Source organism: Halomonas caseinilytica, from assembly GCF_001662285.1.
Classification (GTDB): Bacteria; Pseudomonadota; Gammaproteobacteria; order Pseudomonadales; family Halomonadaceae; genus Halomonas; species Halomonas caseinilytica.
In genome coordinates this window covers 1-54,895 of record NZ_BDEO01000008.1, presented here as the reverse complement: position 1 = coordinate 54,895, position 54,895 = coordinate 1, and the positions used below count along the sequence as shown (strand labels likewise).

At 65.1% G+C, this 54,895-nt stretch carries 56 protein-coding genes (1 of these 56 cut by a window edge); 20 read left to right on the top strand and 36 right to left on the bottom strand.

The window, feature by feature from the left end:
* Both hemE and speE read left to right on the top strand, forming a co-directional pair.
* Positions 1–812: the 3' portion of a uroporphyrinogen decarboxylase gene (hemE, locus tag HSDC_RS10225; RefSeq protein WP_137055260.1), read on the top strand. The gene continues 253 nt to the left of window position 1, outside the view; 812 of the gene's 1,065 nt are visible here — the last part of the coding sequence; its start codon lies off the left edge, out of view; its stop codon occupies positions 810–812.
* 84 nt (positions 813–896) lie between these two features.
* Entirely contained in the window at positions 897–1,757 is an 861-nt protein-coding gene (gene speE / locus HSDC_RS10220; RefSeq protein ID WP_064699848.1) for a polyamine aminopropyltransferase, read from the top strand.
* Positions 1,758–1,781: 24 nt separating this feature from the next.
* On the opposite strand, the gene HSDC_RS10215 is transcribed toward speE, so the two are convergent.
* Both HSDC_RS10215 and HSDC_RS10210 read right to left on the bottom strand, forming a co-directional pair.
* Complete coding sequence (locus HSDC_RS10215) at positions 1,782–2,273, bottom strand: hypothetical protein (RefSeq protein WP_064699847.1); 492 nt, start codon at positions 2,271–2,273, stop codon at positions 1,782–1,784.
* A 176-nt stretch (positions 2,274–2,449) separates the two neighbouring features.
* Complete coding sequence (locus tag HSDC_RS10210; RefSeq protein ID WP_064699846.1) at positions 2,450–3,376, bottom strand: LysR family transcriptional regulator; 927 nt, start codon at positions 3,374–3,376, stop codon at positions 2,450–2,452.
* 145 nt (positions 3,377–3,521) lie between these two features.
* On the opposite strand from HSDC_RS10210, the gene HSDC_RS10205 reads away from it, so the two are divergent.
* Positions 3,522–4,298, top strand: a complete 777-nt coding sequence (locus tag HSDC_RS10205) for a ferredoxin--NADP reductase (protein WP_064699845.1) — start codon at positions 3,522–3,524, stop codon at positions 4,296–4,298.
* A gap of 166 nt (positions 4,299–4,464) precedes the next feature.
* Here the strand turns inward: HSDC_RS10205 and glnK are convergent, their stop codons facing one another.
* The 3 genes from glnK to HSDC_RS10190 all read right to left on the bottom strand — a co-directional run bounded on the left by glnK (position 4,465) and on the right by HSDC_RS10190 (position 6,579).
* Positions 4,465–4,803, bottom strand: coding sequence for a P-II family nitrogen regulator (gene glnK, locus HSDC_RS10200; protein WP_064699844.1), 339 nt, complete (start codon positions 4,801–4,803; stop codon positions 4,465–4,467).
* Positions 4,804–4,953: 150 nt separating this feature from the next.
* The gene (locus tag HSDC_RS10195; protein ID WP_064699843.1) at positions 4,954–6,195 is read right to left on the bottom strand and encodes an ammonium transporter; all 1,242 of its coding nucleotides are present in this window, start codon (positions 6,193–6,195) and stop codon (positions 4,954–4,956) included.
* Positions 6,196–6,240: 45 nt separating this feature from the next.
* A complete protein-coding gene (locus tag HSDC_RS10190) occupies positions 6,241–6,579 on the bottom strand; it encodes a P-II family nitrogen regulator (protein ID WP_013330858.1) in 339 nt (112 codons plus the stop codon).
* 294 nt (positions 6,580–6,873) lie between these two features.
* On the opposite strand from HSDC_RS10190, the gene HSDC_RS10185 reads away from it, so the two are divergent.
* Together HSDC_RS10185 and HSDC_RS10180 are read left to right on the top strand one after the other, a co-directional pair.
* Positions 6,874–7,218 carry an accessory factor UbiK family protein gene (locus HSDC_RS10185; protein ID WP_064699842.1) on the top strand — a complete coding sequence of 115 codons (345 nt, stop codon included), beginning with the start codon at positions 6,874–6,876 and terminating at the stop codon, positions 7,216–7,218.
* A gap of 93 nt (positions 7,219–7,311) precedes the next feature.
* A complete protein-coding gene (locus HSDC_RS10180) occupies positions 7,312–8,817 on the top strand; it encodes a YifB family Mg chelatase-like AAA ATPase (RefSeq protein ID WP_064700004.1) in 1,506 nt (501 codons plus the stop codon).
* Between the two features lie 137 nt (positions 8,818–8,954).
* Here HSDC_RS10180 and HSDC_RS10175 read toward each other — a convergent pair whose 3' ends face one another.
* A complete protein-coding gene (locus HSDC_RS10175; RefSeq protein WP_244534481.1) occupies positions 8,955–9,440 on the bottom strand; it encodes a hypothetical protein in 486 nt (161 codons plus the stop codon).
* Complete coding sequence (locus HSDC_RS10170; RefSeq protein WP_064699840.1) at positions 9,437–10,417, bottom strand: alpha/beta hydrolase; 981 nt, start codon at positions 10,415–10,417, stop codon at positions 9,437–9,439. The genes HSDC_RS10175 and HSDC_RS10170 overlap by 4 nt, the downstream gene beginning before the upstream one ends.
* A 239-nt stretch (positions 10,418–10,656) precedes the next feature.
* Between HSDC_RS10170 and HSDC_RS10165 the strand changes: the two genes are divergently transcribed.
* On the top strand, positions 10,657–12,831 hold the full coding sequence (locus HSDC_RS10165) for a malate synthase G (protein ID WP_064699839.1): 2,175 nt from the start codon (positions 10,657–10,659) through the stop codon (positions 12,829–12,831).
* Positions 12,832–12,933: 102 nt separating this feature from the next.
* Positions 12,934–13,347, top strand: coding sequence for a PaaI family thioesterase (locus tag HSDC_RS10160; protein WP_064699838.1), 414 nt, complete (start codon positions 12,934–12,936; stop codon positions 13,345–13,347).
* 17 nt (positions 13,348–13,364) lie between these two features.
* Here HSDC_RS10160 and HSDC_RS10155 read toward each other — a convergent pair whose 3' ends face one another.
* Positions 13,365–13,748, bottom strand: coding sequence for a DUF423 domain-containing protein (locus HSDC_RS10155; RefSeq protein WP_064700003.1), 384 nt, complete (start codon positions 13,746–13,748; stop codon positions 13,365–13,367).
* Between the two features lie 101 nt (positions 13,749–13,849).
* Between HSDC_RS10155 and thiS the strand changes: the two genes are divergently transcribed.
* From thiS to trmB, 3 genes are all read left to right on the top strand, one after another.
* Positions 13,850–14,050, top strand: a complete 201-nt coding sequence (gene thiS, locus HSDC_RS10150) for a sulfur carrier protein ThiS (protein ID WP_064699837.1) — start codon at positions 13,850–13,852, stop codon at positions 14,048–14,050.
* Between the two features lie 151 nt (positions 14,051–14,201).
* Positions 14,202–14,999, top strand: a complete 798-nt coding sequence (locus tag HSDC_RS10145; protein ID WP_064699836.1) for a thiazole synthase — start codon at positions 14,202–14,204, stop codon at positions 14,997–14,999.
* Positions 15,000–15,080: 81 nt separating this feature from the next.
* Complete coding sequence (gene trmB, locus HSDC_RS10140) at positions 15,081–15,812, top strand: tRNA (guanosine(46)-N7)-methyltransferase TrmB (protein WP_064699835.1); 732 nt, start codon at positions 15,081–15,083, stop codon at positions 15,810–15,812.
* On the opposite strand, the gene HSDC_RS10135 is transcribed toward trmB, so the two are convergent.
* The gene (locus HSDC_RS10135; RefSeq protein ID WP_244534480.1) at positions 15,736–16,863 is read right to left on the bottom strand and encodes a DMT family transporter; all 1,128 of its coding nucleotides are present in this window, start codon (positions 16,861–16,863) and stop codon (positions 15,736–15,738) included. The two genes, trmB and HSDC_RS10135, sit on opposite strands and share 77 nt — an antisense overlap.
* Positions 16,864–16,955: 92 nt before the next feature.
* On the opposite strand from HSDC_RS10135, the gene HSDC_RS10130 reads away from it, so the two are divergent.
* Positions 16,956–17,840 (top strand): LysR substrate-binding domain-containing protein, encoded by an 885-nt coding sequence (locus tag HSDC_RS10130; RefSeq protein ID WP_082920014.1) that lies wholly within the window; start codon positions 16,956–16,958, stop codon positions 17,838–17,840.
* A gap of 255 nt (positions 17,841–18,095) precedes the next feature.
* Here HSDC_RS10130 and HSDC_RS10125 read toward each other — a convergent pair whose 3' ends face one another.
* Complete coding sequence (locus HSDC_RS10125) at positions 18,096–19,010, bottom strand: AEC family transporter (protein ID WP_064699833.1); 915 nt, start codon at positions 19,008–19,010, stop codon at positions 18,096–18,098.
* Positions 19,011–19,186: 176 nt separating this feature from the next.
* On the opposite strand from HSDC_RS10125, the gene HSDC_RS10120 reads away from it, so the two are divergent.
* Positions 19,187–19,786 carry an SCO family protein gene (locus tag HSDC_RS10120; RefSeq protein ID WP_082920013.1) on the top strand — a complete coding sequence of 200 codons (600 nt, stop codon included), beginning with the start codon at positions 19,187–19,189 and terminating at the stop codon, positions 19,784–19,786.
* 75 nt (positions 19,787–19,861) lie between these two features.
* Here HSDC_RS10120 and bamJ read toward each other — a convergent pair whose 3' ends face one another.
* From bamJ to HSDC_RS10090, 6 genes are all read right to left on the bottom strand, one after another.
* Positions 19,862–20,611, bottom strand: coding sequence for a BamJ family beta-barrel-assembly machinery protein (bamJ, locus tag HSDC_RS10115; RefSeq protein WP_064699832.1), 750 nt, complete (start codon positions 20,609–20,611; stop codon positions 19,862–19,864).
* A gap of 124 nt (positions 20,612–20,735) precedes the next feature.
* The gene (locus tag HSDC_RS10110; protein WP_064699831.1) at positions 20,736–21,179 is read right to left on the bottom strand and encodes a universal stress protein; all 444 of its coding nucleotides are present in this window, start codon (positions 21,177–21,179) and stop codon (positions 20,736–20,738) included.
* Positions 21,180–21,213: 34 nt separating this feature from the next.
* Complete coding sequence (locus tag HSDC_RS10105; RefSeq protein WP_064699830.1) at positions 21,214–22,497, bottom strand: TRAP transporter large permease; 1,284 nt, start codon at positions 22,495–22,497, stop codon at positions 21,214–21,216.
* Between the two features lie 30 nt (positions 22,498–22,527).
* Positions 22,528–23,106, bottom strand: coding sequence for a TRAP transporter small permease (locus HSDC_RS10100; protein ID WP_064699829.1), 579 nt, complete (start codon positions 23,104–23,106; stop codon positions 22,528–22,530).
* A gap of 344 nt (positions 23,107–23,450) precedes the next feature.
* The gene (locus tag HSDC_RS10095) at positions 23,451–24,494 is read right to left on the bottom strand and encodes a TRAP transporter substrate-binding protein (protein ID WP_064699828.1); all 1,044 of its coding nucleotides are present in this window, start codon (positions 24,492–24,494) and stop codon (positions 23,451–23,453) included.
* A gap of 102 nt (positions 24,495–24,596) precedes the next feature.
* Positions 24,597–25,127: a TIGR02444 family protein gene (locus HSDC_RS10090; protein WP_064699827.1), complete on the bottom strand. Its 531-nt coding sequence runs from the start codon at positions 25,125–25,127 to the stop codon at positions 24,597–24,599.
* Between the two features lie 55 nt (positions 25,128–25,182).
* Here HSDC_RS10090 and HSDC_RS10085 point away from each other — a divergent pair, with 55 nt between their 5' ends.
* Positions 25,183–27,126 carry an ATP-binding cassette domain-containing protein gene (locus HSDC_RS10085; protein WP_064699826.1) on the top strand — a complete coding sequence of 648 codons (1,944 nt, stop codon included), beginning with the start codon at positions 25,183–25,185 and terminating at the stop codon, positions 27,124–27,126.
* Between the two features lie 21 nt (positions 27,127–27,147).
* On the opposite strand, the gene HSDC_RS10080 is transcribed toward HSDC_RS10085, so the two are convergent.
* The 10 genes from HSDC_RS10080 to HSDC_RS10035 all read right to left on the bottom strand — a co-directional run bounded on the left by HSDC_RS10080 (position 27,148) and on the right by HSDC_RS10035 (position 36,884).
* Positions 27,148–28,512 carry a uracil-xanthine permease family protein gene (locus HSDC_RS10080; RefSeq protein WP_342039354.1) on the bottom strand — a complete coding sequence of 455 codons (1,365 nt, stop codon included), beginning with the start codon at positions 28,510–28,512 and terminating at the stop codon, positions 27,148–27,150.
* Between the two features lie 303 nt (positions 28,513–28,815).
* The gene (gene dtd / locus HSDC_RS10075; RefSeq protein WP_064699824.1) at positions 28,816–29,256 is read right to left on the bottom strand and encodes a D-aminoacyl-tRNA deacylase; all 441 of its coding nucleotides are present in this window, start codon (positions 29,254–29,256) and stop codon (positions 28,816–28,818) included.
* Between the two features lie 100 nt (positions 29,257–29,356).
* Positions 29,357–30,202: a universal stress protein gene (locus HSDC_RS10070; protein WP_064699823.1), complete on the bottom strand. Its 846-nt coding sequence runs from the start codon at positions 30,200–30,202 to the stop codon at positions 29,357–29,359.
* Positions 30,203–30,274: 72 nt separating this feature from the next.
* Entirely contained in the window at positions 30,275–31,105 is an 831-nt protein-coding gene (gene thiD / locus HSDC_RS10065) for a bifunctional hydroxymethylpyrimidine kinase/phosphomethylpyrimidine kinase (protein ID WP_064699822.1), read from the bottom strand.
* A 191-nt stretch (positions 31,106–31,296) separates the two neighbouring features.
* Positions 31,297–32,361, bottom strand: a complete 1,065-nt coding sequence (locus HSDC_RS10060; RefSeq protein ID WP_425292858.1) for a TRAP transporter substrate-binding protein — start codon at positions 32,359–32,361, stop codon at positions 31,297–31,299.
* A 186-nt stretch (positions 32,362–32,547) separates the two neighbouring features.
* The gene (locus tag HSDC_RS10055; RefSeq protein WP_064699820.1) at positions 32,548–33,951 is read right to left on the bottom strand and encodes a TRAP transporter large permease; all 1,404 of its coding nucleotides are present in this window, start codon (positions 33,949–33,951) and stop codon (positions 32,548–32,550) included.
* Positions 33,951–34,511 carry a TRAP transporter small permease subunit gene (locus HSDC_RS10050; protein WP_064699819.1) on the bottom strand — a complete coding sequence of 187 codons (561 nt, stop codon included), beginning with the start codon at positions 34,509–34,511 and terminating at the stop codon, positions 33,951–33,953. Before HSDC_RS10050 ends, HSDC_RS10055 begins: the two co-directional genes overlap by 1 nt.
* A 162-nt stretch (positions 34,512–34,673) precedes the next feature.
* On the bottom strand, positions 34,674–35,495 hold the full coding sequence (locus HSDC_RS10045; protein ID WP_064699818.1) for an endonuclease/exonuclease/phosphatase family protein: 822 nt from the start codon (positions 35,493–35,495) through the stop codon (positions 34,674–34,676).
* A 2-nt stretch (positions 35,496–35,497) separates the two neighbouring features.
* Positions 35,498–36,130 carry a thiol:disulfide interchange protein DsbA/DsbL gene (locus HSDC_RS10040; protein ID WP_064699817.1) on the bottom strand — a complete coding sequence of 211 codons (633 nt, stop codon included), beginning with the start codon at positions 36,128–36,130 and terminating at the stop codon, positions 35,498–35,500.
* Between the two features lie 133 nt (positions 36,131–36,263).
* Complete coding sequence (locus HSDC_RS10035; protein WP_064699816.1) at positions 36,264–36,884, bottom strand: c-type cytochrome; 621 nt, start codon at positions 36,882–36,884, stop codon at positions 36,264–36,266.
* A gap of 230 nt (positions 36,885–37,114) precedes the next feature.
* On the opposite strand from HSDC_RS10035, the gene yihA reads away from it, so the two are divergent.
* On the top strand, positions 37,115–37,729 hold the full coding sequence (gene yihA / locus HSDC_RS10030; protein ID WP_064699815.1) for a ribosome biogenesis GTP-binding protein YihA/YsxC: 615 nt from the start codon (positions 37,115–37,117) through the stop codon (positions 37,727–37,729).
* 302 nt (positions 37,730–38,031) lie between these two features.
* Here the strand turns inward: yihA and HSDC_RS10025 are convergent, their stop codons facing one another.
* The 7 genes from HSDC_RS10025 to argH are packed head-to-tail and all read right to left on the bottom strand — an operon-like array spanning position 38,032 to position 44,181.
* Positions 38,032–38,784: an HAD family hydrolase gene (locus HSDC_RS10025; RefSeq protein ID WP_064699814.1), complete on the bottom strand. Its 753-nt coding sequence runs from the start codon at positions 38,782–38,784 to the stop codon at positions 38,032–38,034.
* A complete protein-coding gene (locus HSDC_RS10020) occupies positions 38,781–39,707 on the bottom strand; it encodes a tyrosine recombinase XerC (RefSeq protein WP_064700000.1) in 927 nt (308 codons plus the stop codon). The genes HSDC_RS10025 and HSDC_RS10020 overlap by 4 nt, the downstream gene beginning before the upstream one ends.
* Positions 39,700–40,419: a DUF484 family protein gene (locus HSDC_RS10015; protein WP_064699813.1), complete on the bottom strand. Its 720-nt coding sequence runs from the start codon at positions 40,417–40,419 to the stop codon at positions 39,700–39,702. Before HSDC_RS10015 ends, HSDC_RS10020 begins: the two co-directional genes overlap by 8 nt.
* Positions 40,420–40,455: 36 nt before the next feature.
* On the bottom strand, positions 40,456–41,289 hold the full coding sequence (gene dapF / locus HSDC_RS10010) for a diaminopimelate epimerase (protein ID WP_064699812.1): 834 nt from the start codon (positions 41,287–41,289) through the stop codon (positions 40,456–40,458).
* The gene (lysA, locus tag HSDC_RS10005) at positions 41,289–42,578 is read right to left on the bottom strand and encodes a diaminopimelate decarboxylase (RefSeq protein WP_064699811.1); all 1,290 of its coding nucleotides are present in this window, start codon (positions 42,576–42,578) and stop codon (positions 41,289–41,291) included. Before lysA ends, dapF begins: the two co-directional genes overlap by 1 nt.
* Positions 42,579–42,580: 2 nt before the next feature.
* The gene (lptM, locus tag HSDC_RS10000; protein ID WP_064699810.1) at positions 42,581–42,763 is read right to left on the bottom strand and encodes an LPS translocon maturation chaperone LptM; all 183 of its coding nucleotides are present in this window, start codon (positions 42,761–42,763) and stop codon (positions 42,581–42,583) included.
* Entirely contained in the window at positions 42,763–44,181 is a 1,419-nt protein-coding gene (argH, locus tag HSDC_RS09995; RefSeq protein WP_064699809.1) for an argininosuccinate lyase, read from the bottom strand. Before argH ends, lptM begins: the two co-directional genes overlap by 1 nt.
* Before the next feature lie 255 nt (positions 44,182–44,436).
* Between argH and hemC the strand changes: the two genes are divergently transcribed.
* From hemC to HSDC_RS09975, 4 genes are read left to right on the top strand one after another with little or no spacing between them, the layout of a single operon-like run.
* Complete coding sequence (gene hemC, locus HSDC_RS09990; protein ID WP_064699999.1) at positions 44,437–45,369, top strand: hydroxymethylbilane synthase; 933 nt, start codon at positions 44,437–44,439, stop codon at positions 45,367–45,369.
* Between the two features lie 2 nt (positions 45,370–45,371).
* The gene (locus HSDC_RS09985) at positions 45,372–46,160 is read left to right on the top strand and encodes a uroporphyrinogen-III synthase (protein ID WP_064699998.1); all 789 of its coding nucleotides are present in this window, start codon (positions 45,372–45,374) and stop codon (positions 46,158–46,160) included.
* A 6-nt stretch (positions 46,161–46,166) separates the two neighbouring features.
* Positions 46,167–47,732, top strand: a complete 1,566-nt coding sequence (locus tag HSDC_RS09980; protein ID WP_064699808.1) for a uroporphyrinogen-III C-methyltransferase — start codon at positions 46,167–46,169, stop codon at positions 47,730–47,732.
* Positions 47,729–48,982 carry a heme biosynthesis HemY N-terminal domain-containing protein gene (locus HSDC_RS09975; RefSeq protein ID WP_064699807.1) on the top strand — a complete coding sequence of 418 codons (1,254 nt, stop codon included), beginning with the start codon at positions 47,729–47,731 and terminating at the stop codon, positions 48,980–48,982. Before HSDC_RS09980 ends, HSDC_RS09975 begins: the two co-directional genes overlap by 4 nt.
* 290 nt (positions 48,983–49,272) lie before the next feature.
* On the opposite strand, the gene ybiO is transcribed toward HSDC_RS09975, so the two are convergent.
* Entirely contained in the window at positions 49,273–51,615 is a 2,343-nt protein-coding gene (gene ybiO, locus HSDC_RS09970) for a mechanosensitive channel protein (protein ID WP_064699806.1), read from the bottom strand.
* A 221-nt stretch (positions 51,616–51,836) separates the two neighbouring features.
* Between ybiO and crcB the strand changes: the two genes are divergently transcribed.
* Together crcB and HSDC_RS09960 are read left to right on the top strand one after the other, a co-directional pair.
* Entirely contained in the window at positions 51,837–52,223 is a 387-nt protein-coding gene (crcB, locus tag HSDC_RS09965; RefSeq protein ID WP_064699805.1) for a fluoride efflux transporter CrcB, read from the top strand.
* Positions 52,220–52,606, top strand: a complete 387-nt coding sequence (locus HSDC_RS09960) for a fluoride efflux transporter FluC (RefSeq protein ID WP_064699804.1) — start codon at positions 52,220–52,222, stop codon at positions 52,604–52,606. The genes crcB and HSDC_RS09960 overlap by 4 nt, the downstream gene beginning before the upstream one ends.
* A gap of 39 nt (positions 52,607–52,645) precedes the next feature.
* Here the strand turns inward: HSDC_RS09960 and pgi are convergent, their stop codons facing one another.
* Together pgi and HSDC_RS09950 are read right to left on the bottom strand one after the other, a co-directional pair.
* Positions 52,646–54,310, bottom strand: a complete 1,665-nt coding sequence (gene pgi, locus HSDC_RS09955; protein WP_064699803.1) for a glucose-6-phosphate isomerase — start codon at positions 54,308–54,310, stop codon at positions 52,646–52,648.
* A 54-nt stretch (positions 54,311–54,364) separates the two neighbouring features.
* Entirely contained in the window at positions 54,365–54,841 is a 477-nt protein-coding gene (locus tag HSDC_RS09950; RefSeq protein ID WP_064699802.1) for a methylglyoxal synthase, read from the bottom strand.
* Positions 54,842–54,895: the final 54 nt, after the last annotated feature.

Below are 54,895 nucleotides of genomic sequence, written 5' to 3'. Positions count from 1 at the left end.
GGCTGGGCCTGTACTTCGAGACCGGTGAGGGGCCGAAATTCCGCAAGCCGGTCCGTACGGCCGAAGCGGTGGAAGCCCTCAGTCTGCCCGATGTCGAACGCGACCTGGATTACGTGATGAACGCCGTCGCGACCATCCGTCGCGAACTGAATGGGCGTGTGCCGTTGATCGGCTTTTCCGGCAGTCCTTGGACGCTTGCTACCTACATGGTGGAAGGTGCCTCGAGCAAGGACTTCCGCCATGTGAAGGCCATGCTCTATGACACGCCGGACACCATGCATCGGTTGCTCGACCTGCTGGCACGGGCGGTGACGGACTATCTCAATGCCCAGATTCGCGCCGGTGCCCAGGTCGTGCAGATCTTCGATACCTGGGGCGGGGCGCTGTCGACACCGGCCTACGAGGCCTTCTCGCTGCGCTACATGAAGCAGATCGTGGATGGTTTGATCCGCGAGCGCGAGGGGCGGCGCGTGCCGGTGATCCTGTTCACCAAGAACGGTGGCCAGTGGCTCGAGGCGCAGGCGGCGTCCGGTGCCGATGCGCTGGGCCTGGACTGGAGTACCGAGCTTGCCGGCGCCCGGGAACGGGTCGGACAGCGTGTCGCGCTTCAGGGCAACCTGGATCCCAATGTGCTGTTCGCCCATCCCCGGGCGATCCGTGACGAAGTGGCGCGGATCCTCGACAGCTACGGCACGGGACCTGGCCATGTCTTCAACCTGGGGCATGGTATCAGCCAGTTCACCGATCCCGAGCGCGTCACGGCTTTCATCGAGGCCCTGCACGAGTTGAGTCCTGCCTATCATCGGGGATGATGGCGCACCGGATCATCCTATCTTGCGGGCCGTCGCGAACATGCATGCGTGGCCCGTCACCATTCGTTACCTCGAGGATCCATGATGAGCACGTCTCTTGATTCCGGCTGGTTCACCGAAGTCTTCGACAGCCAGGGCAGTGCCTTCGCGTTGAAGGTGACCGACAAGTTGCATGAGGTGCGCAGCGACTACCAGCATCTCGAGGTCTACGCCACCGAGACATTCGGCAACCTCCTGGTGCTGGATGGCTGCGTGATGCTGACCGATCGCGACAATTTTCTCTATCACGAGATGATCGCGCATCCTGCGCTTTTCACCCACGCCGATCCGAAGCGCGTGGTGATCATCGGCGGCGGTGACTGCGGTACGCTGCGTGAAGTGCTGCGCCATCCCGGTGTCGAGAAAGTGACCCAGATCGACATCGACGAGGAAGTGACCCGGGCCGCCGAGCGCTTCTTCCCTTCCCTGACCGAGTCGAACGACGATCCCCGCGCCGAGTTGGCCTTTACCGACGGCGTGCGCTGGGTCGACGAGGCAGAGGCCGAGAGCGTCGATGTGCTGATCATCGATTCCACCGACCCGGTGGGGCCGGCAGAAGGCCTGTTCACGACCGACTTCCTGCGCCGTTGCCATCGCATCCTGCGTCCCGGTGGGGTGATGGTGCAGCAGAGTGAGTCGCCGCTTTACCACAGCGGTTCGATCATCCGGGAGCTGCGCCGTGACATGCGCGAGGCCGGTTTTGGCAGCGTGGCGACCCTGCCGTTCCCGCAGCCCGTTTATCCTTCCGGATGGTGGAGCGTCACTCTGGCCGGCAAGGGCTGCGAGGTGAATGACTTCCGTGAGCGCGACGCCCGGGAGGCTGATCTGCCGCTCGACTACTACACCGCCGAGATACACCGGGGAGCCCTGGCGCTGCCGCCCTTCATGCGACGAGCGTTCGACTGAGCCCCGGTGCCGCCGGCGGTATCGCTATAGTCGCGGCTCGTGGCGGGAAGCGGGCTCCGCTTCGCCGTCACCCGGCGTCAGGGTCGGTTCATCGCCCCCCTGGCGCCAGGTCGATGCCGGCCGGGCGACGCGGGCACTGCCGATGACCTCATCGTCCATCGAGACCGGGCGGGCCGAGGATGTCCAGGCGCGTTCGGCGTCGTGGACGGCCGGGCGTCGATCGAAGGATCGGGTGACCACATCGCCCGGGGCGAAGCCGTTGCGCAGGCCCGCCAGGTGGTAAGGCAGCAGCCACAGTTCGGCGAGCAGACGAACGCCGATCATGGCCAGCAGCAGCATGCCGGCCCCGAGTGCCAGCGGCGGCCAGGCGGCCAGCCAGGTGGTATCGGCGAGCCAGGGGGTGCGTGGCGCCAGCCACAGGCCGCCGGCTACCAGCAGGCCGAGCTGGATGATGGCGTGGCAGAACAACAGGGTGCGTCGCGGCAGGGGACGGCGTGGAAAGAAGAATTGCCGCATATTCGAGTCCTCCGGATAGCGTCGGCGGTTAGGGGGCCGAGGTTGCGCCGGCGCTCCTTGCCGGTGAGCCCGCATCCTACCCTAGACGGCGGCGGCAGGGCAGTGTCCGCGAAGGCCGACGCCGGGTGTCGCCAAGAGCCGTCTCCCGCGTTGCATGATCGCGTGCAATGGTGGCCTCAGGAGTAATAGGGCAGATCGATCTGGTCGCTGCTGCGAATGCCCTCCGTCATGTGTCGGCACTGCTTGAGGAATTCCCGCATGCCGGTGGCCAGGTACTTGTGACGGTGCCAGATGAAGGCAAACTGGCGACTCAGGTCCAGATCGGGCGTCGGGATCTGAACCAGGCTGCCACGACGGAAGGCGTCGCGCAGGGCCAGCTTGGAGACGCAGCCGATGCCCAGCCCCGATTCGACGGCACGCTTGATGCCCTCTGTGTGTTCCAGTTCCAGCAGGGTGTTGAAGCGCCCGCGGCGGTGGCGAGCGGCTTGTTCCAGCGTCAGGCGAGTACCCGAGCCTTGCTCGCGCATGATCCAGGCCTCCCGCAGCAGGCGATCCAGTTCCACCGGTCCCTGGTTTGCCAAGTGGTGGCGCGGTGAGCAGAACACCGCCAGTTCGTCCTCCACCCACGGCTGAGTGATGACATCGTCCTCCTCGCACTGACCCTCGATCAGCCCCAGGTCGAGCTCATGCTGGCGCACCTCTTCGATGATGGTGCGGGTGTTGCGGACTTGCAGGCGGACGCGACTGCCGGGATGGCGCTGCATGAAGTCGCTGATCAGCAAGGTGGCCAGATAGTTGCCGATGGTCAGCGTGGCCCCTACGTCCAGAGTGCCGATGCCTTGCTGCCCGCGCAGCAACTCCTCGACCTCTTCGGCGCGGTCGAGCAGCGCTACGGCCTTGGGAAGCAGTTGGAAGCCCAGCGCGTTGAGCTTGAGCCGCTTGCCGATGCGGTCCAGCAATCGACAGTCGAACTGTCGCTCGAGCTCGGCCAGGGCGGTACTGGCCGCCGACTGGGAGAGTGCCAGGGCTCGGGCGGCTCGGGAGACACTCTCGTGCTGGGCCACGGCCACGAAGACCTCGAGCTGACGCAGGGTATAGCGCATTCGGCTGGCTCCAGAGCATTTCTATTCAAAGTATAGATAAGCTTTATCCATACAATCCATTTAACAGATATTCTGGCCTTCCTTAGAATCAGCTGCAAAGAGTGAATGGCGCATATATGCGCTTCTGGAATATGTAGGAGCCGACATGAGCAAGTTTGCCGAGGAAGAAGTCCTCAGCGTGCATCACTGGAACGACACGCTGTTCAGCTTTCGTACCACCCGCGAGCGTAGCCTGCGCTTCAAGAACGGCCAGTTCGTGATGATCGGCCTGGAGGTGGAGGGCAAGCCGCTGATGCGCGCCTACTCCGTCGCCAGCCCCAACTACGAGGATCATCTCGAGTTCTTCAGCATCAAGGTGCCGGACGGTCCCTTGACTTCGCGGCTCCAGCATCTTCAGGTCGGCGACAAGATCATGGTCAGCCGCAAGCCCACCGGTACGCTGGTCACTGACGACTTGCTGCCGGGCCGCAACCTCTACCTGCTGTCCACCGGCACGGGGCTGGCGCCGTTCATGAGCCTGATCCAGGACCCCGAGGCCTACGAGCGCTTCGAGAAGATCGTGCTGGTCCATGGTGTGCGTACCGTCAGTGAACTTGCCTATGCCGACTTCATTTCCAAGGAGTTGCCCGCGCACGAGTACCTGGGCGAGGAGATCAGCGAAAAGCTCGTCTACTACCCGACGGTAACGCGGGAAGAGTTCCACACCACCGGTCGCCTGACCGATCATATCCGTACGGGGAAACTGTTCGAGGATACCGGCCTGCCGACCATCGATCCGAAACAGGATCGCGCCATGATCTGCGGCAGTCCGGCGATGCTCGACGAAACCAGTGCCCTGCTCGACGAGCTGGGTTTCAACATCTCGCCGCGCATGGGCGACCCGGGCGATTACGTCATCGAACGGGCCTTCGTCGAGAAGTAAGCCACCCGGCTTCGCCGGGAGCTGTGAGCCGTGAGTTGGAAAAATGCCCGGACGTTGTCCGGGCTGGAAGTCTGAAGAACGCGGCTGCACCGCTGAAAGAGGGAAGAAAACCCTAAGAACTCACGGTAGTGAGGTTGAGTCTGGCTTTCCTCTTTCCTTCCTGAGATTACACCGCGTCCTTGTCGGTCTCGCCGGTACGGATGCGGATGACCTGTTCGAGCGGCGTGACGAAGATCTTGCCGTCGCCAATCTTGCCGGTATTGGCCACCTGGGTGATGGCGTCGATGACCTGTTCGGTCATGTCGTCGTCCACCGCGACCTCGAGCTTGACCTTGGGCAGGAAGTCGACCACGTATTCGGCACCGCGATAGAGCTCGGTGTGGCCCTTCTGGCGGCCGAAGCCCTTGACCTCGGTGACGGTGATGCCCTGGACGCCGATCTCGGAGAGCGATTCACGTACGTCGTCGAGCTTGAACGGCTTGATGATGGCGGTCACCAGTTTCATGGTCTTGTCCTCGCATGGTTCGTGTGCCGACGGCGACGCACGCCGTCCTTGCTGGCCTCATTGTGACAGAGCATACACCCGCAGCGAATAGAATAAAAAAGGCCCCCTTGCGGGGGCCAGCAGGAGCACGCCAGCTCACTCGGGATCGCCTCATGTCTTGGCGACATTGAACTCGGGATAGGCTTCGAGGCCGCATTCGGTCAGGTCGACGCCTTCGTATTCTTCTTCCTCGCTGACCCGGATGCCCATGACGGTCTTGAGGATCAGCCAGACGATCAGGCTGGCCACGAACACCCAGGCGAAGATGCCGAAGATGCCGATGATCTGGGCGCCGAAGCTGGCGCTGCCGTTGGACAACGGAACGGCCAGGACGCCCCAGATGCCGACCACGCCGTGAGCGGAAATCGCACCGACCGGATCGTCGAGCTTCAGCTTGTCGAGGCAGACGATGGAGACAACGACCAGCAGGCCACCGAAACCGCCGATCAGGGTAGCGCCCAGGGCGCTGGGCGACAGCGGGTCGGCGGTAATGGAGACCAAGCCGGCGATGGCGCCGTTCAGAGCCATGGTAAGGTCGGCCTTGCGGAACCAGGCCTTGGCCAGGATCAAGGCGGCGATCACGCCACCGGCGGCGGCCGCGTTGGTGTTGACCAGGACCTGGGCCATATTGTTGGCGGAGGTCACGTCGGACACCTTCAGCTCGGAACCGCCGTTGAAGCCGAACCAGCCCAGCCACAGGATGAAGGTACCCAGTGTCGCCAGCGGCATGTTGGCGCCCGGAATGGCGTAGATGGTGCCGTCCTTGCCGTACTTGCCCTTGCGGGGGCCGAGGACCAGCACACCGGCCAGGGCGGCGGAGGCGCCGGCCAGGTGCACGATGCCGGAGCCGGCATAGTCGGAGAAACCGATCTCGGCCAGCCAGCCGCCGCCCCAGGTCCAGTAACCGGATACCGGATAGATGAAGCCGGTCAGGATCACGGCGAAGATCAGGAAGGCCCACAGCTTCATGCGCTCGGCGACCGCGCCGGAGACGATCGACATGGCGGTGGCCACGAACACGACCTGGAAGAAGAAATCGGCGCGGGCGGAGTAGTAGGGGGCGTCGTCACCGCCGGCCAGCACTGCGTCCACGGAATTCTCGCCCCCCAGCAGGAAGCCCAGGCTGGGCAGGACGCCGCCGGCACTGCTGGAGTACATGAGGTAGTAGCCGACCAACAGGTACATGGTGCAGGCGATGGCGAACAGGGCGATGTTCTTGGTCAGGATCTCGGCGGTGTTCTTGGAGCGGACCAGGCCGGCCTCGAGCATCGAGAAACCGGCGGCCATCCACATCACCAGGGCACCGCAGACCAGGAAGTAGAAGGTGTCGAGCGCGTAAGCGAGCTCTGTCATGACGAATGTCTCCGTATCGGGAACAGGCAGGAAGGCGGTCGGCGATCAGACGGCGTCGGCGCCACGCTCGCCGGTGCGGATGCGGATGACGTCTTCCAGCGGGGTCACGAAGACCTTGCCGTCGCCGATCTTGCCGCTGTTGGCGGCATTGCAGATGGCGTCCAGCACGGTATCCAGGCGGTCGTCGTCCACGGCGACCTCGACCTTGACCTTGGGCAAGAAGTCGACGACGTACTCGGCGCCGCGATAGAGTTCGGTGTGGCCTTTCTGGCGACCGAAGCCCTTGACTTCGGTGACAGTGATGCCTTGAACGCCGTTGTCGGCGAGCGCCTCGCGGACGTCGTCGAGCTTGAAGGGCTTGATAACGGCGGTGATCAGCTTCATCCCGGTACTCCCTTGTTCGGTGGGCGCGGCACGTTGCCACGCGGTGCATCGTTGTTCTGATGAAGCGCGAATCGTGCCAGGTGACGGGATAATCCTGATTTTTCATGAGTCTGTGAAAAGCGCGAGGTGTTGCTGAACGCGCCGCGTGCAGTACGGAGAAGGTCCATGCACTGGATTGGTGCCTGGGTGGCGGCGCAATGCCCCATAAGGTGGCGGACGAGAGGAATGCGGTGAAAGGACGCCTTGCGTATCCTGTCAGAAGGTTTTCCCCACCATCCATTCAGGAGAAGCAGTATGGTCAGCCAGGACCGTATCAGCCGCTTGGCCCAGCAGATCGGTGAGCGCCTGCAAGGCGCCTCCCAGGCCCCGGAAGAGGTACAGAAAGGCGTGCAGCAGGTCGTGAAAGGCGCCTTTGACCGCCTCGAACTTGTTTCGCGTGAGGATTTCGACATCCTGATGGATGTCCTGCAGCGCACGCGAGGGCGGGTCGAGGCGCTGGAGAAGCAGGTCGCCGCCCTGGAAGATGCCCTGGACACACCGGCGGCTGCCACCGACGAAGATGCCGAAGAAGTCCGCGAGGCTGCGGCGGACATCGACTCTCTCGAGGCGGACGCCGGCGCCGGCGAAACCGGACGATGAAACCCTGGGCGTGCCCTGTGCCTCTGGTCTAGCCTGAAGAAGGCGCGACAAGGATGTCGCACCGAGCAACAACAGTGGCGCGAGGGAATGCCGATGACACTGGCGATCATTCGCACCCGGGCGGGCCTTGGCCTGGAGGCACCCGAGGTGCTTGTCGAGGTACACCTGGCCAACGGCCTGCCGGGCATTACGCTGGTCGGGCTGCCGGAGGCAGCCGTCAAGGAAAGCCGGGAACGGGTGCGCAGCGCCCTGGTCAATGCCGGCTTCGAGTTTCCGCTGCGGCGTATTACCCTGAATCTAGCGCCCGCCGACCTGCCCAAGGACGGTGGGCGTTTTGATCTGCCCATTGCGCTGGGACTGCTGGTTGCGTCCGGTCAGATTCCCCCTGAGGCTCTGGCGGATGTGGAGTGCGTGGGGGAGTTGGCGCTGGACGGTGGTCTGCGCCCGGCGAGCGGTGTGCTGCCGCTGGCCATGGCCACCCGGCAAGCGGGGCGTCGCTTGATCGTGCCCCGAGCCAACGCCGACGAGGCGGCCCTGGCCGGCGATCTGGAAGTCCTGCCCGCCGAGCACTTGCTGGAGGTGGTGGCCCATCTGCTCGGACAGGAACCCATTACTGCCCACCGGCTGCGAACGCCGCCACGCCGTGACGCGGCGGAGCCAGATCTGCGTGAGGTCAGGGGCCAGCACCAGGCGCGTCGAGCTCTGGAAGTCGCCGCGGCGGGTGGGCACAACCTGCTGTTCGCCGGCCCGCCCGGTACCGGCAAGACCATGCTGGCCAGCCGCCTGCCCGGCATCCTGCCGCCGCTCGGCGAGGACGAAGCCCTGGAAGTGGCGGCGATACGCTCGGTCAGTGGCCTGCCGCTGGCCGAGCAGTGGGGGCGTCGTCCCTTTCGGGCGCCACACCATACCGCGAGTGCCGTGGCGCTGGTCGGCGGGGGGTCTCGCCCCAAGCCGGGGGAGATCTCCCTGGCGCACCATGGCGTGTTGTTTCTCGATGAACTGCCCGAGTTCTCGCGGCACGTGCTGGAAGTGATGCGCGAGCCGATGGAATCCGGACAGATCCACATCGCTCGGGCCAACCATGAGCGTCGCTATCCAGCGCGCTTTCAGCTAGTGGCGGCGATGAACCCTTGCCCCTGCGGTCATCTCGGCGATCCGCGCCAGGCCTGCCATTGCACGGCCGCTCAGATCCAGCGCTATCAGGCACGGCTTTCGGGGCCGCTGCTGGATCGCATTGACCTGCAGGTGGAAGTGCCGGCCCTGCCGGCGGAGCAGTTGACCTCGCGGGAGCCGGGCGAGGATTCGGCAGCGGTGCGCGAGCGGGTTCTGGCGGCACGCGAGCGCCAGTGGGCGAGAGGGGCGCTCAATGCCCACCTGGCGGGACCCGACCTGGAGGCCGCTTGCGCGCTGGGCGGCGAGGACCGTGCCTGGCTGGCCGAAGTGCTGGAGCGGCTGCAACTCTCGGCTCGCGCCTTCCATCGAGTGCTGCGGGTGGCGCTGACCCTCGCCGATCTGGCCGGCGCCCCGCAGCCGGCCCGCGAACACCTGATCGAGGCCATCGGCTATCGTCAGCTCGATCGGTTGCTCAAGGGCGGCTGACCTGGACGATGCCGCCTCTGATCACCGAGAGGCGTGTCAGTGACTCGCCGATTTGCGGGGTGATGAAGGCGCGGCCCCGCTGACGTGGGGAAGTCTTCCCGTCGGTGAGTTGCCCCAACGGCCGTGAAATCGTTGGCTCATAGCGCCGTGGCGTCGAGGGCGCCGTCGATATGGGCCTGCCAGAGCGGCTGCTCGCCGCCGGGGCGTCGCAGGGTCAGGGTCAAGCGGTAGGGCAGCAACTCCCGGTCGGAGAGTTGCAGTCGCGGGGCCGAGGCATTCAGACGGCTTTCCAGGCGCCATTGATTGTCGCCTGCGCCATCGCCCAGAGCGGGTCGCCAGTCGAGTACCTGAGGACTATCGTCGAGCCCCAGCAGGGCGCGGGTCAGGCTTTCCATCAGTCGCTCGTCGGAGAGGCCCAGGTCGGGGTCGACCTTCGGCATGGCCAGCAGGAGCACCTGATCGGTGGTGGGCTTGGGCAGGGCCGGCGAGGCGGCTACCTGCTCGGCGGCGCGCTCGCCGAGCCCGAGCAGCGCCTGCCGAACGGTCTTGGGGCGTTCCGGGGCGGCGGTGCAGCCGGCGAGGACGAGCAACAGTGCCAGGCAGATCAGTGTGCGAGCGTTCATGAACATCGGCGCCTTTCGGGGGGCTGAGCCTCGAAGCCTTCCTCCAGGTCGGCGAGAAAGCGCGCCAGGTCCGCGAACAGCGTGCGGCGTATCGGTTCGGCTTCGTTGACCAGGTGGTGCCGGGCCTCGGGGTGTCGGCAGATTTCAGCATTGGGAAACTTGCGGTCGAGCACGTCGAGATTCCATTCCCAGTCCACGGTCGAATCCTGCTCGCCCTGCAGGATGAGGGTGGGCACGCGGTTGGGAGGAAGGGCCAGCAGTCGGGGCATCCAGCGGCGCATGGCATCGACCCATTCCATGGCCAGGCGGTCCGGTTGCAATGGATCGCCTTCGCGCAGGAAGGTAGCGAAGTCGCTGTCGGTGGAGTTGGCGCGGAAGCGGCGTGGCACCGAGCGTACGAAGGGGCCCACCAGTCGGTGCAGCCAGCTGGATTGCGACCAGCCCCAGGGTCGGACCAGCGGGGCCAGCAGGGCCACGCCCTGCCAGTGGCCGTCGTCGCCTCGCGCCAGGGCATCGGTGGCCAGTATTGCCGCTCCGGTACTCTGGCCGACACCGACTCGGGGAGGGGCGGCCAGGCCGCGGGACTCGAGTTCTCGGCACAGGTCGCTCAGGCAGGCGCCGTACTCGTCGAAATCGCCGATGGAGGCGCGGGGGCCGCTGGAGAGACCATGTCCGGGCAGGTCCCACAGCACGACACGCCAATTGCGCTCCAGCAGGCATTCGAGCAGGTGGCGGTAGAGTCCCAGATGGTCATAGTAGCCGTGCACGACCCAGACCGTGCCGATGGGCTCCCGCGGGGTCCAGACCTGGGTCCACAGCCGGAAGCCGTGGGTATCTACGTAGCCGACGTGAAGGTCCGTCGTCTCGGCGAGCAACGGACTCAGGCCATAATGGTCCAGGTAGCATTCCAGCGCCTGGCCGGCTTGCTCGGCCGGTGCAATGGGGCCAAGTGCCTGTAAGGGAGTGAAGTCGCTCATCGCATCCTCTGCTGTACTCGCCCATGCTAGCGTCATGGCAGCGGCGGAGCCAGTCATGTTATCGAGGGAAAAGCGCTGGCCACGTCTCGTCATTTGGTCGATATCGAGACGAGGTGCGCCTTCCTTGGCTTTACATGTGGAATAATTTTCCACAAAATTATTCAGGAGCAGTCACCCTTCGCTGTCCGGCCGATCGGTGCCAGGGGGCGCCGAGCTGCCACGCATCAGGAGAACGACCCATGACCCAACGCATTACCCGCCATCGCCTTCAAGTGGCCGCCGAGCTGGACCGTTTCATCAACGAACGGGCCCTGCCGGGAACCGGTGTCGATCCCGAGGCCTTCTGGACCGGCGTGGATGCCCTCTTTCATGATCTGACACCGAAGAACCGCGAACTACTCGCCGAACGTGACCGCCTGCAGGCCGAACTCGATGCCTGGCACCGCGAGCATTCAGGGCCGGTGCGTGACATGGCGGCTTATCGTACCTTTCTCGAGGAGATCGGTTATCTGGCCCAGGCGCCGGCGAATGTCGAGGTCACCACGGCCAATGTCGATCGCGAAATCGCCGTGCAGGCGGGGCCGCAGTTGGTGGTGCCGGTCAACAATGCCCGCTATGCCCTGAACGCCGCCAATGCGCGCTGGGGAAGCCTGTACGATGCCCTGTACGGCACCGATGCCATCGCCGATGAGGATGGCGCCGAGCGCGGTGAGAGCTTCAACCCCAAACGGGCCGAGAAAGTCATTGCCTATGCCCGGGGCGTGCTGGATCGTGCCGCGCCCCTGGCGACCGGTTCCCATGGTGAGGCGGTCAAGTATGCGCTGCGCGATGGCCATCTCGTCGTGACCCTGGAGGGCGGCCGCGAGACCGGTCTCAAGGAACCCGGCAAGCTGGTGGGCTACCAGGGCGAGGCCGAGGCGCCCGACGCGGTCCTGCTGGTCAATCACGACCTGCATCTGGAGATCCAGATCGATGCCGGCCACCCCATCGGCAAGACCGATCCCGCCGGCGTCAAGGACGTGGTCGTCGAGGCGGCGCTGACTTCCATCATGGATTGCGAGGACTCCGTGGCGGCGGTGGACGCCGAAGACAAGGTCGAGGTCTATGCCAACTGGCTGGGCCTGATGAAGGGCGACCTGGAGGCCCAGATCGACAAGGGGGGCAAGACCTTCACGCGTCGTCTCAATGATGATCGTACTTGGCGCAATCCCGCGGGTGGCGACGTGACCCTGCCGGGACGCTCATTGCTGTTCGTTCGTAATGTCGGCCATCTCATGACCACACCGGCGGTACTCGATGCCGATGGCAATGAATTGCCGGAGGGCATTCTCGACGCTGTCGTCACCAGCCTGATCGCCCTGCACGACCTCGCGAAGGGCGAGGGAGAGCCGCGCAATTCCCGCGAAGGATCGGTGTACATCGTCAAGCCCAAGATGCACGGCCCGAAGGAAGTGGCCTTTGCCGATACGCTCTTCGCGCGCGTCGAGGACCTGTTGGGCATGACCCGCGATACCCTGAAGATGGGCATCATGGACGAGGAGCGCCGGACCTCGGTGAACCTCAAGGCGTGTATCGCCGAGGCAGCTTCGCGCGTGGTGTTCATCAACACCGGTTTCCTCGATCGTACCGGCGACGAGATGCACTCCACCATGGAGGCCGGTCCGATGATCCGCAAGGGTGACATGAAGAACAGCGCCTGGATCGGCGCCTACGAGCGGAGCAACGTCCAGACCGGCTTGGCCTGCGGGCTGCGCGGCCATGCGCAGATCGGCAAGGGCATGTGGGCGATGCCGGATCTGATGGCGGCGATGCTCGAGCAGAAGATCGGCCATCCCAAGGCCGGTGCCAACACCGCCTGGGTGCCATCTCCCACGGCGGCTACCCTGCATGCCTTGCATTATCACCAGGTCAGCGTGGCCGAGGTGCAGCGCGAACTCGAGGCCCAGGGGGAACCCGATTGCCTGGACGAGCTGCTGACCGTACCAGTGGCCGAGCACCCGGCGTGGAGCGACGCCGAGATCCAGCAGGAGCTCGATAACAACTGTCAGGGCATTCTTGGCTATGTGGTGCGCTGGGTCGAGCACGGTGTGGGCTGCTCCAAGGTGCCGGACATTCATGATGTCGGGCTGATGGAGGATCGCGCGACCCTGCGGATTTCCAGCCAGCACGTGGCCAACTGGCTGCACCATGGCGTGGTGGATGAGGCGCGGGTGCGGGATACCCTGGAGCGCATGGCCAAGGTCGTCGACGAGCAGAATGCTGGCGATCCATCCTATACGGCGATGAGTGCCGACTTCTCGGCCTCCCACGCCTTCCAGGCCGCCTCCGATCTGATCTTCAAGGGGCTCGAGCAGCCTGCCGGCTATACGGAGCCGCTGTTGCACCACTGGCGTGCGGTCCACAAGGGAGCCTGACCGGCGGCGGGCCGTGCGGTTGGCGGGATATCCTGGTGCTCGTTGCCGGTAGCTGGGCTATCTTGGGGCCAATGCTCGAGCAACCGTCGCAGGGAGAGCCCCATGACCGTGATGTCCGCCACCGCCATCGAGGAGTTTCTCGATGAGGTCTTTCCACAACGGGCCGGCACCATCGAGGGTGTCGATGAGATGCGCGCCACCATGAGTCTGGCCATCGAGGACGAGCACCTGCGGCCCGGAGCCTGTGTCTCCGGGCCGACCATGATGGGGCTGGCCGATGTCTGTCTCTACGTGGCGATCCTGGCGCAGATCGGGCCGGAGCCGATGGCGGTCACCAGTGACCTGCATTGTCGCTTCCTGAGGCGGGCCCGAGGTGACCGTGACCTCATTGCCAATGCGCGAATCTTCAAGCTGGGCCGTCGCCTGGCCGTCGGCGAGGTACAGTTGTTCTCCGCTGGGGACGAGGCGCCGGTGGCACTGGTGACGGCAACCTATGCACTGCCCGACAGTGACTGAGGCGCACCGCCCGGGGGTCAGGCTTTCGAGCGGTTTCGCAGCACGACGCCGGCCAGCGTCAGCCAGCCGAGTATCAGCAGCAGGCCTCCCATCGGGGTGAGTGGCCCGAGCCAGTCCATACCGGAGAGTGCCAGACCGTAAAGCGACCCGCAGAACAGCAGCATACCGGCCGCCCAGAGGGCCAGCACCAGGCGTTGACCGGGCAAGGGCAAGGTCGCTCGCCAGGCCAGCACGCCAAGCATCGCCAGGGTGTGCCAGGCCTGGTAGCGCACGCCGGTCTCGAAGGCAGCCATCAGGCGGGGCGTCAGCTCCGCCGCCAGGACATGGGCGCCCAGGGCGCCGATCATCACCATCAGGGCGCCGGACAGCGCCGTTGTCAACCACCAGGGTCGGTCATGCATCATGGATCCTCCATCGATGACGCCTTACCGTACCCGCCACGAGGCTGAGGCGCTACAATAGGGGCCTGCTACAGCCATAGCCAAAGATGCAAGAGGATGCCATGCAGATCCATCTCAATGGCGAAGCGAAACATCTGGACAGCGAGATGTCGGTGGCCCAGCTGGTCGATACCCTCGGCCTGACCGGTCGCCGTATTGCCGTGGAGGTCAACGAGGAGATCGTGCCGAAGAGTATCCACGGTGATACGCGTCTGGCGGATGGGGATCGAGTGGAGATCGTCCATGCCATCGGCGGAGGCTGAGGGGTAAGACGGCTTCCGTGCGGCGAGCGAACTCCAGGCTGCCAGCGGCACTCGTGCGCGAGCCCGGTCAACATCCTCATGTACTGGTGTACCCCATCTTCACTGGCAATACACATCAGCGCTGTCCCTGCGCCATAGGAGAAAGACACGCATGACCGATTTCATCCAGGACACGCCCTTGCGGGTCGCCGGCCGTGAATTCCGTTCCCGACTGCTGGTGGGCACCGGCAAGTATCGCGATTTCGACGAGGCCGGTGCGGCGATCACCGCCAGCGGGGCCGAAGTGGTGACCTTCGCGGTTCGCCGCACCAATCTGGGGCAGGATGCATCGGCGCCCAACCTGCTCGATGTGGTCTCCCCGGAGCGCTATACCCTGCTGCCCAACACGGCCGGTTGCTTCACCGCCCAGGATGCGGTGCGTACCTGCCGCCTGGCCCGGGAGCTACTGGATGGTCACAACCTGGTCAAGCTCGAGGTGCTGGGCGATGAATCGACGCTCTACCCCAATGTCGTGGAGACCCTCGCCGCCGCCGAGACGCTGGTCAACGATGGTTTCGATGTGATGGTCTACACCAGTGACGATCCTATCGTCGCCCGCGAGCTCGAGCGCCTGGGGTGCTGTGCGGTGATGCCGCTCGGCTCGCTGATCGGCTCCGGTCATGGCATCCAGAATCCCTACAACATTCGCTTGATCATCGAGCAGGCCAATGTGCCGGTGCTGATCGATGCCGGTATCGGTACCGCCTCCGAAGCGGCCCAGGCCATGGAGCTGGGGTGCGACGGCGTGCTGATGAACTCCGCCATCGCCCATGCCCGGCAGCCGGTGCTGATGGCCAGTGCCATGCGACAGGCGGTCAGCGCCGGGCGCGAGGCCTTCCTGGCTGGCCGCATGCCGCGTCGCCGGGAAGCCGAGGCATCGTCGCCCATGGCGGGCCGTATCAACGCCTGAACCGACGCGATCCTGATCCTGTTTGCCGGCTCGGTTTTCCGATGCCGCTTTTCGACCTAGTGACCCAATAGTGAACCACGCATGAACGAACCCGATACCACCGGCCCCGAACGTCCAGACGCACCGCTGCATCGCCGCGGCATCAAGAGTTATGTGTTGCGCGCCGGACGCATGACCACCGCCCAGACCCGGGGCCTCGATGAGGTCTGGCCGCGTCTGGGGGTGACGCTCGATGCGGGGCGTCAGGATCTGGATGTCCTGTTCGGGCGCCAGGCGCCTCGCGTGCTGGAGATCGGTTTCGGCATGGGGGCGTCGCTGATCGAACAGGCCGAGTCGCACCCCGACACCGACTTCATCGGCATCGAGGTGCACGCGCCGGGTGTCGGCAAGTTGCTCGACGAGGTCGACAAGCGTGGCCTCACCAACCTGCGGGTCTACCGCGAGGATGCCCTGGCGGTGCTTGAGCGCTGCCTGCCCGAGGCCAGCCTGGACACCGTGCAGCTGTTCTTCCCCGATCCCTGGCCGAAGAAGAAGCACCACAAGCGGCGCATCGTTCAGCCGGCTTTCGTTGAACTGGTACGCACTCGCCTCAAGCCGGGCGGTACCCTGCACATGGCCACCGACTGGGAAGCCTACGCCGAGTGGATGGCCGAGGTGATGGCGGAGGCGCCGGGCTATGCCAATACTGCCGATGCGGACACCGCGCCTTATGTGCCGCGCCCTGCCTTCCGGCCGCTCACCAAGTTCGAGGCCCGCGGGGAGCGTCTGGGACATGGTGTCTGGGATCTGATTCACCGTCGTGACGACGACTGACCCCATTCCGGTCGAGAGTCGACGCCGGGGCGGCGGGCCGAATGGCGGGACGTTCGCTCCGACGGCCGGCCGGGCTCGCCGTACCGCCATGGCCGCCGGCGCCGCGTCCCTGATGGCGGCCGGCATATAGGGCGCTGCCGGCGCCGACGAGTCCAAGCAGCATGCCGATGGCGCCCATGGTGCCGGGGAGCTCACCGAACATCAGCGCCGTCCAGGCGAGTGTCGCCGCCGGGGTCAGCGCGACCAGGCCGGCACTGTGCCCCACGCCGAAACGCCGCAGGCTCTCCACGAAGAAGCCGTAACCGCCGAAGGTGGCCAGCACGATCAGCCAGACCAGAGCCGTCAGGGTGTCGGGGCTCGGCGTCGGCGGTGCCAGGGAGCCTCCCATGCCAAGGGCCGCGAGGAAGAAGACGCCGGTGGCGGCCATCAGTTGTGCCGTCAGGCGAGCCTCCAGAGGCAGCGTCGCGGGTTGCCGTGTCGTGAGGGCGCTGCCCAGTGTCACGTAGGCCACGGCCAGCAGTGGCAGACCATACGCCCAGAGCGGAGCGCCGCCGACGCCTTGCAGGTCGTCCAGCACGCTCAAGGCGGCTCCCAGGGTCGCCACCGTCATGCCCAGCCACTGAAGGGGGCGGGTGAGTTCGCCGAGCCAGCCGCTGGCCAGGGTGATGGCCGCCAGTGGTTGGAGAGCGCCGATCAATGCCGCCACTTCTGCACTGACGCCTGCCTTGACGGCCAGCAGCATGGTCAGCAGATAGCCTCCCACGGTCAGGCTGCCGATCAACGCTTCGTGCGCCAGCGCCCGAGGGTTCAAGCGGGGCTGGTGACGTTGCCGGCAACGCCACCACCACCAGCCGCCCGCCAGCAGCGTGGCCAGGGCGAAGCGCCACGCATAGAGCGCCAGGACTGGCGTATCGATGGCAACGGCCAGCCGGCTGCCCACGAAACCACTGCTCCAGCACACCACGAAACCGACCGCCACGATCAGGCCTCCCAGGGCGGGGGAAAGCGATGAGAGCGTGATGTGTCGCAGTCGATGCACGGTGCCCGTCATGATACCTCCGGTCCTGGGGGTGGATTGGTCCGCACAGGTTGACTGGTCTAGAGTGTTTCGTGAATCGAAACTTATTGGACCGAGCATTCAATATGGCTGAAGGCATTTCGGACTCGCTGGATCTCGAGGCGCTGCGCAGCTTCGTGGCGGTCGCGCGCTTGGGTACGCTGGCCGCGGCGGCCGAGCAGCGTCATCGCACCGTCAGCGCACTGAGCATGCAGATCAAGCGCCTGGAGGCGCGGCTGGATACCACCTTGCTGATACGGGGGGCGCGAGGGGTGAGCCCGACGCCCAGCGGCGAGGCCTTGCTGGGCGAGGCGCGGGAACTGTTGCGTCGACACGATGGCCTGGTGGCCAGGATCAGTGGGCGAGGGTTGAGCGGCCGCGTACGTTTCGGCATGCCGGAAGACTACGCCAGTCGCCTGGTGGGGCGTCTGTTGCCAGACTTTCTGGCACGGCATCCGGATGTGGTGCTGGAAGCGGTGACGGCGCCCAGCGGCGAGCTGGCACGTCGCCTGGAGCGGGGAGAGCTATCGATGATCGTGGCGCTCGACCGTCCTCACCGGCTCAGTGGTGGCGAGCCGTTGTGGCGCTCCACGCCAGTCTGGGCCGGGGCGCGAGAACTCGTCCTGACGCCGGAGCAACCGTTGCCACTGGCGCTTCACCCCGAGGACTGCCCCTATCGGCAGTTGGGAGTCGAGGCATTGAGCGCGATGGATCGCCCCTGGCACGCCGTCTTCACCAGCACCAGCATCCACGCGGTGGAAACGGCAGTGGAGTCGGGGTTGGCGGTGAGCATTCTCGAGCGTGACCGATTGACGCCGGCCATGCGAGAGCTTGGTGCGGCGGAGGGATTGCCGGTGCTGCGTGGCTGTGAGGCGCAACTGTACTATGGGCGGCAGGTTTCCGCTGCGTCCTGGCCGGCAGTCGAGGCGCTGGGCGAACTGGTCAAACGGCAGCTTGGTCAGCGGGAATGATGGTGCGAGGCGAGCGACGCGCAGCCGAGAGACAAACCAACGCCACGAGACGAACCAACAAAAGAAAGCCGCCCTGGGCGGGGCGGCAAAAGACCGTGACTAGCAATGAGGAGGAGAAACCTGGGCAAGAAACTGGCAGGAACCTTGCCCCGGCATGGCGCCTCATCAACGCCATGTTTGTAGAGTAAATCATTCTCATTTGACCTGTCAACGCAAACGAGAATTTTTTTTATTACGTTTCGAGGACGGGCCCTATCAGCCGACCAAGCGTAGCCAAAAGGGGAGCGAGGCCATGGCGATCAGGGTCTGGCCGGTGATCAGCGCGGCCATCAACTCGGCATCGCCACCGAGCTGACGGGCCAGGATGTAAGCGGAAGTGGCGGTGGGTAAGGCGGCGAACAGCAGCGCAATATCGCGACTCACCGGTTCCAGCCGGAGCAACAGGGCGAAACCGAGAACCAGGGCCGGCATCAGGATCAACTTGGCCAGGTTGGCCGCCCAGACACCGAGATCGAGGCGCAGCAGGGCTCGTGGCCGCAGAGCGACGCCTACTGCCACCAGGCCGAGCGGCAGGGCGGCCCGACCGAGCAGCTCCGTTGCGGGGGCGCTCCAGCCGGGCAGGCCGATACCACTGAGGTTCAGGGCGATGCCCAGCAGGCACGCCAGGATCAAGGGATTGCGTGCCAGGGCGGCCAGGCTGGCGCGCATGCCGGCGGTACCGAGTGTGCCGGCGGCGATGAAGCTGGCGACACACAGGACGTTCACGACCGGTACCATCAAGGCCACGGCCACTGCCGCGACAGTGGCACCGGCCTCGCCATGCAGCGCCGCGGCACCTGCCACGCCGACATAGGTATTGAAACGCAGCGAGCCCTGGAACACCGATGTGAAGGCCGGGGCCGCCAGACCCAGCCGATGGTTCGCGGCCCAGAGCGCGGCCCCCAGCATGCCCATCGCACCGAGCAGGGCCAGGGCCAGGCGTCCCACCGGGACTTGCTGGATATCGGCACCTGCCAGGGTCGAGACCAGCATGGCGGGGAACAGCAGAAAATAGATCAGCCGCTCCATCCGTGGCCAGAAATCGCCGCCCGGCTGGTCGAGGCGGCCGAGCAACGCGCCCAGCAGGATCAACAGAAAGAGGGGCCCGAGGGCTCCCGCCACGCCTTCCATGACACCTCCTCATTGGGTCCGTCACGCGATGGAGCGTCCCGGATTTCGTCGGGATGGCTTGGATTCGCGCCGTCCAGACAGCTATCTTGCCATCATCGGCGGCGTGACTTCACTGTCATGTGCGGACCGGAGACCGATCATGACGCCGGGTGGCGTCGAGCAGACGAGGAGCGGCCATGATGACACGGCGTTGGCGGTATCTGGCGGCAGGTGCCATTGCGCTGTCGGTGTTATTCGGCCTGCTGGCTCATCAGTGGTGGAGCGGTAAGGGCAGCGAGGCGGAGCTGGAAGGCGGCCCTATCTCGCTGCCGTCGACGCGAGGCGAGTTTGCGCTCTCCCAACTGGATGAGGACCAGCTTGCGGTGGTCTTCTTCGGCTATACCTGGTGTCCGGATGTCTGCCCCATGAGCCTGGCGGTGGTCCGCCAGGTACGCCAGCAGCTATCCGACCCGCGCCGAGAGCAGGTAGTGCCGGTGATGATCTCCGTCGATCCCGAGCGCGATACCCTGTCGCGGCTCGAGGAATACCTCGCTTCCTTCGGCGAGGACTTCATCGGTGCGACCGGCAGCATCGAGCAGGTAGAGGAGATCGCCGAGCGGTATGGAGTCGTGTGGCGCAAGGTCGAGGCGCCGGAGTCGGCTATGGACTACACCGTCGATCACACCGCCTCGCTCTATCTGGTGGACCGGCATGGCGAGATTCGCCGGCGTGTTCTCCACTCGCCGACGCCGGGCCCGCTCAAGGCAGCGTTGAACGATTTGCTCGACGCCATGTGAACGGCATCGTCGGCCCTGAACGATGACGACCGGCTCATAGGAGCCGGCCGTGCGAAAGGCGTTGAGCGCGAGGGATCACTCGGCGTCGCTGGCGCTTTCGGTGTCGCCGCTCTGTTCGCCGTTGGCGTCTTCCGCTGCTTCGGCGGGCGTGACGTCGAGCAGCTCAACCTTGAAGATCAGCGTCTCGTTGGGGCCGATCGGGCCCTGACCGCGGGCACCGTAGGCCAGGTCGGCGGGAATCGCGATCTCCCAGGTGTCGCCCACGCTCATCAGCTGCAGGGCTTCCTGCCAGCCATCGATGACCTGGCCGACTCGGAAGCTGACCGGCTCGCCGCGCTCGTAGGAGCTGTCGAAGACGGTGCCATCGATCAGCTTGCCTTCATAGTTGACCTTGACGGTGTCCTCGGCACTCGGCGTGGCGCCGTCGCCGGATTCCAGCTCACGATACTGCAGGCCCGAATCGGTGACCGTGACACCGTCCTTTTCCGCGTTCTCCTCGAGATAGGCTTCACCTTCGGCCTGATTGGCCTCGGCGCGCTTCTCAGCTTCGGCGGCACGCTTTTCCTGGGCCTGTTGCTGGAACTGGGCCAGGGTATCGGCCATTTCCTGATCGGTCATGGCCAGCTCGTCGCCGGCGTAGACGTCGCGGATGGCCTGGGTGAACGCATCGATATCGAGATCGGAAACATCTTGCTGGATGCTCTGACCCAGGGTCACCCCGAGGCTGTAGCCCAGACGTTCCTGGTCGGACTCGGGCGCGGCCAGTGCCAAGGGAGCGGCGGTCAACAGGGCCGCCAGTGAAGCGGAAGTCAGCAGTGTCTTCATGAAAAAGCCTTGTGGTCCGGCGCCTTGGCGCCATGAGTGTATGGAATCCATGGGACTCTAACAGGGCCGGAGAGGTTCCGCACGCATGCGCCGGATGCCGCTTCCGGCCCCCGTCGGAAAGCCGTCAGACGACCATGACGGGACAGTGCGCGGAGCCTGCCACACGCTGGGCGACACTCCCCAGCAGCAGGCTCTTGTCACCGTTGGTGCCCTGGGCGCCGATCACGATCAGGTCGCACTCTCGCTTGCGGGCGAAGCGCACGATGGTACGCGAGGGGCGCCCGCCCTTGACGAAGGCGCGTATCTTGTCCACCGGCACGCCCATCTCGGCGGCGCGTGTCTTGGCCTGGACGGCGATCTCCGTGGCGTAGTCCTTGAGAGCATCGTCCGGAATATCCAGCTTCTCGGGGCGGACCATCGACAGCGAGGCTTCGAGCAGGCTGTGATGCTTGAACACGCACAGGATGTAGAGTTCGGCGCCGGTCAATCGCTGCAGACCCACGCCCTTTTCCAGCGCCTTGACGGCGCCCTTGGAGCCGTCGACCGGCACCATGATCCGATTGAACATCGTCACCTTACTCCTTGTGTCCGTGTAGAGCCGCTTACCTGAAGGCGAGGTCGCGCAGGAACAGGGCGATCTGCGGGAACAGGATCAGCAACGCGGCCGCCAGTACCAGCATGAAGATGAAGGGAGGCGTGCCCTTGATCACGTCCAGATAAGGACGCTTGAAGATGGCGATGGCGGTGAAGATATCGCAACCGAAGGGCGGCGTCGCCGAGCCGATGGCCACCTGCAGTGTGATCAGGATACCGACGAGCACCGGGTCGAGGCCGGTGGCCTCGATGGCCGGTGCGAAGACCGGTGTCAGCACCAGGATCACCACGATGGGGTCGACGAACATGCAGGCGACGAAGAAGGCGATGCAGATGGCGATCAGCACCCCGGTCGGCCCCGCTTCGTTGATGCCCACGGCCTCGAGAATGGCCTGGGGAATCTGGGCGAAGGAGATGATCCACGAGAAGCTGTTGCCGACTGCCACCAGGATGAAGACCACGGCGGTAATCAGGCCGGTGGACTTGGCGATGGTGTAGATATCGTTGATCTTCAGCGAGCGGAAGACCACGAACTCCAGCAGGATGGCATAGAGCACGCAGGCAGCCGCGGCTTCGGTAGGACTGAAGATGCCCCCATAGATGCCGCCGATGATGATCACCGGGAAGCCCAGCGGCCACAGTGCCAGGCGTACGGCCGAGAAACGTTCTCCCCAGCTCGCCTTGGGCTCGGTGGGCACGCCACGGACGATGGCATAGATCACGCAGTAGGTAGCGAACATGGCCAGGATCATCAGGCCCGGGCCGATTCCGGCGATGAACAGCTCACCGATGGAAGTGCCGGAGATGATCCCGTAGATGATCATGCCGATGCTGGGCGGGATCAGGAAGGCGATGTCACTGGAGTTGATGATCAGCGCCAGGCTGAAGGAGTCCGAGTAGCCGGCCTTGAGCATACGTGGACGTAACGGGGAGCCCACCGCGACCACGGTGGCCTGGGTGGAGCCAGAGACGGCCCCGAACAGCGTGCAGGACGCTGCCGTACTGACGGCGAGACCGCCCTTTATGTGGCCGATGAAGGCCATCACCATATTGATCAGTCGATTGGCCGACTGACCGCGCGTCATGATATCCGCGGCGAGAATGAACATGGGCACTGCGATCAGCGATGCCGGTCGTATGCCGGCCATCAGTTGCTGGATCAGGGTCTCCATCTGGCCCAATCCGCCGAACATCATGAAAAACCCGATGATCGCTGCCGTCGCCAGCGGAATCATCATGGGAAAGCCCAGCAACAGCAGGCCGATCATGGTCGCAACCATTATTGTCGTCATCTTGCATTCCCCCGGGCGAATTGCCCTGCGTCAGACTTCCGTTTCCGTATCCTTGTAACCGTCGACCACCGAGGTCGACAGGTAGACATCGCGCGACGTCAGGTTCTTGATGGCCGTGAAAAGGTATTGGATGCCGGTGATCAGAAAGCCCAGGGGCACCCAGACGTAGATGATGAAGATCGGAAAGCCCAGTGCCGGCAGGATGCGTCCCTTGTCATACAGGTCGAGGATGTAGAGCAGCGAGTAGTACATCAGGAAGAACATCACCAGGGAGGTGAACAGCGAGATCAGGACCATCAGGGCGCGGCGACCACCCACCGGCAAGGCATCGTAGATCGCCGACATGCGGATGTGGCGGCCATGGCGCGCCGCGTAGCCGATGCCCGCGAAGGTGATCATGATGATCAGGATGCGGTTGACCTCGCCGGTGAAGAACAGGCTCTCGCCGAGCACGAAGCGCCCGATGACATTGGCGATGGTGTTGGTGGCCATCAGCAGCACGCCGATGGCGAGAATGATCGCTTCAAGCTTGCTGATGAGAGTATCAATGGTGCCCAGTATGCCAGGCAGGCCTGAGTGATAGTGCTTTTCGGATTCTTCGTCGGTCATGGCCGCGCTCCCTTCAGCAGACATGGCGAAATTATGGGGCCCCGTTCAGCAGCGTAACCGCTGGCGATGCGGCACGGTGTGCCACAGGTCAACGTTGGATGAACGCTGAGAGAGTGCCTGCCGATCACCGTGCTCGTCCATGCGCCTGTACCCGCGTCTTGTCCTGGAGCTTCCCTGTCGCGCGCTCCTCGAGCGGCGGGTATGCCAAGCTCGGGTGGCGTGGCGAGAGGCGCGTCGGACATCGTTACGGTCTGGCGGGTGATATTGGCATGTACCCTTCGGGGCCGCGTAAACAAATCGGGGGCAGCCTGGCTGCCCCCGGTGGATGCGGGTTAAGTGCGTGATCAGCCTTCGTCCTGGCTTTCTCCGCCTTCATCCTGTTGCACGGCCTTGAGGTCGGCCTTGAACTGGTCGAGCAGCTCCTGGCCTTGCTCGCCGGTCATCTCGATGAACTTCTCCTCGACCTGGGGAGCGCGCTCCTTGAAGGCCTGGATCTGTTCATCGTCCAGACGCGTGACGGTAACCTCATCGGACGCTTCCTTGATCTTCTCGAGGGATTCCTCGGACAGGCCCTTGATGTGCTCGATGGTATGGTCGTAGGCCGCATCGGCAGCATCCTGTACCAGTTGCTGGTCTTCCTCGGAAAGCCCTTCGTAGAAGTCCTGGTTGGCCATCATCGCGGTGGTGAACCAGCCATGGCTGGTGAAGGTCAGGTGCGGCGAGACTTCGTAGAGGCCGCCGGACTCGATCCAGAAGATCGGGTTTTCCTGGCCGTCGATGATGCCGGTCTGCAGGCCACCGTAGACCTCGCCCCAGGGCAGCGGCGTCGGCGTGGCACCGAAGGCGCTGTAGGTCTCGGCCAGCAGCGGGTTGGTCATGGTACGGATCTTCTTGTTGTCGAAGTCCTCAGGCGAGGTGATCGGCTCGTCGGCGGTCACCACCATTTCGCCTTCCGGATACATCTTGAGCAGTTCCAGCCCGTGCTCGGCGTAGAGCTTCGGGAACATCTCGTTGATGGCCTTGCTCTCGTCGAAGAACTCCAGGACGGTGTCCATGTCCGTAGGCATCAGATAGGGAATGAAGAAGATTTGCGCCGAGGGGATCAGCGAACCGGTGAAGCCGGGCGACTGGTTCACGAACTGCAGGATGCCGTTCTGGGTCTGCTCCATGATGTCATCGGACTCACCCAGCTCGCCGAAGCGATAGACCTGTACGGTGTGGTCGGAATTATCTTCGACATAACCCTTGAAAGCCTGAGCGAAGACATCCTGGACGTCGCCTTCGTATTCCTCGTGAGCATAACGCCAGTTGTCGGAATAGGCGGCGGTGGACATGCCGAGCATCAGAGCGCCGATGCTCGCAGTAGTCAGCAACTTGTGTGCCTTCATTCTTATGGTTCCTCTGCAGGTTTTGCCGGGAAATCAATGATTCATCGACCGGCGCAAAATCGAAGTTGTCGTTTGCTCGCCGTTTACGCAGGTAATTTCAGGCTAGCGTGGGGGGTATAGGGGGTCAAGCTGGCTTTGTAGCGTCCCCAAGGCCAAAAGATGTGATTTTTTCTGAAGTTGAGGGCCGAATGGCAGAACTTTTTCGAGAGTTGGACATGGCCGGGGAAGCTCGGAAAGGGGGACGGAACCACTGCGGCTATGGGCTTCCAGGCGTAGCAGACACTCGCGTTCGGCGTCCAGCTCGGCTTGCTTGATGTGCTGACGAACCGTGGCCACGCCCGACCGTTCACGAGCGGCCGGCTTGAGCTCTCGGCGCAGGTCTCGCAGGGGCGTGGTAACCGTGCGTTGCCATTGCCTCACGTCCGAGGGCGTATCGTCGGCACGCAGGCCATGCTGATACAGCCAGCAATGCCATAACAGCTCGGCGACATCGATTCCGGCTTCATCCTGCAAGGTCAGACAGGCCGGCTCGATGCCGTCGCGGGCATAGAGCGCAAGGGCGAAGTCCCAGAGCGAATCGCCGGCGAGACGTGACCGCAAGCGCGTGGATAATTCGGTAGAATCGTCGTTCATCACGACAAGGTGGCCGCCTCCGGGCGGTGATCTCACGCAGACGAGTGGAGTCCGCATGATCGCACTGCGCCAAGTATCCCTGCAACGCGGCCCCCAGAGCCTGCTCGACGCGGCCGACATGACCCTGCACGCCGGCTACAAGGCGGGCATCGTCGGTGCCAATGGCGCGGGCAAGTCGAGCCTGTTCGGGCTGCTGCTGGGCGAGCTATCGCCGGATCGCGGCGAACTGGAGATGAGTGGCGGTCAACGCATCGCGCACATGGCTCAGGAGGTGGAAGCGCTCGATCGCAGCATCCTCGACTATGTGCTCGATGGTGACCGCGCCCTGCGCGAGACCGAAGCGGCCTTGCACGAAGCGCAGGCACGCGGAGACGCACACCGCGAGGCCGAGTTGCACGGGGCCATCGAATCACTGGATGGCTACAGTGCGCCGGCCCGTGCGGCTCAGTTGCTGGTCGGCCTGGGCTTCGGTCAGGCTGACCTGGATCGCCCGCTGGCGTCGTTCTCCGGGGGCTGGCGCATGCGTGTCAACCTAGCACGAACCCTGTTCACGCCGTCCGATGTTCTGCTGCTCGACGAGCCGACCAACCACCTGGATCTGGATGCCTTGCTGTGGCTCGAGCAATGGCTGTCCCGCTATCCCGGTACCTTGCTGCTGATCTCTCATGATCGCGATTTCCTCGATGCGGTGTGCGATCACATCGTGCATTTCGAGCAGCGCTCCCTGGTGCTCTATCGAGGCAACTACACCACCTTCGAGCGGACCCGGGCCGAGAAGCTGGCCTTGCAGCAGGCGGAGGCTGCCAAGCAACAGGCGCGCAAGGAAGAGATCGAGCGTTTCGTGGCGCGTTTCCGCTACAAGGCCACCAAGGCACGGCAGGCCCAGAGCCGCTTGAAGATGCTCGAACGCATGGGCGACATCGCGGTGGCGCATGCTGACTCACCCTTTCATTTCCGCATTCCCGCCGCAGACAAGGTCTCGCATCCTCTGCTCGTGCTGGACGACGCTACCCTGGGGTATCGCGATGAAGCCGGCGAGAAGCGGCAGCTCGAGGCCGTGAACCTGGCATTGCAGCCGGGACAGCGGATTGGCCTGCTGGGCCCCAACGGCGCAGGCAAGTCGACCCTGATCAAGTCGCTGACGACCGAGCTGCCGCTACTGGCGGGCCATCGGGTTGAAGGCGAGCATCTGGCCATCGGCTACTTCGCGCAGCACCAGCTCGAGGGGTTGGATCTGTTGGCGTCGCCTTTCCTCCACGTGCAGCGACTTTCGCCCACGGCCCCCGATGCGGAGATTCGTCGCTTCCTGGGGGGATTCGGCTTCCATGGCGATGACGTCTTCGAGGAGGTGTCACGCTTCTCGGGAGGCGAGAAGGCAAGGCTGGCGCTGGCCCTGGTCGCCTGGCAGCGTCCCAACCTGCTATTGCTGGACGAACCGACCAACCATCTCGACCTGGAGATGCGTGAGGCCTTGACCGAGGCCCTGGCCAGTTTCGAAGGCGCGGTAATCGTGGTGTCTCACGACCGCCACCTGCTGCGTGCCACGGTGGATGAGTTCTGGCGAGTGGCGGACCACCGGGTGACGCCCTTCGACGGCGACCTGGAGGATTACCGTGCCTGGCTCAAGTCGCGTCTGGAAGAACAGCGACGCGAGGCGCGTGCCGAGAAGGCCGAACGCCAGGTCGACGACGCGACGCCCAGGGAGGATCGCAAGGCCTCGCGTCGAGCGGCTGCCGAGCTGCGTGACAAGCTGCGGCCACTCAAGCGCGATCGCGACCGGGCGGAGCGTGACATGGAAAAGACACAGGCTTCGCTGGAAGAGGTCGAAGCGGCCCTCGCCGACGCCGACCTGTACACCGATGACGCGCGCAAGGACGAACTGAATGCCCAGTTGGCGCGGCGGGGTGAGCTGGCCTCGCAACTCGAGGAGCTCGAACAGCGGTGGCTGGCCGCCGAGGAAGCGCTGGAGCGGCTGGAGGCCGAACTGCAGGCCTCCTGACCGCGCGGTGTTGCAAGGGCTTCAGAGAGAGGAGGCGCGACCGGCCTTCCGGTGGGAAGCGGTGGCACTGCTGCGCCGGCCGGGCTTGTCACGCATCTGCTCGGCGATGGCTTCCCGCTCGCGGCGCTCATCGTCGAGGCTGCGGCGTGGCAGGATCAGATTCAGGGTGATCGAGACCAGGGCCGCCACCACGATAGGCGAGCCGCCCAGCACCAGTTGCACCATCTCCGGCAGGCCGGCGATGGCGTCCGGGGCGGCGTAGATGCCCAGGCTCAGGGCCAGCGCCAGGCTGACGATGGTGATGTTGCGCGACGACAGCTCGTCGCGGATCAAAAGCTGGATGCCGGTCATGGTGATCATGCCGAAGACGGTAATGGTGGCCCCGCCCAGCACCGGATAGGGAATGGTGGTCATCAGGGCGCCGAACTTGGGCATCAGGCCGGCCAGCAGGATGAAGACGGCTGCGAGGGCCAGTACCGTGCGGCTGACGACCTTGGTCATTGCCACGATGCCGACATTCTGGCTGAACGAGGCGGTCGGCAGCGCGCCGAACACCGAGCCCACGGCAGTGCACAAGCCATTGCCGAGCAGCCCGCCGGCGAGTTCCTTGCGATCCAGCTCGCGATCCATGCCCCCCACGGTAGTGGCCGAAAGGTCGCCGATGGTCTGCACCGAGTTGATCACGCAGATGATCACCATGGACAGGATGGCTGCCGGATGGAAGGCCAGGTCGAAGGGCAGCAGCGCCGGGGCACTGAACCAGTTGGCCTCGCGGACGGGATCAAAGTCCACCATGCCTAGCGCTAGCGCCAGGACATAGCCCACCAGGATGCCGCAGATGATCGCCGAGAGCTTGAGAAAGCCACGGGCAAACTGCGAGACGACGACGACCACCACCAGGGTGAGGAGTGCCACCAGCCACTGGCGTGGCTCGCCGAAGCCGGGTTGCCCGATGCCGCCTGCCATGTAGTTGACGGCGATGTCATAGAGCGACAGACCGATCACCAGTACCACGGTGCCGGCGACGACCGGTGGGAAAAAGTGGCGGATTCGATGAATGAAGAGCCCCACGAGGATCATGGCGCCCCCGCCGATGACCTGAGCGCCGAGGATGCCTTCCAGACCGTACTGGGCGCCGACCGCCGTCAGGGTCGGCACATAGGCAAAGCCGACGCCGAAGATGGTGGGCAGACGGGCGCCGAAACGCCGGATGCCGTAGAGCTGCAGTAACGTCGAGACCCCGGAAGCGAGCAACGAGATCTGGATCAGCAGCATCTTGTCCTCGAGGGTCGCTCCCACGGTACCGGCGACGATGATGGGGACGGTGACCGTGCCCATGATCATGGCCAGGATGTGCTGGAGGGACAGAGGTAGAGCGCGTGTCACGGGAGGGCGCCCGCGGAATTCGAAGACGGAAGTGCTGTGGCCGGAATCTGGCATGGAGACAATCACCACTTGTTATTGTACACAGTTTATCCTGAGCCCATTGTCCACTTTGTGTAATATATTTCCATAAATTTCGTGTACAACTATGGGAGGGGGCGGTGCCGGGTAAAGCGCCCTGTTCGACGCGGCCATGGCGGGTGGAGTTCGGGCTGACAGCGTGGCGGAAGGTCCACCAGGACGGGCCAACGAGTGGCCTCGATCCGGTGGCGCCATGCGGTGGAGAATGGTGGTGGGGCGGTAGGGTCAGTGACTCTCTAGCAAGAAGGTCACGGGGCCATCATTGACCAGGGATACCTGCATATTGGCGCCGAAGCGGCCGGTGGCCACCCGGGGCCAGGTGCTGTGAGCCCGTTCGACGAGATAATGAAAGAGACGCTCGCCCTCGTCGGGCGGTGCGGCGCTGGAAAAGCCTGGACGCAGCCCCTTGCGGGTGTCGGCGGCGAGGGTGAATTGCGAGATCAGCAGCAGGCCGCCATCGGCCTGGCGGAGATCGTGGTTCATGCGCCCCGACTCGTCGGCGAAGACGCGATAGTGCAGCAGCTTGTGCAAGAGGCGCTCGGCCTTGGTCTCGTCGTCTTCCCGCTCCACACCGATCAAGGCCAGCAGGCCATGCTCGATGGCACCGACGCACTCATCGTCGACGCTGACGCTGGCCTGGGTGACGCGCTGGATCAAGGCTTTCATGGGCGAACTCCGGGCAACGAGGCGATCGCCCGGGAGCGTAGCATGCCTCGGTTCCGCGACCCACCGGGTTGGCGGCGTCAGGCTTCCAGCGCTGGCGGTGTCACCAGGGCCGGCACAGCATGATATCGCAATGGGGTTCGGCCAGCAGGCGCTCGGTGATCTGGCTGTGACGGCCCAGTTGGCCGCGGCTGCCCAGCGCCAGCAGATCCGGCGACTGGCGTCGCAACTGTGTCATCAGCACTTCCAGCGGATCGCCCTGTTGCAGCTCGAGGCTGAGTTCCGGCACGTCGTCGAGCTCGGCCATCAGTTGTTCGGTTTCCTGCTCCAGATGAGACCTAAGCCGTTCGACCTCGCGGTCACGCCAGCGTGCGTAGCCGGTATCGGACCCAAGCTCCCGCTCGCCAGGAATGTTCCAGGCGTGCAGCAGCGTAAGGCGTCCTTCGGGAAAGCGCTTCAGGGTCTCGCGCAGGGTATGTCGCGAGGTCAACGAGAAATCCACCGGGACCAGAATGTCGTTCCAGTCGCGGTTGGCCGGCTGGCTGACGGAAAGCACCGGACAGGGGGCACTGCGCAGTACCCGGGCTAGGGTGGTGCCGTGCACGAGGTCGGGCTGGCCGCGCTTGCGGTGGGCACCGAGGATGATCATGTCCGCCTCGCGCTCGTGGGCTTCGCGAATGATCTCGGTATAGGGCTCGCCGGCCACGGTCTGGATCAGGCTGGCCGGCTCGGCCAGGGCATAGTCCTCGCGGATATCGGTGAGGGTGGCCCCGATGTCCGTCACCACGGCTTCCTCGAGATCGTGCAATACCCGCCTCGGCAGGTAGGGATCGAGTACATGGACGATGTCGAGACGCGCGCCGCTCTCACCGGCCAGGCGAATGGCCCGGGCGAAGGCGGCACGGTTTTCGGCGGAGAGGTCGCAGGCGAACAGCAGGGTGCGGGTCATGGCACAGCCCTCTTGATGCCGGGAGAGACCTTCAGGATGGGTGGCCCCGGCGTCCCGCGCAAGTGGTGGGGATCACCACCAGGCGTGGAAGTGATGCACCGGGCCCCGCCCGTGCCCCACGGCGAGCCGTTGGCTGGCGTCCAGGGCACGATGCAGCCACTGCTTGGCCTCGCCGATGGCGGCGACGATCTCGGTGTGGCCGGCGTCCGCCGACAGATGTGCGAGGTGCGCGGCGATGGCGGAAGACAGGGCGCAGCCGGTGCCGTGCAGGTTGTCGGTATCGATGCGTGGGGCCGGCAGCCAGGCACTGTCGGTGGGCGTGGCCAGCAGGTCGGGGCATGCTTCGCCCGGCAGGTGGCCACCCTTGAGCAATACATAGGGGGCCGATAGCGCCTGTAGGCCGGGGAGCATGGCTTCCATGGCATCGGGGGTGCTGGGGGCCTGGGTGTCGAGCAGCACGGCGGCTTCCGGCAGGTTCGGGGTGATCACGTCGGCCAGTGGCACCAGGATATCGCGCACCGCGCCGATACCGGCGTTGTCCACCAGAATGTCGCCGCTCTTGGCGACCATCACCGGGTCGAGCACGATCCAGCGTGGACGGTGGCGGGTCAGGGCCTCGCCGATCGTCTCGGCGACCTCGCGGCTGGCCACCATGCCGATCTTCACGGCGTCGATGCGTACATCGTCAAGCAGGTTGTCGAGCTGTTCGCCGATCGCCGCGGCGGAAACCGGGTGCACCCGGGCCACCCCTTGGGTGTTCTGGGCAATCACGGCAGTGATGACGTTGGTGGCGTAGGTGCCCAGGGCAGAAAAGGTCTTGATATCGCCCTGCAGGCCGGCACCGCCGGAAGGATCGGAGCCGGCGATGGTCAGGGTGTGGGGAATGGCATTCGAGGCTGGCATGGTCGTGTTGTCCGTGCTGTTCTGAGATCGCCGGAGGCGGCGTCCAGCATACTGCAAGGCAAGCGCTGCACAAATGTCTGTGTGGGCAAATCGCGGCCGCGGTGCCCTCACCTGTACCGCATAGGTACCGGCCATGGTGGCAACGCGACGGGCCACCCGGAGGTGGCCCGTGGAAGCGTGATGGCCGGCAGCTACTGGGTGGTGTCGCCGTCGGGATTGCGGGCGTTGTAGTAGGCCTGTTCGGAGATGGCGTGATAACTCTCCACCTTGTCCTGGAAGGCGCTGTAGGAGTCGTAGATCTTGCTCGCCATGTCGCTGGACTCGGCCAGTTCGGCGACCACATCGGCAGAGATCTCCTTGGCCTTGGCCAGGACGTCGTCCGGCAGGCGACGCAGTTCGACGTCATGCTCGTTGATCAGTGTCTGCAGGGCGTCGTTGTTGCGCGCCGTGTACTCGTCGAGCACGTCCTGGTTCACGTCGCGCACCGCGGTGCGCAGGATGGCTTGCAGGTCCGCCGGCAGCGAGGCCATGGCCTCTTCGTTGACGATGGCCTCGAACATCACCGTCGGCTCGTGCCAGCCTGGATAATAGTAATAGTCGGCGGCCTGGTGCAGGCCGAAGGCCAGATCGTTGTAGGGGCCGATCCATTCGGTGGCGTCGATGGCACCGGATTGCAACGAGGTGAAGATCTCGCCGCCGGGCATGTTGACGATGGCCACGCCCATGCGGTTCATGACCTCGCCGCCGAGCCCTGGCATGCGCATTTTCAGGCCGTCCAGGTCGTCGACCGAGTTGATTTCCTTGTTGTACCAGCCGCCCATCTGCACGCCGGAGGCGCCGGCGGCCATGACGTCGACGCCGAAGTCATCATACAGTTCGTTCCACAGTTCCAGGCCGCCGCCATAGTGCAACCAGGCGTTCATCTCCTGGGCATTCATGCCGAAGGGGACGGCGGCGAAGAACTGGGCGGCCGGTGCCTTGCCCTTCCAGTAATAGGAGGCGGAGTGCCCCATTTCCGCGGTGCCTTCGGAGACGGCGTCGAAGACCTCGAAACCGGGCACCAGCTGACCGGCGCCGAAGACCTCGATCTGCAGTCGTCCGTCGGACATTTCCTCGACCAGCTTGGCCAGACGCTCCGGCCCCTGGCCGACGCCGGGAAAGTTCTTCGGCCAGGAGGTCACCAGCTTCCACTCGAAGGTGTCCTGGGCCTGGGCACTGCCGGCAGCCAGGGTCAGGCCGACGCCGGCCATGGCCATGACGAGTGCTTTCGATTGCATATGCATCGCTCCCCTTATTGATGTTGTTGGTCGTGCGGAGAGACCCGATGAGGCGGGCCTTGGGGAGGCAGGTGACACACACCTGCCTCATTGGAACCTGTCCGGAACACTATAGCTGGCCTTGCCCGTTGGACCGCTGGCGCCTTGTCCACGGTTCGTCCCGGTTCAGAACTGATCGGGCAGCCAGGTGGCCAGTTCCGGGAACACAGCCAGGGCCAGCAGCATGCCCAGCTGGATCAGAATGAAGGGGATGACCCCGCGATAGATGGATGAGGTCGTCACCGAGTCCGGTGCCACGCCGCGCAGGTAGAAGAGCGCGAAGCCGAAGGGCGGCGTGAGGAAGGAGGTCTGCAGGTTGATGGCGATCATGATGCCCAGCCAGATCGGGTCCAGGCCCATGGCCAGCAGGATCGGCCCGACGATCGGCACGACCACGAAGGTGATCTCGATGAAGTCGAGGATGAAGCCGAGCAGGAAGATCACCAGCATGACGACCAGTGTTGCGCCGACCACCCCGCCGGGCATGTTCTCGAACAGATGCGTTACCAGTTCCTCGCCGCCGTAGGCGCGAAATACCAGCGAGAACAGGGCCGCGCCGATCAGGATCAGAAAGACCATGGTGGTGACGTTGGCAGTGGAACGCAGTACTTCCCGCAGAGTGGCGAGATCCAGGCGACGATAAGCCAGGGCCATCATCAGGGCGCCGAAGGCCCCGACCGCCGAGGCTTCGGTGGGGGTGGCAAAGCCGCCGAGAATCGAGCCGAGCACCACCACGATCAGCACGATGGGCGGCACCAGCCCTTTCAGCAACAGCCATCCCAGGCCACTGTCGTGACCGAGCTCTTCCATCAGCTCCTGGCGGTCGGCGGCCGGCGCGGTGCTGGGCTTGAGCCAGGCGATGACGGTGACATAGACGATATACAGCACGACCAGGATCAGGCCCGGCACGAGAGCGCCCATGAACAAATCGCCCACCGATACCGTCTTGGGGCTGAAGATGCCCATGGAAAGCTGGGCCTGCTGATAGGCCGATGACAGAACGTCGCCGAGCAGCACCAGGGCGATGGATGGGGGAATGATCTGCCCGAGCGTGCCCGTGGCGCAGATGGTGCCGGTGGCCAGCGAAGGGCTGTAGTGGCGCTTGAGCATGGTTGGCAGCGACATCAGGCCCATGGTCACCACGGTGGCGCCGACGATGCCGGTGGAGGCCGCCAGCAGCATGCCCACCAGGGTCACCGAGATGCCCAAGCCCCCGCGCAGCGAGCCGAACAGCAGCGCCATGGCATCGAGCAGCGTCTCGGCGACCTTGGATTTCTCCAGCAGCACGCCCATCAGCACGAAAAGCGGCACTGCCAGCAGCGTCTGGTTGGTCATGATGCCGTAGAGGCGGTTGGGGAAGGCGGAGAGGTAGCCGCCGTCGAAGTTGGCGTCGATGCCCAGTGATTCGAGCCCGAAGCCCAAGCCGGCGAAGGCCAGGGCGGTACCGGCCAGCGACAGGGCGACCGGATAGCCGAACATCAGCACGAGGCAGATTACCGCGAACAGCACCAGCGGCATGAATTCCATCATCACAGGTGTTCCTCGTGCTGATTCGGCGTGTCGTCTTCGGGGGAGAGGCGGCCCGTCAGGATCAGGACGTTGCGGCCGGCCTCCACCAGCCCTTGCAGGAGCATCAGTGCGGCAAACAACGGAATCAGGGTCTTGAGCAGAAAGACGCCGGGAATGCCGCCGGAATCGGGCGAGCCCTCGAAAATCGCCCAGGACTTGCCCACATAGCCGAGGCTGACCAGGATCACGAAGATCATCACCGGCATCAGCAACAGCAGGGTGCCGAGCAGGTCGACCAACGCCTTGCCTCGGGCCGACATGCCCCGATAGAAGATGTCCACCCGCACATGGCCGTCGTGGCGGAGGGTATAGGAAGCGGCGAGCATGAATACCGTGGCGTGCAGGTACATCACCGATTCCTGCATGGGAATGCTGTTGATGCTGAAGGCATAACGCAGCACCACGATCAGGAACTGGATCAGCATCATGACCAGGATCAGCCAGGAAAGGCTCCTGCCGAGCCATTCGGAGAGATGGTCTAGCCGGGCGAGGAGGCGCGGCAACTCGCTGGTTTGGGACATGAGATTCTCGCTGAGCAGCCAAGGGCGTCGAACCGGCGCGATGCGCCGACGCAGTCAACGAAGACTATACGGGAAAGGGCGAGATTCTGTCAGGCGAGCGGGGGCAACATTGGTCTTATGCCTTGCCCGGGGCTGCCGGCGGCGGCTCGACGATGAACCGGCCTAGGCCGGTGTGTCGCGGCCCAGCAAGGCATCACGGCAGGCATCCGGTACTCGCACGTCGATCGCCACGGGCAGGTGGTCGGAGAACAGGTGCTCGAGCACCTCAACGCGGTCGGCCTGCAGGGAGTCGGACAGCAGGATGTGGTCCAGGGCACGACGTGGCTGCCAGGAGGGGTAGCTGAGCGGTGGCCGTACCGGATGCAGTGGCAATGACTCGCGGAAACGCGCATGGGCGTGCAACTGGTCGGGCGTGCAGTTGAGATCTCCCATTACCACCACGTGGCGCAATGGCTGGACCAGCTCGCTGAGATAGTCGAGCTGGCGCACTCGGGCACGATGGCTCAGTGCCAGGTGTGCGACGAACAGGTGCAGGGCGTCCGGGCCCTCGCCGAAACGGGCATGGATGGCACCTCGACCGGGCATCGGGCCGGGCAGGCTGTGCTCTTCGATATGCTGGGGCGACAACCTGGAAAGCAGGCCATTGCTGTGCTGGGCGAGCTGGCCCAGGTTGCGGTTGAGCTGCTGGAAGTGATGAGGAAAACCGGCGCGGCTGGCCAGGTACTCGACCTGGTTGACCCGGCCTGAGCGGAAGCTGCCGCCGTCGACCTCCTGGAGGCCGACGACGTCGAAGCGACTCAACACCTCGCCGATCATGTCGAGGCGCTTGAGGCGTCGCGGGTGGGGCAGCAGGTGTTGCCAGCTCCGCGTCAGATAGTGATGGTAGGCCGAGGTCTGAATGCCTACCTGCAGGTTGAAGGTCAGCAGCTTGAGATGGCCATCCTCCAGAGCCGGCCATCGCACCTCGGCCAGGGATGAGCCCATCGTCAGTTCGCTCGCTCCTCGCGCACCTTGTCCACCAGCTCACCGGCGATCCGGGGCATGTTGTCGAGACTGCCGGCGCTGCTCGGCGTCACCACGTAACGGCCATCGACGATGAGAGCGGGAACGCCCATCAGCTGCATGTTGCGCATGCGTGCATGGGCCTGGTTGACCTGGCTCTTCACGCCGAAGGAGTCCAAGGCCTCCAGGGCCTCGTCCTTGCTGACCCCGTAATCGCTGAAGAAGGTCGCGATCTCCTCGGGATCGGTCAGCTGGCGTCCCTGTTCATGGATGGCATCGAAGAAATCGCCATGCAGATCTTTCTGGATGCCGAGCTCCTTGGCGGCGTAGAAGGCGGCGGCGTGCTTGTTCCAAGCGCCGCCCATGGTGGCCGGCATGCGCTCGAAGACCACATCGTCGGGCAGTCCATCGACCCAGGCATTGAGCGTGCTTTCCAGGTCATAGCAGTGAGGGCAGCCATACCAGAACGCTTCGGTGACCTCGATCTTGCCATCCTCGACATGGGTCTTCACCGGCTCCTCGAGGGTGCTGTAATGCTGGCCTTCCACCGGGGGAGCAGCCATGACGATGGTGGACAAGCCGAGGCCCGCCAGGGCAACCATCAGGGACTTGAGCATGATGCGAATCTCTCCTTGCATGAATCGGGTTCCGACGTGAGCCATCGGTATGGCATCGCCGGATTGGAGTCCGACGCGGCGCGGTGGTTCCCCTGGCGCCGTTGCCGGAGTGCCCGGCGCGGGCAGGCCAGGCTCAATGCAGGCCGAGCAAATAGTTGGCCAGGGCATTCATGTCACGTTCGCTCAACTTGGCGGCAATGTCACGCATGATGCCGTTGGGGTCGTTGTCGCGACTGCCCTCGGCAAAGGCCTTCAGGGCGGCGATGGTATAATCGGTCTTCTGGCCCGACAATGCTGGATAAGCCGCACTGCCGATCCCGGCGCCGGTGGGGGTATGGCAGGCGCTGCAGGCGGGCAGTCCGCGTTCCAGGTCGCCGGCACGATACAGTTCGCGGCCGTGGGCCACCAGTTCCTCGTCGGGATCGGCCTGCCCCAGGGCAGGTGCCTGCTCGGCATAGAAGGCGGCCACATTGCGAATATCCTGATCGGAGAAGTCCTCCAGCTGCCCGGTCATCTGAGGCACTTCACGGACGCCGTCGCGGATCTCCTCGAGCTGCTTGACCAGATAGGAGGCCTTCTGGCCGGCGAGGTTGGGAAACAGGCCGGAGGGACTGATGCCGGTCTGGCCGTGGCAGGCCGCACAGGGCTGAGCCTTCTCGCGTCCGGCGTCGGCGTCCGCCTCCCTGACGGTGTCCGCCGCGGCGGCGTTCCATGCGGCCATGAGGATGACCAGGCTTGCCAGTAGCTGTCTCATCGCTGTCCCACTGTTGTTGTCTTGCCATGTCATTGTCTTGTACCGACCGTCGTGGCAGTCGGATCATGATGGCAGTCGACGCGCGTCACGCCGGTCGTCGCTGGCGCGGGCCCGGTGATATAATGCCGTCGCCCGGGTCGCAGACACATGATGCTGCAGTATAACGGAGCCCCCGGAACGCGGAAACGACGCCGGTTTCACGCTGTCCCCGACCAACATCAGGAACTGCCATGTCGCGACTCAACTACCAGGCTGCCCGTTTTCTCACCAGTGCGCCCACCCTGGCGAAATGCCCGGCGGATACGGGGGCCGAGGTCGCCTTCGCGGGCCGCTCCAACGCCGGCAAATCCAGCGCCATCAACGTCCTGACTCGCCAGAAAGCCCTGGCGCGAACCTCCAAGACCCCCGGACGAACCCAGCTCATCAACTTCTTCACGCTGGGCGATGACACCGAGCTGCGTCTGGTCGACCTGCCTGGTTATGGGTATGCCAAGGTACCCGATGCCGTCAAGCTGGAGTGGCAACGCCACCTGTCCGATTATCTGCAGCACCGCACTTCGTTGCGTGGCCTGGTATTGCTGATGGACGTGCGTCATCCGCTGACCGAATTCGACCAGACCATGCTCGGCTGGGCCGATGAGCAGGACATGCCCGTGCACATCCTGCTGACCAAGGCCGACAAGCTGAAGAGCGGTGCCGCCAAGAATGCCCTGCAGCAGGTACGCTCCCAGTTGCGCGAATGGCAAGACCTGGTGTCCATCCAGTTGTTCTCGGCGCTCAAGAAGCAGGGCATTGAGGAGGTGCATGCACGCCTGGACGACTGGCTGCTGAGTGAACGCCAGTAAAAACTGGCTGCACTCGGCCATGCGGCGTTAATCGCCGTCTTAGAAGGTTCATTGAAGGCCAGTAATCAGCAGTTGTGGCTGGCAGGCGTCGAGTGAGCGCCGGGGACAAGGTGGAGGCGAGGGTCATCCGCCATGGGTGAGGCGCATGCCGCCGAACGGGCTGGCCAGGGGGGGCCAGCCCGGGTCCCGCAAGCGGAGCAGGAAGCGGGAGCGCTGCAGGGCGGATGTCGCGCCCATGGATGGGGTTACAGCGCCCTCGCGGAGGCTTGTCCCCGGGAAGGCTCACTGGCCGATACGATGTCCTACTCCCGCTCCATCCACTCCAGCAGGTCCGGTAGTTCCCTGACATGCTCCAGTCGATACGCGCCCTTCGGCATCGGGGTGTCGGCCGGGGCGTGCGGGGCGATCCAGGCCGCGCGCATGCCCAGCCGGATCGCCGGCAGAATGTCCTCCTGCCATGAATCTCCCACGTGCAGGGCCTGTGCCGGCGTTGCCCCCAGGCGGCTGAGCGTCGCCAGGAAGGGGCGAGCGTCGGGCTTGGGGGCAGGCATCTCGCCGGCGGCGATGACCACCTCGAAGTGACGCGACAGCGCCAGGCGATGGAAGGCCAGGTTGCCGTTGGTGATGGCGCCCAGGCGGTAATCCTGCGCGAGGGCTTCGAGCAAGGGCTCCGCTTCGGGATAGGGCGCAACCTCCAGGCGTAGTGCATGGAAGCGCGCCATGGTGAGCGAAGCCCAGAGCCAGGCTGAGGCCCGCGACAGACCGAAGGCTTCCAGCAGCTCGACCAGGGTGCGTTCGCGTATCCAGGTGAAATCCCCCCGCCGCAGCGGATGTTGCTCGGCGAGGCGTCGGCGATGGGTCTGGTAGTGGGTGATCGGCATGGCCTCGGCGAAACGCCGCGGCGTTTCGCCATGGGCGGCGAGCCAGTCGGCCAGCTGTTCGTCGAGCCAGGCGTAGTGCAGTGCTTCGGTGCGGGACATCACGCCCTGGTTGTCCCAGAGGGTGTCGTCGAGGTCGAAGGTCAGGGCGCGAAGCCGGGTATCGTGTCGGTTCATGTGTCGTCGGGGTCGCGTCGGCGGCGGGCACGAGGGTGGGCAGCGTCGTAGCCGGCCGCCAGGTGTTGCCAGTCGAGTCGCGTATAGACCTGGGTGGTGGAAAGGTTGGCGTGACCGAGCAGTTCCTGGACCGCGCGCAGGTCCTGGCTGGATTCGAGCAGATGGCTGGCGAAGGAGTGGCGCAGACGGTGCGGATGCAGGTGCTCGGCGAGTCCGCGGGTGAGAGCCAGGTGCTTCAGACGCTGCTGGATCGCTCGATGGCCGAGGCGATGGCCCCGGATACCGACGAACAGGGCCGGCTCATCGTCGGCCGCCAGGGCGCCTCGCAACGGCAGCCAGGCGGTGAGTGCCTGGTCGGCGCGCCGGCCCACCGGTACCTGGCGCGGTTTGCGGCCCTTGCCGAGCACGCGAACCCGCTGGGCATGGAGGTCGTCGAGATCGAGCGCGGCCAGTTCGGCCAGGCGCAGGCCGCTGGAATAGAACAGTTCCAGCATGGCCTGGTCGCGGCATGCCAGGGGCGAGCCGTCATGGGGCGTGTCGAGAAAGTGCGCGAGCGCATCGACATCCACGGGACGAGGAAGGTCGCGGGGTACGCGCGGGGTGCGGACCAGCGACACGGGATTGTGGTCCAGGTGCCCCTGGGCCATCAGGTGTTCGGCGAAACGAGACAGGGCCGCGCGGCGCCGGGCCAGGCTGCGCGGCGCTAGGCCCCGGGCGCGTTCGCCGCCGAGGAAGCGGCGCAACAAGGCGGCATCCAGCGCGGCGGGCTCCCCGAGGCCATGGCGGTCGAGGAATTCGAGCAGCGCCGTCAGATCCCGGCGGTAGGCCTCCACCGTGCCCGGGCTGGCGGTGCGTGCGAGGTCGCCGAGAAAGGCCTCCGCTTCTCGACCGAGCGGCGTCGAGGCGCCAGGCACTCTAGCCATGATCCGAAGGCGTCGGTCGTGCCAGCAGCCGGGCGACCACATCCCCGACGTATTCGGTGAACAGGGTATCCATGCTGGCGCGGAAATGGTCCGGCGCGGGACTGGCCAATACCAGATACCCCAGAGGCTCACCCACGGCGAGGCGCGTCAGGGCGCAGGAGCCGCCTTTCTCGGGGGCCGGGACATGAGGCAGCAGGCGTTGCCAGTCGGAGCGCGTCAGCCGGGTGCAGCGGCTGGTGCGGTTGTCGAGCAGGCAAGACAGACGCTGTGTCGTATGGTCATCGAGGACGTGACGCGGTGGTTGAGGGGGGTGGGCCTCTCGGTCAGTGAGCGCGGAAGAACACCACAGGGCCACCGCCGGTGTCTGGAAGTGCTCGCTCAGTTGAGTGGCCAGGGCTTGCCCCAGGGCATCGCCGTCCTCGGCTTCCAGCAGTGCCAGGATCAATTCGCGCGTGCGCCGATACTGAGCCTCGTTGTGGCGAGCGGAATCCAGCAGTTGCTCGAGGCGGCCTTCGGCATGCTCGGCGCGGCTGCGCAGGTCGGCCACCAGGCGCTCGAGCAGTGACGTCGCGCCCCGGGCCTCGGGATGCGGTACCCGGAGCTGCTGCAACAGACCTTCACGGCCAACGAAGAAATCGGGATGCCGGGCCAGCCACTGGGCCACGACATCCGGGTCCAGGGTCTTGCGTGGCTCGGGAGCGGCTCGGGTCATGGCGGGATCTCCTTGGTGTGCGGTCGGGCCTGGACGTCAGTTGATGACCACGCGTCCATCGAAGACGCGCTCGGCGGGGCCTGTCATGATCAGGTTGGCCTCGGCGTCGGGCCAGTCGACCCTCAGCTTGCCGCCGGGCAAGTGCACGGTGACCGGGCTTTCGAGCAGCCCCTGGCGAATGCCGCAGGCCACGGCGGCGCAGGCGCCGGTTCCGCAGGCCAGGGTTTCGCCGCTGCCCCGCTCGTAGACCCTCAAGCGTATCTCGTGTGTGGATACGACCTGCATGAACCCCGCATTGACCCGTCTGGGGAAGCGGGGGTGTCCCTCGATGGCCGGTCCCAGGGTCGCCACCGGCGCGGTCGCCACATCATCCACACGCAGCACCGCATGAGGATTGCCGAGCGAGGCGACGCCGATCGAGAGTTGCTGCCCATCCACCTCAAGGTCGTGCAGGGGACGGTCGCCGTCGGCGTCGAAGGGCAGTGCCTGGGGATCGAAGCGAGGCTGGCCCATGTCCACGCTGACACGACCGTCGTCCCCGATGACCAGGGTCAGGGGGCCGCCGGCCGTCTCGACATGGATCTCGCGCTTATGCGTCAGGCGCTGGTCGAGCACGAACCGGGCGAAACAGCGGGCGCCGTTGCCGCAGTTTTCCACTTCGCTGCCGTCGGCGTTGTAGATCCGGTAACGAAAATCCATGTCCGGATCGCGGGGCGGCTCGACCACCAGCAATTGATCGAAGCCGATGCCGAAGCGCCGGTCGGCCAGCTCGCGGATCTGCTCGTCGCGCAATCGGGCTCGCTGGGTAACCAGGTCGACGACCATGAAATCGTTGCCCAGGCCGTGCATCTTGGTGAAATGCAGCAACATCAGGGTGTCTCTCCCCCGGTCGTCGCGTCGTCCGGCAGCGTCATCTCGCCCGCCCAGAGGTCCTCCAGGCGCTCGCGGCGGCGGACCAGGTGAACCTGGTCACCATCCACCATCACCTCCGGCGGACGCGGGCGGCTGTTGTAGTTCGAGGCCATGACAAAACCGTAGGCGCCGGCGGAGCGTACCGCCAGCAGATCGCCGGCGGCGATGCCAAGGCGGCGCTCCTTGCCGAGGAAGTCGCCGGTCTCGCAGACCGGGCCGACAACGTCGTAGGTGTCCGTCTCTCGTGCCTGACGGGTATCGACCGGCAGAATCGCCTGCCAGGCCTGATAGAGTGCCGGGCGGATCAGGTCGTTCATGGCGGCGTCGACGATGGCGAAGTTCCTGGTTTCCCCGGGCTTGAGGAATTCCACCCGAGTGAGGAGAACACCGGCATTGGCGGCGATGGAGCGCCCCGGCTCGAACAGCAGCGTCAGCCGCTCGCTGCCCGGCCAGCGCGACAGCCGCTCGAGCAGCGAGGTGGCGTAGTCGAAGGGCTGGGGCGGGTTCTCGTCCTGATAGGGCACACCGAGTCCTCCACCGAGGTCGAGATGCTCGACCTCGATGCCGATGTCGCGCAGGCGTTCGAGCAGGGCGAGCAGGCGATCCAGGGCATCGAGGAAGGGCGAGAGCTCGGTGAGCTGGGAGCCGATGTGGCAATCCAGGCCGGCGATGCGCACATTCTCCATGGTGGCGGCCTGACGATAGACCTCGAAGGCCTCGTCCACCGGGATGCCGAACTTGTTGTCCTTCAGGCCGGTGGAAATATAAGGGTGGGTGCCGGCATCGACATCCGGGTTGACGCGCAGCGACACCGGCGCCACCTGGCCGAGCCCTCGGGCCACGGCGTCGAGGCGTTCCAGCTCGGCCCGGGATTCGACGTTGAAGCACTTGATGCCGACCTCGAGCGCCCGGGCCATCTCGTTTTCCTGCTTGGCGACACCGGAGAAGACCACCTTGGCGGGGTCGCCGCCGGCGGCCAGCACGCGTTCCAGCTCGCCCACCGAGACGATGTCGAAGCCGGCGCCAAGGCGTGCCAGCAGGTTCAGCACCGCCAGATTGGCGTTGGCCTTGACCGCATAGCAGATCAGGTGCGGGTGGCTGCCGAGCGCTTCGGTGTAGGCGCGGAAATGGCGTGCCAGGGTGGCCTTGGAATAGACGTAGCAGGGCGTGCCGAACGCGTCGGCGATCTGCGTGAGGTCGACATCCTCGCCGTGCAGGACACCGTCCCGATAGTCGAAATGATCCATGTCTAGTCGCCTTCTTCGTCGGCGGCCCGCTCGGGCGTGGTGGTGTCGTCGCGTTCGGTGGCGCTCTCGTCAGGCGGAGCGTAGCGCTCGGCCGCGGCCTCGTTGTCGGGCTGATAGAGCGGTCCCTTCTGACCGCAGCCGGCCAGCAAGACGGCCAGCAACAGGAGGATGGGCAAGCGGCGCATCAGTCACGGCTCCTCAGCGCGGTGAGCGCTTCGCGGGCCCGTTGGGCCGCGGCGCGGACCTGGTCGGGGGCCGTGCCGCCGATATGCTGGCGAGCCGCCACGGAACCTTCCAGGGTCAGGACCTCGAAGACGTCTTCGTCGATCGCCGAAGAAAAGCCCTGCAGTTCCTCGAGGCTCATCTCCGAGAGGTCCTTGCCCTCGCGCAGGCCATGGGCCACGGACTGGCCGACGATCTCGTGGGCATCGCGGAAGGCCACGCCGCGGCGCACCAGGTAGTCGGCCAGATCGGTGGCGGTGGAGAAGCCCTTGCGAGCCGCCTCGAACATGTTGTCTGCCTTGGCTTCGATGGCCGGCACCATGTCGGCGAAGGCCTTGAGGCAATCCTGCACGGTGGTGACAGTGTCGAACAGCGGCTCCTTGTCCTCCTGATTGTCCTTGTTGTAGGCCAGCGGCTGCGACTTCATCAGCGTCAGCAGGCTCATCAGGTGGCCATAGACCCGGCCGGACTTGCCGCGCACCAGCTCCGGCACATCGGGATTCTTCTTCTGCGGCATGATCGACGAGCCGGTGCAGAAGCGGTCGGGCAGGTCGATGAAGTCGAACTGGGCGCTGGTCCACAGCACTAGCTCCTCGCTCATCCGCGACAGGTGCATCAGCAGCAGGCTGGCGAAACTCGTGAACTCGATGGCGAAGTCACGGTCGCTCACGGCGTCGAGGCTGTTCTCGGCGGGACGCTCGAAGCCCAGCAGCTCGGCGGTGACGTGGCGGTCGATGGGGTAGGTGGTGCCGGCCAGGGCGGCGGCCCCGAGCGGCAGTACGTTGACGCGCTTGCGGCAGTCGAGGAGGCGCTCATGATCGCGGGCCAGCATCTCCTGCCAGGCCAGCAGGTGGTGGCCGAAGGTCACCGGCTGGGCGGTCTGCAGGTGGGTGAAACCGGGCATGATGGTGTCGGCCTCGCGGTCGGCCAGCTCGATCAGCCCCTCGCGCAGCCGGGCCAGCTCGGCGGCCACGGTGTCGATCTCGTCGCGCAGGAACAGGCGGATGTCGGTGGCCACCTGGTCGTTGCGGCTGCGGCCGGTGTGCAGCTTCTTGCCGGTGATGCCGATCTTCTCGGTCAGGCGCGCCTCGATGTTCATGTGCACGTCCTCGAGCGCCACCGACCATTCAAAGCGGCCGTCTTCGATCTCGGCGGCGACCTCATCCAAGCCGCCGAGGATGGCGTCGCGCTCATCCTCGGTGAGCACGCCCACCCGGGCGAGCATGGTGGCATGGGCACGCGAGCCCTGAATGTCGTGCAGGGCCAGCCGGCGATCGAAGTCGACAGAGGCGGTGAAGCGGGCGACGAAGGCGTCGGTGGGCTCGCTGAAGCGGCCGCCCCAGGACTGGTTGGTGCTGTTGCTCGTCTGGCTTGAGCTCATCGGGCTGACATCCTGCTGACTGTTCGATGGGTGACAGCGACGGCGATGCCTGGCCGCGCTGGTTGACATGCCGAAAGTGTACCAGAGTCCGGAGAACAGGCGAGGGGCGTGCGGGCCGGTGTTCCCGGAGGCGGCGATTTTTCCTGTTCCTTCCGGTACTTTATGATGATGGAAAATCATGTCATCACCACCGGGCCCGGTCGCGGCGGCGCCGCGACACGCGAACCGGTACGGGGGAACCAGGTGCAACAAGCCATGCAGACGCTGCGTATCGCCACTCGCAAGAGTCAGTTGGCCATGTGGCAGGCCGAACATGTCCGCGACCGTTTGATGGAGGTCCATCCGGAGCTGAAGGTGGAGCTTGTGGCCCTGTCCACGCGCGGTGACCAGATTCTCGACACGCCGCTGGCCAAGGTGGGAGGCAAGGGGTTGTTCGTCAAGGAGCTCGAGGAGGCGATGCTCGATGGCCGGGCCGACATCGCGGTGCACTCCATGAAGGACGTGCCCATGCAGTTTCCCGAGAGTCTCGGCCTGTCGGTGATCCTGGCTGGGGCCGAGCCCACCGATGCCTTCATTTCCCATCATTACGCCTCGATCGACGAGTTGCCCGAAGGGGCGCGAATCGGCACCTCCAGCCTGCGGCGGGGCCTGCAGATGCGCGAGCGCAGGCCCGACCTGGAAGTGTTGAGCCTGCGTGGCAATGTCCAGACCCGGCTCGGCAAGCTCGACGATGGCGAGTTCGATGCCATCCTGCTGGCCACAGCCGGCCTCAAGCGGCTGGGTCTCGAAGCACGTATCACCCAGGAACTGCCGCCCGAGGTCTGCCTGCCGGCCTGTGGGCAGGGCGCGCTGGGCATCGAGTGTCGCATGCACGATGCCGAGTTGATCGGCCTGCTGGCGCCACTCGACGATCCGGACACCGCCACTCGGGTACGTGCCGAACGGGCCATGAACACGCGCCTGGAAGGTGGCTGCCAGGTGCCGATTGCCGGCCATGCCGTATTCGAGGACGATGGCCAGACGCTCTGGCTGCGTGCCCTGGTCGGCAATCCCGATGGCACGCAGGTGTTGCGCGCCGAGGGCCGGGGTTCCATCCATGAACCCGAGGCACTGGGCATTCGCGTAGCGGAAGAGTTGCTCGACCAGGGGGCCGGGGACATCCTTGCCGAGGTCTACGGCGCCGGCTGATGATGAGCCTGCCGGTTGTGATCTGTCGCCCGGGTGCGCGTGCCGCGCCGTTGGCGGAGGCCATCGACGCCGAGGGCTTCGCCGTCGAGCGCGCTGAGGTCATGGCGCTGGAGGCGCTGCCCGAAACCCAGGCGATGCGTGCCGCCTGGCTGGATTTCGATCAATTCCGGCGGGTGGTGGTGACCAGCCCCTTCGCCGCCGAATGCCTCGCCGAGGCACTGGATCGCTATTGGCCACAGTTGCCTGTGGGGATCGAGTATTACGGTGTGGGGCCGAGTACCGCGGCCGCGCTGCACGATACACTGGGAGTGCGCGTGCATGTGCCGCCGAGCGGTAAGGAGCATTCCAGCGAGGCGCTGCTATCGTTGGGGTCGCTGCAGCGACTGACAGGGCAGCGTACCCTGCTGGTTGGCGGTGAGGGCGGGCGAGCGCTGCTGGGCGAGACGCTCGCTGAGCGCGGCGCACGGTTGACGCATCTGGCGGTCTATCGGCGACGTCTTCTCGAACCGTCGCCGACGCTACGGCACCGGCTGCGAGAAGGCGACTATCATGCGTTGGTGGTGAGTAGCGGAGAAATCCTCGAACATCTGGCAAGATGGTGTTCGTGTACCGCCTTGGACCAACCGTTAATCGTATCCAGTCACCGGTTGGCTACACTGGCCGGCACACTGGGGTTTCGTGTTCCCGTCGTGGCATCGGGAGCCACGCCCGCCGCACTCGCGGCCGCCGTGGCAAGGGCCCGGGACCCGAAAGAGGCCGATGTCGATCATGACGATCTCGAAAAGGGCTAGCGACAGATGAGCAAGCAATCACAAGATCAGGATGAACAGCAAGCGCCCTCCGGCGAAGCCCAGGGCGGTGCCGATGCAGGGACCACTGAGCGCCAGCCGGAAGAGAGCGGCAAGACCGGGGGCTCATCGTCGCGCCGCTCGCGTCGACGTGGCAAGGGCGGTGGCACGTCCACGTCGTCTGCCGGGGCCGGTAGCACCTCCCATGATGCTGCTGGCGATGCCTCCACCGGGGAGGACGGAACGGGCAAGCCCGATGCCGCGAGTGGCACCAGCTCCTCGACCCAGGCGAGCGAGGCGGCGGTAGCGACCGCCAAGTCATCGGGGGAAGCCGAGAAGAAGCGCGATACCAAGTCGTCCAGTTCGACAACGTCGAGCGCATCGGCTTCTGCTGCCACGGCTGGCAGCAAGAGCACGACCGACAAGGGCACGACTCGGTCGACAAGCAGCAAGACGGATACGGGCAAGGCCGCGAGCGGCAAGACGGGTGCCGGTAACGGAAAATCAGGCGGCGGCAGTGATGGCAATAGCGGCAAAGGAGGCAAAGGAGGCAAAGGAGGCAAGGCCGGGGTCCTGGCCCTGGTGCTGGTGATCCTGCTGGCGATTGCCGTCGGTGTGTTCGGCTGGCTGGGGTGGCAGCGCCTGCAAGGCCAGCAGCAGCGTCTGGCCGAGTTGCCCGAGCAACCGGCGACTCAGGCACAGGTGGACGATCTGTCGAAGCAGCTGCAGAGCGCCCAGAGCGAGCGGAAATCGGCAGCCGACTCGCTGCGTCAGGAGTTCGAGACGTACCGCAGCGATGTCAACGAGAACCTCGACAAGGTGCTCGAGCAACTATCTCGGGAGCAGCAGACCGACGAGCGGGATTGGCTGCATGCCGAAGCCGCTTATCTGCTGCGCCTGGCCAATCAGCGGCTGCAACTGGAGCGGGATGTCGAGGGCTCCGCTGCCCTGTTGCGCACCGCCGATGCCCGTCTGAAGGAAGCCGATAATCCGGCGTTGATGCCCGTGCGTCGCGAGATCGCCTCGGAGCTGGCCGCGTTGCGTTCGGTGCCACGTGTCGATCGCACGGGCCTGTTCTTGACGCTCAATGCCCAGCAGGAACAGATCGCCGGCCGTCCCCTGGCTCAGGATGTCGAGGAGATCACCGGCGATGCGTCCATCGAGGAGGCACCGTCCGGTGGCTGGCAGAAGCAGCTGTCGAAAGTCGGCGAGGAACTCAAGGATCTGGTCACGGTGCGCAAGCACGATGAGGCCTTGGAGGCGCTGATCTCGCCGGAACAGGAGTCCTACCTGCGTCAGAGCGTGCGTCTGGTGCTGGAGCAGGCCCAACTGGCGCTGCTCAAGGAAGAACAGGAACTGTATGACGCCAGCCTCGACAAGGCGTTGAAGCTGATTCGTGGCTACTACGATACCGATGACAGCGGCGTCCAGGGCGTTCTGTCGCAGCTCGAGGAGCTCAAGGGACGCAGTATTCGCCCTGAGTTGCCGGATATCAGCGGCTCGCAGCAGGCGTTGCAGACATTCATCGAGAACCGCTTCGAGGCGGGTGGCGACGGCCAGGGAGACGAGGCATGAGGAAGCTGATTCTGATCGTGGTCGTCGGCCTCGCGATCGGGGCGCTGCTCGGCCAGTTGATGATGTCGGTACCCGGCTATTGGCTGGTGAGGGTCGGCGACACCTCCTACCAGACCACCTTCTGGTTCGGCCTGGTACTGCTGCTGGCGGCCTTCGTGGTGTTGCACTTCTTGCTGAGGCTGATCATGCGTCTGTCGCGGCCGGTCAGCCGCTTCAAGGGCTGGAGCAGCCGGTCGCGCAATCGCAGCGCCATGCGGCGCACCGTGCGAGGCCTGGTGGCCCTGGCCGAGGGGCGCTGGAAGCGCGCCGAGAAGGCGCTGGTCAAGGCCGCCGACGATTCCAGCACACCCTTGGTCAACTACCTTTCCGCCGCTCTGGCGGCCCATTACCAGGGGCGTTACGAGCAGGCCGATACCCTGCTCAAGCGAGCCCACCTGAGTACCGAGGGCGCCGATACGGCAGTGGGCATGATGCAGGCCCAGTTGATGCTGGATCGCCAGCAGTATGAAGAGGCACTGGCGATCCTGACGCGGCTGGACCGCCATCTGCCCAATCACCCGCAGGTGCTCAAGCAACTCAAGCAGGCCTACCTCAGCGTCAGCGACTGGGAAGGGCTACGGCGCCTGATGCCTCGCCTGGGCGCCCAGCAGTTGATTTCCCAGGAAGAGCGCGAGCAGCTCGAACAGCGGGCCTATCGCGAATTGATTGCCCAGGAGGCACGGGATGCCGGCGATATCGAGCAGGTGCGCACCCTCTGGGCGGATATGCCCGATCACCTGCGCGGCAATGTCGATTTGATCGTGCTCTATGCCGAGGCGCTGGTGCGCGGGGATCAGCAGGCCATCGCCGAGCGCCTGCTGCGCCAGTCGCTCAAGGAGCACTGGGACAGCCGTCTGGTATTGCGCTACGGGTTGCTCGAGGTCGACGCGGCGCGTCAGCTGGTGGTGGCCGAGAAGTGGCTGCAGGAGCGTCCCAATGATCCTGACCTGCTGCTGACCCTGGGGCGTCTGTCGTTGCGCAATGCCTATTGGGGCAAGGCACAGGAGTATTTCGAGGCCAGCCATCGTCAGCGTCCCAGTGGCGTGGTCTGTGCGGAACTGGCGCGGCTCTATGCCAGCCTGGGCGAGCACAACAAGAGCCAGCTCTACTATCGGCAGAGCGTCGAGCTGCTCGACAAGTCGCTTCCTTCGCTGCCACAGCCCACCGAACCGGAAGATACGTTGTCGAAAGGCGCGCGCAAGGCGTCCTGACACTCGCCGATGGCGCTTCGGCGATACGACTTGTGACGGGGCGGCCTTCGGGCCGCCCCGTCGTCGTTTACGGCATCGCTGAGCGTTTCGATCCGGCATGACGAGGCACGCCACCGGCGAGCTCGTCAGTGACTCGGGGGCGGCAAGCGTCAGGGTGACAAAAGATCAGGAAGCGAAAGGGTCAGGGCGAGAAAGAGGCAGATGAGAGACGACAAAGGGCCGCCTTCCGGCGGCCCTTTGTGGCGTTGTTGTGAGTGGCCCTCGCCGCCATCGCGGCGAGGGAGGCGGCATCAGGTGCCGCCAGGGTTGCCGACGCCGCCGTCGTCGTCCTGGTTGTGCACCTCTTGCGATACCGGCGGTGTGGTACGCGTCGGTGTCTCGGGATGCTTCGGCTGACCGGCGGGGCTGCCGTCGATGGTGAAGTCCTGCTGCATGATGCGCAGGTTGGCCGGCGGTGCACCGCCATCCTTGTCCGCCCCGAAGTAGAGGGTGGTATGCGGGAAGGGAATCTCGATACCGGCTTCGTCGAAGTGATACTTGACGAGTCGGTTGTAGGCGCGACCCACGGCCCATTGCATGCCAGGCGTGGTCTTGATGCGCACCCGGATGTTCACCGAGCTGTCGGCCAGGGCGATCACGCCAGCCACTTCCAGCGGTTCGAGGAGGTTGATCTTCTGTTCCTCGTCCTCGGCCAGGTCGTCGAAGGCGGCATTCAAGGCCTGGATCGCCTCATCGATGTTCTCGCGATAGGCAATGCCGTACTCGCCAACATGATAGGCGAATTCGCGCATATAGTTGGACACGGTATCGACGCTGGAGAAGGGCACGATGTGGTAGGTGCCGCTCAGGTCGCGGAGACCCACCGAGCGAATGCTCAGGCGCTCGGCGGTACCGGTGATGCCGCCGAGCGTGACCACGTCACCGACATTGAGGGCATTCTCCACCTGGATGAAGACACCGGTGATGATGTCCTGCACCAGCTTTTGTGCGCCGAAGCCGATGGCCAGGCCGAGTACCCCGGCGCCGGCGATCAGCGGGCCGATATTGATGCCGATCTCGGCCAGCACCACCATGATGGTCACGGTGATCAGGGTGATGGCGATGGCATTGCGGAACAGCGAGAGCAGCGTCTGGGCACGCGAAGACGGCTCGCCGCGGCCGGTGGCCGGATTGAGCTTGTGCTCGATCAGACTGGCCAGGACCAGCCAGATGGCTAGAGCGACCAGCAGGATCACGGCGATGCTGAACAAGCGTGCGACCAGGCCGCGGCCCGCTTCGGAGGCGTACCAGCCGGCCAGATCGAAGACCTGCCAGGCGTTCAGCGACACCATCACCACCAGGATCAGCAGGACGATGCGCACGACGCGCAGCGCCTTGGGAATGTAGGCGTTGAGTCGTCCTTCCAGCAGCGGCAGCTTCTGTCGCAGGTCATCCCTGAGCGTCACGCGCCGGCCGATGGTCTGGGTCAGGAGCTTCGAGAGCCAAAGCCCGATCAAGACGGCGGCCAGAGTCTCCAGCGTTGCTATCAGCACGAAGGGCAGGGCATCGGTGGGGCGCGTCAGGGTCAGCACCAGCACCATGAAGAAATAGGCGATGGCCAGCAGGTGCCAGATGCGTCCCAGCAGGGTCAGCGCGACGCGCGAAGCGGACAGGCTGGCCCGGGCCGCCTGCCGATGCAGGGCATCGCGCAGGCGCTGACGATTGCGCAGGACCACGCCGACGGCATAGATGAAGGCCCCGATCATGATCAGGGTGCCGACGCTCTGGCCGAGGGTCGGCGAGAGATAGGCGCTGATCAAGGGCACGACCACCATCAGGCCGTAACCGGCCAGGCCGATCAGGCGCGCGATCCAGCGATTCCAGTACGAGGCATCCCTTGCCGCCACGGGCAGCAGACGCAGGCCCTCATAGCGCGAAGCGAACAGCATGCGCACGCCGGCCTTGAGCAGCTCGATCACCAGGAAGGCATTGAGGAACAGCGAGGCGCGAGTGGTCAGTTCACCGCTTTCTCCCACCACGAAGGTGGCCAGCAAGTTGCCGCCGATATAGGCCAGTGCCACGACCAGGATGTCGACCAGCGCGGCCAGGGCCACACAGATGACCAGTCGGAGCAGCGGCTGGAGTGCCGGACCGTTCATCGACCAGAGACTCAGGCGGGCGAACAAGGGGCGCACCAGCCGTCGGATGATCAGGAACAGCGCGAAGGTGGCCAGGATGACCAGGCCCAGGTTGATGGCAGCGCTGGTCACCACGGCCAGGTCGATGGAGGCCCCTTCTTCGCCACCGGTGAACAGGTTGGCCAGGCTGCTGTACAACAGGCTGGCCTGCAGGCCGATGTTACCGGCTGCGTGACTGGTGAGCTCTGCCAGGCGGCGTGGCAGGGAGGGTTCCTTTACCGCGGGAGCCGTGCTGGTGTCGGCCTGCTCCTCGGTCGTATTGGCATCGGCCATACCGCGCAGCTGATCGATGAGCTGTTGGCGCGTCTCGGGATTCTCGAGCATATCGGCCAGGGCGGCATTGGCCGGAGCATTGGCTCCGGGATCCGACGACTGCGCCAAGGCCGGGCCTGCGAACGCCAGCAGGGCGATCACCAGCCAGCCGAGGGCCAGGGGTAGGAGTCGTGTCTTGCTCACGCTATGGCCTCCGTGTCAGGGCGTTTGAGTGAGTGAAGCGTGGGAGTTCGATAAAGGCCGGTCAGGCTATCACAGAGGGGTATTCTGACATGACCCTAGAGCAGTGTACGAAACTTATACAAGAGAAGAATACGTGGGCGTGGTGCGGAGGTGGCGTCGGCTGTCTGGTGGCCATTCACTGGCTTCGCTAACATGACGGCGCACAATCGGAGGAGATCACGATGACACTCGGCCCGCTGAATTGGCTACTGGTGGTGCTCGGCGGCGCTTTGGGCGGCATGGCACGCCTGGCCGTCACGGAGCTGACGGCCCTCTGGTGGGGGCGCACTTTCCCCTGGGGCACCCTGGTCGTCAATCTGGGCGGCACGCTGGGCATCGGCGCTCTGGCCGCCCTGGTGGGCTGGCCCGAGGCCGGCGCGGTCGGCTGGACGTTCCTGGCCGTCGGCGTGCTGGGTGGCTTTACCACGGTTTCTTCCTTCAGTCTGCAGACCCTGACGCTCTTTCAGGAGGGGCGAAAGAACGCCGCCCTGCTCAACATCATGGCCACTCTGGTGCCGGGTGTCGCCATGGCGGGCCTGGGCTGGTGGGCCGTGGGAGGTGGCGTATGACCAGCTGGCGCGGTTATCTATCCGTCGGGTTGGGCAGTGGTCTGGGAGCGGCCCTGCGGCTGCTGGTTGCTCAGGGGGCGTGGGCGTTATGGGGCAGCGCCTTCGTCTGGGGGACGTTGGTCGTCAACCTGGTCGGTTCCTGGCTGATCGCCGCCTTCGCCGCCCGGGCCTCGCACCGTATCAGCGGGCATGCGGCGCGCTGGCAGCCTTTCCTGGTCGCCGGCTTTTGCGGCGGCTTCACGACCTTTTCGCTGTTCGGCCTGGAGACCTTCCATCTCCTGAACACCGGCCATCCCTGGCTGGCGCTGGCCTATGGTGTCGGCAGTGTGCCCTTGTGGCTGGGCGCGGCCTGGCTGGGGCAGCGGGTCGGCACACCCTCGTGACTCGAGCAAGCCTCCCCTGAGCGGCGTGCCGGCCGGTCTTCACGCCTTCTTCTTGTTTCGAGCAGCGTTCTTCGCCTGTGCCTCGGTGGGCGTTGCGTCGCCATCGCCGGCCTGGCGGGCGGTGAAATGCTCGCGTACCAGCTTCAGCAGGCCCTGGGTGGAGCCGTCGAAGTCCTGGCTCTGCTCGTCGATGCGCTCGCTGATCTCGCCGGCAATGCGCTTGCCGAGCTGGACGCCCCACTGATCGAAGGAATTGATGTTCCAGATCACGCCCTGCACGAAGACCTTGTGCTCGTACAGGGCGATCAGGGCGCCGAGGTTCTTCGGCGTCAACTCGTCGAGCAGCAGGGTACTGGAAGGCCGGTTGCCCGGACAGCTGTAGGGGTCGAGCCGGCTCCCCTCCTGGCTGCCCTCCATGAAGGCGTTGGCCTGGGCCAACATGTTGGTGAGCAGCGCGAAGTGGTGATCCTCGACCCCCGGTTCCGGCTTCAGCGAGGCGATGAAATCGATCGGCACGTAGCGAGTGCCCTGGTGGAGCAGCTGGAAGAAGGCGTGCTGGCCGTTGGAGCCGGTTTGCCCCCAGACGATGGGGCCGGTCTTGTAGTCGACGGGGTGGCCGAAGATATCCACCGACTTGCCGTTGGACTCCATGTCGAGCTGCTGGAGGAAGGCCGGCAACTGATGCAGTGCCTGATCGTAGGGCACGATGGCATGAGTCTCGGCGCCCTGGAAGTTGATGTACCAGATGCCGATCAGCGCCATCAGCACGGGCATGTTGGCGCTGTTGGGCGCATTCAGAAAATGCTGGTCCATTTCGTGGGCACCTTCGAGCATTTCCATGAAGCCGTCAAAGCCGATGGAGAGCGCGATGGGCAGCCCGATCGAGGACCACATCGAGTAACGCCCGCCGACCCAGGCCCAGAATTCGAAGACATTCTCCTCGCGAATGCCGAATTCCATGGCGGCCTTGCGATTGGTTGAGGCGGCGACGAAGTGGGCGCCCACGTCGGCGTCCTCGCCAGCGTTCTCCAGGAACCAGCGACGCGCCGTCTTGGCGTTGAGCAGGGTCTCCTGGGTGGAGAAGGTCTTGGTGGAGACGATGAACAGGGTGGTGGCCGGGTCCAGGCGCGACAACACCTTCTGAATGTGGGTGCCGTCGACGTTGGAGACGAAGTGGAAGTTGATCTCCGGGTGGCGATGCTTGAGCAGGGCCCGGCAGGCCATGTTGGGGCCGAGGTCGGAGCCACCGATGCCGATGTTGACCACGTCGCGGATGCGTTCGCCGCTGTAGCCCTTCCACTCGCCGCTGCGCACTTCCTCGGAAAAACGCCTGATCTGCTCACGGGTGCGGTGGATCTCCGGCATCACGTCCTGGCCGTCGACCATCAGCGGATCGTCGCCCAGGTTGCGTAGTGCGGTATGCAGCACCGGACGGTTTTCGGTGACGTTGATGATGTCGCCGGAGAACATCTGCGCGCGGCGCTGGACCAGTGCGGAGTGGTCGGCCAGTTCGAGCAGCTTGTCGAGCACCGCATCGGAGATGTGATGCTTGGAGTAGTCGAGGAAGAGGCCTCCGACCCTCAGGCTCATGCGCTCGAAGCGTTGCGGGTCGGCAGTGAAGTAATCGCGGATGCGGTCGCCGGCGGTCTGGGCCTGGAGCTGTTTCAGGGCTTGCCAGGTGACGCTGCGAGTGAGCTGAAACATGCCAATGTTCCTCTCGGTTATCGTGCGTTGTTGTCGTGCATCGGTGGCGTTATGTCAGGGATTGCGGGCCGACACCCAGCTGCCGGCATCGGGCACGGTCATCTCGTAGTCCCGGTCGAGCAAGGGCGAGCTGAGCAGGAAATCCGCGCTGGCCGGATTGCAGGCCACCGGGATGTTCCACAGGGCGGCCAGACGCAGCAGGGCCTTGACGTCCGGGTCATGGGGCTGGGGCGCAAAGGGGTCCCAGAAGAAGACCAGCAAATCGAGCCCCTGCTCGGCGATGCGGGCGCCGATCTGCTGGTCGCCGCCCAGCGGGCCACTCATCAAGGGTTCCACCTCGAGCCCCAGCTGGCGCGAGATGCGGTTGGCCGTGGTGCCGGTGCCGATCAGTTCGTGCTCGGCCAGGGTATCCCGCCAGCGCCCGGCCCACTCGAGCATCTCTTCCTTCTTGCCGTCGTGGGCGATCAGGGCAATGCGCTTGCGGGCCGGCAGGGTGCGGCGGACGTTGCGTTGCGGGCGTGCATCAGGCATGGCGGTTCTCCACGGCCAGGATCTTCAGGGTATCGGTGCCGCCGTGGGCGTTCA

Excerpts from the sequence above, each read along its gene's own strand:
- HSDC_RS09975 (WP_064699807.1), top strand. The coding sequence starts at position 47,729 with ATGAGGAAGCTGATTCTGATCGTGGTCGTCGGCCTCGCGATCGGGGCG.
- lptM (WP_064699810.1), bottom strand. The coding sequence starts at position 42,763 with ATGCGCCGCTTGCCCATCCTCCTGTTGCTGGCCGTCTTGCTGGCCGGC.
- HSDC_RS10035 (WP_064699816.1), bottom strand. The coding sequence starts at position 36,884 with ATGAGACAGCTACTGGCAAGCCTGGTCATCCTCATGGCCGCATGGAAC.
- HSDC_RS10025 (WP_064699814.1), bottom strand. The coding sequence starts at position 38,784 with ATGAACCGACACGATACCCGGCTTCGCGCCCTGACCTTCGACCTCGAC.
- HSDC_RS10105 (WP_064699830.1), bottom strand. The coding sequence starts at position 22,497 with ATGACGACAATAATGGTTGCGACCATGATCGGCCTGCTGTTGCTGGGC.
- HSDC_RS10215 (WP_064699847.1), bottom strand. The coding sequence starts at position 2,273 with ATGCGGCAATTCTTCTTTCCACGCCGTCCCCTGCCGCGACGCACCCTG.
- HSDC_RS10190 (WP_013330858.1), bottom strand. The coding sequence starts at position 6,579 with ATGAAGCTGATCACCGCCGTTATCAAGCCCTTCAAGCTCGACGACGTC.
- dapF (WP_064699812.1), bottom strand. The coding sequence starts at position 41,289 with ATGTTGCTGCATTTCACCAAGATGCACGGCCTGGGCAACGATTTCATG.
- HSDC_RS10085 (WP_064699826.1), top strand. The coding sequence starts at position 25,183 with ATGATCGCACTGCGCCAAGTATCCCTGCAACGCGGCCCCCAGAGCCTG.
- HSDC_RS10145 (WP_064699836.1), top strand. The coding sequence starts at position 14,202 with ATGACCGATTTCATCCAGGACACGCCCTTGCGGGTCGCCGGCCGTGAA.
- hemC (WP_064699999.1), top strand. The coding sequence starts at position 44,437 with ATGCAGACGCTGCGTATCGCCACTCGCAAGAGTCAGTTGGCCATGTGG.
- HSDC_RS10090 (WP_064699827.1), bottom strand. The coding sequence starts at position 25,127 with ATGAACGACGATTCTACCGAATTATCCACGCGCTTGCGGTCACGTCTC.
- HSDC_RS09985 (WP_064699998.1), top strand. The coding sequence starts at position 45,372 with ATGAGCCTGCCGGTTGTGATCTGTCGCCCGGGTGCGCGTGCCGCGCCG.
- dtd (WP_064699824.1), bottom strand. The coding sequence starts at position 29,256 with ATGAAAGCCTTGATCCAGCGCGTCACCCAGGCCAGCGTCAGCGTCGAC.
- glnK (WP_064699844.1), bottom strand. The coding sequence starts at position 4,803 with ATGAAACTGGTGACCGCCATCATCAAGCCGTTCAAGCTCGACGACGTA.
- HSDC_RS09980 (WP_064699808.1), top strand. The coding sequence starts at position 46,167 with ATGAGCAAGCAATCACAAGATCAGGATGAACAGCAAGCGCCCTCCGGC.
- HSDC_RS10015 (WP_064699813.1), bottom strand. The coding sequence starts at position 40,419 with ATGACCCGAGCCGCTCCCGAGCCACGCAAGACCCTGGACCCGGATGTC.
- HSDC_RS10155 (WP_064700003.1), bottom strand. The coding sequence starts at position 13,748 with ATGCATGACCGACCCTGGTGGTTGACAACGGCGCTGTCCGGCGCCCTG.
- HSDC_RS10095 (WP_064699828.1), bottom strand. The coding sequence starts at position 24,494 with ATGAAGGCACACAAGTTGCTGACTACTGCGAGCATCGGCGCTCTGATG.
- argH (WP_064699809.1), bottom strand. The coding sequence starts at position 44,181 with ATGAGCTCAAGCCAGACGAGCAACAGCACCAACCAGTCCTGGGGCGGC.
- HSDC_RS10185 (WP_064699842.1), top strand. The coding sequence starts at position 6,874 with ATGGTCAGCCAGGACCGTATCAGCCGCTTGGCCCAGCAGATCGGTGAG.
- HSDC_RS10135 (WP_244534480.1), bottom strand. The coding sequence starts at position 16,863 with ATGACGGGCACCGTGCATCGACTGCGACACATCACGCTCTCATCGCTT.
- HSDC_RS09950 (WP_064699802.1), bottom strand. The coding sequence starts at position 54,841 with ATGCCTGATGCACGCCCGCAACGCAACGTCCGCCGCACCCTGCCGGCC.
- HSDC_RS10020 (WP_064700000.1), bottom strand. The coding sequence starts at position 39,707 with ATGGCTAGAGTGCCTGGCGCCTCGACGCCGCTCGGTCGAGAAGCGGAG.
- speE (WP_064699848.1), top strand. The coding sequence starts at position 897 with ATGAGCACGTCTCTTGATTCCGGCTGGTTCACCGAAGTCTTCGACAGC.
- bamJ (WP_064699832.1), bottom strand. The coding sequence starts at position 20,611 with ATGAAGACACTGCTGACTTCCGCTTCACTGGCGGCCCTGTTGACCGCC.
- HSDC_RS10060 (WP_425292858.1), bottom strand. The coding sequence starts at position 32,361 with ATGGCCATGGCCGGCGTCGGCCTGACCCTGGCTGCCGGCAGTGCCCAG.
- HSDC_RS10110 (WP_064699831.1), bottom strand. The coding sequence starts at position 21,179 with ATGTTCAATCGGATCATGGTGCCGGTCGACGGCTCCAAGGGCGCCGTC.
- HSDC_RS10130 (WP_082920014.1), top strand. The coding sequence starts at position 16,956 with ATGGCTGAAGGCATTTCGGACTCGCTGGATCTCGAGGCGCTGCGCAGC.
- crcB (WP_064699805.1), top strand. The coding sequence starts at position 51,837 with ATGACACTCGGCCCGCTGAATTGGCTACTGGTGGTGCTCGGCGGCGCT.
- HSDC_RS10070 (WP_064699823.1), bottom strand. The coding sequence starts at position 30,202 with ATGACCCGCACCCTGCTGTTCGCCTGCGACCTCTCCGCCGAAAACCGT.
- HSDC_RS10160 (WP_064699838.1), top strand. The coding sequence starts at position 12,934 with ATGACCGTGATGTCCGCCACCGCCATCGAGGAGTTTCTCGATGAGGTC.
- HSDC_RS09960 (WP_064699804.1), top strand. The coding sequence starts at position 52,220 with ATGACCAGCTGGCGCGGTTATCTATCCGTCGGGTTGGGCAGTGGTCTG.
- HSDC_RS10040 (WP_064699817.1), bottom strand. The coding sequence starts at position 36,130 with ATGCTCAAGTCCCTGATGGTTGCCCTGGCGGGCCTCGGCTTGTCCACC.
- thiD (WP_064699822.1), bottom strand. The coding sequence starts at position 31,105 with ATGCCAGCCTCGAATGCCATTCCCCACACCCTGACCATCGCCGGCTCC.
- yihA (WP_064699815.1), top strand. The coding sequence starts at position 37,115 with ATGTCGCGACTCAACTACCAGGCTGCCCGTTTTCTCACCAGTGCGCCC.
- HSDC_RS10165 (WP_064699839.1), top strand. The coding sequence starts at position 10,657 with ATGACCCAACGCATTACCCGCCATCGCCTTCAAGTGGCCGCCGAGCTG.
- lysA (WP_064699811.1), bottom strand. The coding sequence starts at position 42,578 with ATGGATCATTTCGACTATCGGGACGGTGTCCTGCACGGCGAGGATGTC.
- HSDC_RS10100 (WP_064699829.1), bottom strand. The coding sequence starts at position 23,106 with ATGACCGACGAAGAATCCGAAAAGCACTATCACTCAGGCCTGCCTGGC.
- HSDC_RS10175 (WP_244534481.1), bottom strand. The coding sequence starts at position 9,440 with ATGAACGCTCGCACACTGATCTGCCTGGCACTGTTGCTCGTCCTCGCC.
- thiS (WP_064699837.1), top strand. The coding sequence starts at position 13,850 with ATGCAGATCCATCTCAATGGCGAAGCGAAACATCTGGACAGCGAGATG.
- HSDC_RS10050 (WP_064699819.1), bottom strand. The coding sequence starts at position 34,511 with ATGTCCCAAACCAGCGAGTTGCCGCGCCTCCTCGCCCGGCTAGACCAT.
- trmB (WP_064699835.1), top strand. The coding sequence starts at position 15,081 with ATGAACGAACCCGATACCACCGGCCCCGAACGTCCAGACGCACCGCTG.
- HSDC_RS10120 (WP_082920013.1), top strand. The coding sequence starts at position 19,187 with ATGATGACACGGCGTTGGCGGTATCTGGCGGCAGGTGCCATTGCGCTG.
- HSDC_RS10195 (WP_064699843.1), bottom strand. The coding sequence starts at position 6,195 with ATGACAGAGCTCGCTTACGCGCTCGACACCTTCTACTTCCTGGTCTGC.
- HSDC_RS10210 (WP_064699846.1), bottom strand. The coding sequence starts at position 3,376 with ATGCGCTATACCCTGCGTCAGCTCGAGGTCTTCGTGGCCGTGGCCCAG.
- pgi (WP_064699803.1), bottom strand. The coding sequence starts at position 54,310 with ATGTTTCAGCTCACTCGCAGCGTCACCTGGCAAGCCCTGAAACAGCTC.
- HSDC_RS10055 (WP_064699820.1), bottom strand. The coding sequence starts at position 33,951 with ATGATGGAATTCATGCCGCTGGTGCTGTTCGCGGTAATCTGCCTCGTG.
- HSDC_RS10205 (WP_064699845.1), top strand. The coding sequence starts at position 3,522 with ATGAGCAAGTTTGCCGAGGAAGAAGTCCTCAGCGTGCATCACTGGAAC.
- HSDC_RS10125 (WP_064699833.1), bottom strand. The coding sequence starts at position 19,010 with ATGGAAGGCGTGGCGGGAGCCCTCGGGCCCCTCTTTCTGTTGATCCTG.
- HSDC_RS10045 (WP_064699818.1), bottom strand. The coding sequence starts at position 35,495 with ATGGGCTCATCCCTGGCCGAGGTGCGATGGCCGGCTCTGGAGGATGGC.
- HSDC_RS10180 (WP_064700004.1), top strand. The coding sequence starts at position 7,312 with ATGACACTGGCGATCATTCGCACCCGGGCGGGCCTTGGCCTGGAGGCA.
- HSDC_RS10170 (WP_064699840.1), bottom strand. The coding sequence starts at position 10,417 with ATGAGCGACTTCACTCCCTTACAGGCACTTGGCCCCATTGCACCGGCC.